49 protein-coding genes, 1 rRNA gene and 2 pseudogenes (1 of these 52 running past the window's edge) are annotated in these 57,671 nt (G+C 71.4%); 36 read left to right on the forward strand and 16 right to left on the reverse strand.

Annotated elements, in window-relative coordinates:
* Positions 1-56 precede the first annotated feature (56 nt).
* The 3 genes and pseudogenes from rrf to AB0M63_RS31600 all read left to right on the forward strand — a co-directional run bounded on the left by rrf (position 57) and on the right by AB0M63_RS31600 (position 2,477).
* Positions 57-173 (forward strand): 5S ribosomal RNA (gene rrf / locus AB0M63_RS31590).
* Positions 174-272: 99 nt separating this feature from the next.
* A pseudogene (locus tag AB0M63_RS31595) lies at positions 273-1,052 on the forward strand (tetratricopeptide repeat protein); the annotation flags it as partial.
* A 588-nt stretch (positions 1,053-1,640) separates the two neighbouring features.
* Positions 1,641-2,477, forward strand: coding sequence for a hypothetical protein (locus AB0M63_RS31600; protein ID WP_366021982.1), 837 nt, complete (start codon positions 1,641-1,643; stop codon positions 2,475-2,477).
* Between the two features lie 71 nt (positions 2,478-2,548).
* On the opposite strand, the gene AB0M63_RS31605 is transcribed toward AB0M63_RS31600, so the two are convergent.
* Positions 2,549-3,841: a DUF1015 domain-containing protein gene (locus AB0M63_RS31605; protein ID WP_366021815.1), complete on the reverse strand. Its 1,293-nt coding sequence runs from the start codon at positions 3,839-3,841 to the stop codon at positions 2,549-2,551.
* Positions 3,842-3,913: 72 nt separating this feature from the next.
* Between AB0M63_RS31605 and AB0M63_RS31610 the strand changes: the two genes are divergently transcribed.
* Genes AB0M63_RS31610 through AB0M63_RS31625 form a run of 4 tightly spaced genes read left to right on the forward strand, consistent with a single transcriptional unit; the run spans position 3,914 to position 7,990 of the window.
* A complete protein-coding gene (locus AB0M63_RS31610; protein ID WP_355921567.1) occupies positions 3,914-4,942 on the forward strand; it encodes an HAD hydrolase-like protein in 1,029 nt (342 codons plus the stop codon).
* A gap of 50 nt (positions 4,943-4,992) precedes the next feature.
* Positions 4,993-6,036, forward strand: coding sequence for an iron chelate uptake ABC transporter family permease subunit (locus tag AB0M63_RS31615; protein ID WP_355921570.1), 1,044 nt, complete (start codon positions 4,993-4,995; stop codon positions 6,034-6,036).
* Positions 6,033-7,106 (forward strand): iron chelate uptake ABC transporter family permease subunit, encoded by a 1,074-nt coding sequence (locus AB0M63_RS31620; RefSeq protein ID WP_366021816.1) that lies wholly within the window; start codon positions 6,033-6,035, stop codon positions 7,104-7,106. The genes AB0M63_RS31615 and AB0M63_RS31620 overlap by 4 nt, the downstream gene beginning before the upstream one ends.
* Positions 7,103-7,990: an ABC transporter ATP-binding protein gene (locus AB0M63_RS31625; RefSeq protein WP_355921575.1), complete on the forward strand. Its 888-nt coding sequence runs from the start codon at positions 7,103-7,105 to the stop codon at positions 7,988-7,990. The genes AB0M63_RS31620 and AB0M63_RS31625 overlap by 4 nt, the downstream gene beginning before the upstream one ends.
* Here the strand turns inward: AB0M63_RS31625 and AB0M63_RS31630 are convergent.
* On the reverse strand, positions 7,974-8,321 hold the full coding sequence (locus AB0M63_RS31630; RefSeq protein ID WP_355921578.1) for an SCP2 sterol-binding domain-containing protein: 348 nt from the start codon (positions 8,319-8,321) through the stop codon (positions 7,974-7,976). The genes AB0M63_RS31625 and AB0M63_RS31630 overlap by 17 nt on opposite strands.
* A gap of 42 nt (positions 8,322-8,363) precedes the next feature.
* On the opposite strand from AB0M63_RS31630, the gene AB0M63_RS31635 reads away from it, so the two are divergent.
* The 6 genes from AB0M63_RS31635 to AB0M63_RS31660 all read left to right on the forward strand — a co-directional run bounded on the left by AB0M63_RS31635 (position 8,364) and on the right by AB0M63_RS31660 (position 15,135).
* Entirely contained in the window at positions 8,364-8,657 is a 294-nt protein-coding gene (locus AB0M63_RS31635) for a hypothetical protein (protein WP_366021817.1), read from the forward strand.
* Positions 8,658-8,664: 7 nt separating this feature from the next.
* Positions 8,665-9,480: a TlyA family RNA methyltransferase gene (locus tag AB0M63_RS31640; protein ID WP_355921584.1), complete on the forward strand. Its 816-nt coding sequence runs from the start codon at positions 8,665-8,667 to the stop codon at positions 9,478-9,480.
* The gene (locus AB0M63_RS31645) at positions 9,477-10,382 is read left to right on the forward strand and encodes an NAD kinase (protein ID WP_355921587.1); all 906 of its coding nucleotides are present in this window, start codon (positions 9,477-9,479) and stop codon (positions 10,380-10,382) included. The genes AB0M63_RS31640 and AB0M63_RS31645 overlap by 4 nt, the downstream gene beginning before the upstream one ends.
* Positions 10,383-10,475: 93 nt before the next feature.
* Complete coding sequence (gene recN, locus AB0M63_RS31650; RefSeq protein WP_366021983.1) at positions 10,476-12,194, forward strand: DNA repair protein RecN; 1,719 nt, start codon at positions 10,476-10,478, stop codon at positions 12,192-12,194.
* Positions 12,195-13,040: 846 nt separating this feature from the next.
* Positions 13,041-13,790, forward strand: coding sequence for a hypothetical protein (locus AB0M63_RS31655; protein ID WP_366021818.1), 750 nt, complete (start codon positions 13,041-13,043; stop codon positions 13,788-13,790).
* A gap of 208 nt (positions 13,791-13,998) precedes the next feature.
* Entirely contained in the window at positions 13,999-15,135 is a 1,137-nt protein-coding gene (locus AB0M63_RS31660) for a glycosyltransferase family 4 protein (protein WP_366021819.1), read from the forward strand.
* Positions 15,136-15,157: 22 nt separating this feature from the next.
* Here AB0M63_RS31660 and AB0M63_RS31665 read toward each other — a convergent pair whose 3' ends face one another.
* Positions 15,158-16,804 carry a PucR family transcriptional regulator gene (locus AB0M63_RS31665; protein WP_366021820.1) on the reverse strand — a complete coding sequence of 549 codons (1,647 nt, stop codon included), beginning with the start codon at positions 16,802-16,804 and terminating at the stop codon, positions 15,158-15,160.
* 33 nt (positions 16,805-16,837) lie between these two features.
* Positions 16,838-18,220 (reverse strand): FAD-binding oxidoreductase, encoded by a 1,383-nt coding sequence (locus AB0M63_RS31670; RefSeq protein ID WP_366021821.1) that lies wholly within the window; start codon positions 18,218-18,220, stop codon positions 16,838-16,840.
* A 174-nt stretch (positions 18,221-18,394) separates the two neighbouring features.
* Here AB0M63_RS31670 and AB0M63_RS31675 point away from each other — a divergent pair, with 174 nt between their 5' ends.
* Entirely contained in the window at positions 18,395-21,265 is a 2,871-nt protein-coding gene (locus AB0M63_RS31675; protein WP_366021822.1) for an exo-alpha-sialidase, read from the forward strand.
* Positions 21,266-21,337: 72 nt separating this feature from the next.
* On the opposite strand, the gene AB0M63_RS31680 is transcribed toward AB0M63_RS31675, so the two are convergent.
* A complete protein-coding gene (locus tag AB0M63_RS31680) occupies positions 21,338-23,140 on the reverse strand; it encodes a glycoside hydrolase family 15 protein (protein WP_366021984.1) in 1,803 nt (600 codons plus the stop codon).
* 437 nt (positions 23,141-23,577) lie between these two features.
* On the opposite strand from AB0M63_RS31680, the gene AB0M63_RS31685 reads away from it, so the two are divergent.
* From AB0M63_RS31685 to AB0M63_RS31735, 11 genes are all read left to right on the forward strand, one after another.
* Positions 23,578-25,245 (forward strand): CTP synthase, encoded by a 1,668-nt coding sequence (locus AB0M63_RS31685; RefSeq protein WP_355921605.1) that lies wholly within the window; start codon positions 23,578-23,580, stop codon positions 25,243-25,245.
* 87 nt (positions 25,246-25,332) lie between these two features.
* Positions 25,333-25,959, forward strand: coding sequence for an NUDIX hydrolase (locus tag AB0M63_RS31690; RefSeq protein WP_366021823.1), 627 nt, complete (start codon positions 25,333-25,335; stop codon positions 25,957-25,959).
* A gap of 172 nt (positions 25,960-26,131) precedes the next feature.
* The gene (locus AB0M63_RS31695) at positions 26,132-28,198 is read left to right on the forward strand and encodes a tetratricopeptide repeat protein (protein WP_366021824.1); all 2,067 of its coding nucleotides are present in this window, start codon (positions 26,132-26,134) and stop codon (positions 28,196-28,198) included.
* Positions 28,199-28,340: 142 nt separating this feature from the next.
* Positions 28,341-29,456 (forward strand): alanine dehydrogenase, encoded by a 1,116-nt coding sequence (gene ald / locus AB0M63_RS31700; protein ID WP_366021985.1) that lies wholly within the window; start codon positions 28,341-28,343, stop codon positions 29,454-29,456.
* Between the two features lie 401 nt (positions 29,457-29,857).
* Positions 29,858-30,994 carry a ParA family protein gene (locus tag AB0M63_RS31705; RefSeq protein WP_355921614.1) on the forward strand — a complete coding sequence of 379 codons (1,137 nt, stop codon included), beginning with the start codon at positions 29,858-29,860 and terminating at the stop codon, positions 30,992-30,994.
* Positions 30,979-31,533 (forward strand): hypothetical protein, encoded by a 555-nt coding sequence (locus tag AB0M63_RS31710; protein ID WP_355921617.1) that lies wholly within the window; start codon positions 30,979-30,981, stop codon positions 31,531-31,533. Before AB0M63_RS31705 ends, AB0M63_RS31710 begins: the two co-directional genes overlap by 16 nt.
* An 18-nt stretch (positions 31,534-31,551) precedes the next feature.
* Positions 31,552-32,538 (forward strand): segregation/condensation protein A, encoded by a 987-nt coding sequence (locus AB0M63_RS31715; protein WP_355921620.1) that lies wholly within the window; start codon positions 31,552-31,554, stop codon positions 32,536-32,538.
* A gap of 80 nt (positions 32,539-32,618) precedes the next feature.
* A complete protein-coding gene (gene scpB, locus AB0M63_RS31720; protein WP_366021986.1) occupies positions 32,619-33,191 on the forward strand; it encodes an SMC-Scp complex subunit ScpB in 573 nt (190 codons plus the stop codon).
* On the forward strand, positions 33,188-34,345 hold the full coding sequence (locus AB0M63_RS31725) for a pseudouridine synthase (RefSeq protein WP_355921626.1): 1,158 nt from the start codon (positions 33,188-33,190) through the stop codon (positions 34,343-34,345). The genes scpB and AB0M63_RS31725 overlap by 4 nt, the downstream gene beginning before the upstream one ends.
* 187 nt (positions 34,346-34,532) lie before the next feature.
* Entirely contained in the window at positions 34,533-35,555 is a 1,023-nt protein-coding gene (locus AB0M63_RS31730; RefSeq protein ID WP_366021825.1) for an ADP-ribosylglycohydrolase family protein, read from the forward strand.
* 6 nt (positions 35,556-35,561) lie between these two features.
* Entirely contained in the window at positions 35,562-36,311 is a 750-nt protein-coding gene (locus tag AB0M63_RS31735) for a nucleotidyltransferase domain-containing protein (protein ID WP_366021987.1), read from the forward strand.
* Here the strand turns inward: AB0M63_RS31735 and AB0M63_RS31740 are convergent.
* From AB0M63_RS31740 to AB0M63_RS31755, 4 genes are read right to left on the reverse strand one after another with little or no spacing between them, the layout of a single operon-like run.
* Positions 36,237-36,980, reverse strand: coding sequence for a nucleotidyltransferase domain-containing protein (locus AB0M63_RS31740; RefSeq protein WP_355921632.1), 744 nt, complete (start codon positions 36,978-36,980; stop codon positions 36,237-36,239). The genes AB0M63_RS31735 and AB0M63_RS31740 overlap by 75 nt on opposite strands.
* A 21-nt stretch (positions 36,981-37,001) precedes the next feature.
* On the reverse strand, positions 37,002-37,415 hold the full coding sequence (locus AB0M63_RS31745) for a Rieske (2Fe-2S) protein (RefSeq protein WP_366021826.1): 414 nt from the start codon (positions 37,413-37,415) through the stop codon (positions 37,002-37,004).
* Complete coding sequence (locus AB0M63_RS31750) at positions 37,412-37,990, reverse strand: DUF6529 family protein (RefSeq protein ID WP_366021827.1); 579 nt, start codon at positions 37,988-37,990, stop codon at positions 37,412-37,414. The genes AB0M63_RS31745 and AB0M63_RS31750 overlap by 4 nt, the downstream gene beginning before the upstream one ends.
* A 27-nt stretch (positions 37,991-38,017) precedes the next feature.
* Entirely contained in the window at positions 38,018-38,680 is a 663-nt protein-coding gene (locus AB0M63_RS31755; protein ID WP_366021828.1) for a hypothetical protein, read from the reverse strand.
* Between the two features lie 200 nt (positions 38,681-38,880).
* On the opposite strand from AB0M63_RS31755, the gene aroH reads away from it, so the two are divergent.
* The 5 genes from aroH to der all read left to right on the forward strand — a co-directional run bounded on the left by aroH (position 38,881) and on the right by der (position 43,330).
* Positions 38,881-39,249 carry a chorismate mutase gene (gene aroH / locus AB0M63_RS31760; protein ID WP_355921644.1) on the forward strand — a complete coding sequence of 123 codons (369 nt, stop codon included), beginning with the start codon at positions 38,881-38,883 and terminating at the stop codon, positions 39,247-39,249.
* Positions 39,246-40,331: a prephenate dehydrogenase gene (locus AB0M63_RS31765; RefSeq protein ID WP_366021829.1), complete on the forward strand. Its 1,086-nt coding sequence runs from the start codon at positions 39,246-39,248 to the stop codon at positions 40,329-40,331. The genes aroH and AB0M63_RS31765 overlap by 4 nt, the downstream gene beginning before the upstream one ends.
* 112 nt (positions 40,332-40,443) lie before the next feature.
* Positions 40,444-41,139, forward strand: coding sequence for a (d)CMP kinase (gene cmk, locus AB0M63_RS31770; RefSeq protein ID WP_355921650.1), 696 nt, complete (start codon positions 40,444-40,446; stop codon positions 41,137-41,139).
* Complete coding sequence (locus AB0M63_RS31775) at positions 41,097-41,780, forward strand: lysophospholipid acyltransferase family protein (protein ID WP_355921653.1); 684 nt, start codon at positions 41,097-41,099, stop codon at positions 41,778-41,780. Before cmk ends, AB0M63_RS31775 begins: the two co-directional genes overlap by 43 nt.
* Before the next feature lie 74 nt (positions 41,781-41,854).
* Positions 41,855-43,330, forward strand: coding sequence for a ribosome biogenesis GTPase Der (gene der / locus AB0M63_RS31780; protein WP_355921656.1), 1,476 nt, complete (start codon positions 41,855-41,857; stop codon positions 43,328-43,330).
* 69 nt (positions 43,331-43,399) lie between these two features.
* Here der and AB0M63_RS31785 read toward each other — a convergent pair whose 3' ends face one another.
* Together AB0M63_RS31785 and AB0M63_RS31790 are read right to left on the reverse strand one after the other, a co-directional pair.
* Positions 43,400-43,789, reverse strand: a complete 390-nt coding sequence (locus AB0M63_RS31785) for a hypothetical protein (RefSeq protein WP_355921659.1) — start codon at positions 43,787-43,789, stop codon at positions 43,400-43,402.
* Positions 43,790-43,826: 37 nt separating this feature from the next.
* Positions 43,827-44,615: a hypothetical protein gene (locus AB0M63_RS31790; RefSeq protein ID WP_355921662.1), complete on the reverse strand. Its 789-nt coding sequence runs from the start codon at positions 44,613-44,615 to the stop codon at positions 43,827-43,829.
* A gap of 505 nt (positions 44,616-45,120) precedes the next feature.
* Between AB0M63_RS31790 and AB0M63_RS31795 the strand changes: the two genes are divergently transcribed.
* Complete coding sequence (locus tag AB0M63_RS31795; RefSeq protein ID WP_366021830.1) at positions 45,121-45,822, forward strand: transglycosylase family protein; 702 nt, start codon at positions 45,121-45,123, stop codon at positions 45,820-45,822.
* Positions 45,823-45,882: 60 nt separating this feature from the next.
* On the opposite strand, the gene AB0M63_RS31800 is transcribed toward AB0M63_RS31795, so the two are convergent.
* The 3 genes from AB0M63_RS31800 to AB0M63_RS31810 are packed head-to-tail and all read right to left on the reverse strand — an operon-like array spanning position 45,883 to position 49,846.
* Positions 45,883-46,524, reverse strand: a complete 642-nt coding sequence (locus AB0M63_RS31800; protein WP_366021831.1) for an ATP-binding cassette domain-containing protein — start codon at positions 46,522-46,524, stop codon at positions 45,883-45,885.
* Positions 46,521-49,361, reverse strand: coding sequence for an ATP-binding cassette domain-containing protein (locus AB0M63_RS31805; RefSeq protein WP_366021832.1), 2,841 nt, complete (start codon positions 49,359-49,361; stop codon positions 46,521-46,523). The genes AB0M63_RS31800 and AB0M63_RS31805 overlap by 4 nt, the downstream gene beginning before the upstream one ends.
* 8 nt (positions 49,362-49,369) lie before the next feature.
* Positions 49,370-49,846 (reverse strand): hypothetical protein, encoded by a 477-nt coding sequence (locus AB0M63_RS31810; RefSeq protein WP_366021833.1) that lies wholly within the window; start codon positions 49,844-49,846, stop codon positions 49,370-49,372.
* 122 nt (positions 49,847-49,968) lie between these two features.
* Here AB0M63_RS31810 and AB0M63_RS31815 point away from each other — a divergent pair, with 122 nt between their 5' ends.
* The 4 genes and pseudogenes from AB0M63_RS31815 to AB0M63_RS31830 all read left to right on the forward strand — a co-directional run bounded on the left by AB0M63_RS31815 (position 49,969) and on the right by AB0M63_RS31830 (position 53,332).
* Complete coding sequence (locus AB0M63_RS31815) at positions 49,969-50,529, forward strand: hypothetical protein (RefSeq protein ID WP_366021834.1); 561 nt, start codon at positions 49,969-49,971, stop codon at positions 50,527-50,529.
* Positions 50,498-51,790 (forward strand): ABC transporter substrate-binding protein, encoded by a 1,293-nt coding sequence (locus tag AB0M63_RS31820; protein ID WP_366021835.1) that lies wholly within the window; start codon positions 50,498-50,500, stop codon positions 51,788-51,790. The genes AB0M63_RS31815 and AB0M63_RS31820 overlap by 32 nt, the downstream gene beginning before the upstream one ends.
* Positions 51,791-51,825: 35 nt before the next feature.
* A pseudogene (locus AB0M63_RS31825) lies at positions 51,826-52,785 on the forward strand (YafY family protein); the annotation flags it as partial.
* Positions 52,786-53,116: 331 nt separating this feature from the next.
* Positions 53,117-53,332 carry an I78 family peptidase inhibitor gene (locus AB0M63_RS31830; protein WP_355921684.1) on the forward strand — a complete coding sequence of 72 codons (216 nt, stop codon included), beginning with the start codon at positions 53,117-53,119 and terminating at the stop codon, positions 53,330-53,332.
* 105 nt (positions 53,333-53,437) lie between these two features.
* Here the strand turns inward: AB0M63_RS31830 and AB0M63_RS31835 are convergent, their stop codons facing one another.
* Both AB0M63_RS31835 and AB0M63_RS31840 read right to left on the reverse strand, forming a co-directional pair.
* Positions 53,438-54,469 (reverse strand): phosphatase PAP2 family protein, encoded by a 1,032-nt coding sequence (locus AB0M63_RS31835; protein WP_355921687.1) that lies wholly within the window; start codon positions 54,467-54,469, stop codon positions 53,438-53,440.
* Positions 54,470-54,708: 239 nt separating this feature from the next.
* Positions 54,709-55,893 carry a hypothetical protein gene (locus tag AB0M63_RS31840; protein WP_366021836.1) on the reverse strand — a complete coding sequence of 395 codons (1,185 nt, stop codon included), beginning with the start codon at positions 55,891-55,893 and terminating at the stop codon, positions 54,709-54,711.
* Between the two features lie 270 nt (positions 55,894-56,163).
* Here AB0M63_RS31840 and AB0M63_RS31845 point away from each other — a divergent pair, with 270 nt between their 5' ends.
* Positions 56,164-57,671 carry the 5' portion of an MFS transporter gene (locus AB0M63_RS31845; RefSeq protein WP_366021837.1) on the forward strand. It continues 97 nt past the right edge of the window, so the window shows 1,508 of its 1,605 coding nt (coding positions 1-1,508); its start codon is at positions 56,164-56,166; the stop codon falls past the right edge of the window.

A 57,671-nucleotide genomic window follows, 5' to 3' on the forward strand; every position in this document is an offset into this window, starting at 1 on the left:
TAGAGCTTGAACCACACAACAGAAAAGTGTGCTTGTTCGCTCGAAACCATTAGGGTTTCGGTGGTCATAGCGTGAGGGAAACGCCCGGTTACATTTCGAACCCGGAAGCTAAGCCTTACAGCGCCGATGGTACTGCAGGGGGGACCCTGTGGGAGAGTAGGACGCCGCCGAACAATCTTTGGAGGACCTCTGGTCCCAGCGTTCACGCTGGGACCAGAGGTCCTTTTCTTTTTTTACAGCCCGGAGCGCGCCGAGTAGCTGGCTGCGCGAGAATGACTTGCGGTACCGAAGACAGGAGTCACCCGATGTCCACCAACTCTCCCGAGGATCGACCGGAGCGCGACGAGCGGCGACGGGACAGTGGTGACCGCGGCGACCGTGGCGGGTACCGCGGAGGCCCGAGCCGTAGCAACGATCGAGGAAACGACCGCGGCGGCAGTAGCAGCGGTGGTGGTCGTGGTGGCTACGTTCGTCGTGACGACAACCGTGGGGGCGCCCCTCGCCGCGACGACCGTAGCGGTGGTGGCGGTGGCGGTGGCGGTGATCGCGGTGGTTTCCGTGGGCGTGACGACCGTTCCGCCGGTCCGCGTCGTGACGACCGGCCCGCCGGCCCCCGTCGTGATGACCGCGGCGGTGAGCGTGGTGGCTTCCGTCGGGACGACAACCGTGGCGAGCGACCCGCGTTCCGGCGCGACGACCGCGGCGACAACCGGGGTGACCGTCGCGACGACAACCGTGGTGATCGCGGTGGGTTCCGGCGCGATGACAATCGCGGTGAGCGTCCGCCTTTCCGGCGTGATGACCGCAGGGACGACCGTCGTGAGGGTGACCGTCCTGCCTTCCGGCGTGACGACAACCGTGGCGACCGGGGCGGCTACCCCCGCCGCGACGACCGACGCGATGACCGTCGTAGCGACGACCGTGGCAGTGGCGATCGTGGCGGTTTCCGTGGGCGGGACGATCGTCCGTCGGGTCCGCGTCGTGATGACAACCGTGGTGAGCGGCCGCCTTTCCGTCGGGACGACAGTCGTGGTGAGCGGCCCGCGTTCCGTCGTGATGACCGTGACAACCGCGGTGAGCGTCCGCCCTTCCGGCGTGATGACCGCAGGGACGACCGTCGTGAGGGTGACCGTCCTGCCTTCCGGCGCGATGACAACCGTGGCGACCGCGGCGGATACCCGCGCCGCGACGACCGCCCCGCGGGTCCGCGTCGTGATGACAATCGCGGTGAGCGGCCGCCTTTCCGTCGGGACGACAGTCGTGGTGAGCGGCCCGCGTTCCGTCGTGATGACCGTGACAACCGTGGCGAGCGTCCGCCCTTCCGCCGTGACGACCGCGACAACCGTGGTGACCGCGGTGGTTTCCGTGGGCGTGACGACCGTTCCGCCGCGCCCCGTCGTGACGAGCGGCCCGCCGGCCCCCGTCGTGATGACCGTGGCGGCGATCGCGGTGGGCGTCCCGGTGGCTTCCGGCGCGACGACAGCCGTGGTGACCGTCCCGCCTTCCGGCGTGACGACGACCGCGGTGGCTACCCCCGTCGTGACGACCGGCGTGATGACCGGCGCGGCGACGACCGGCGTGGTGGTGGCCGGTTCCGTGATGAGCGGGAGCGTGACCGCGACCGTGAGCCGATCAAGCGGCTGCCGATCCCCGAGGACGTCACGGGCGAGGAGATCGACAAGGACGTACGGCAGGAGCTGCTCAGTCTGCCGAAGGGGCTCGCGGAGGACGTCTCGAAGAACCTGGTGATGGTTGCCCGGCTCATCGACGAGGACCCCGAGGGTGCCTACGCCTACTCCAAGATCGCGCTGAGGCTGGCGTCCCGTGTCGCCGCCGTACGAGAGGCGGCCGGGTTCGCCGCGTACGCGAACCAGAAGTACAGCGAGGCGCTGGCCGAGTTCCGGGCCGCGCGTCGGATGACCGGCAGCGTGGAGCTGTGGCCCGTGATGGCCGACTGCGAGCGCGGGCTCGGGCGGCCCGAGAAGGCGCTGGAGATGGCCGGGGCCACCGAGGTGCACAAGCTCGACAAGGCCGGGCAGGTCGAGATGCGGCTCGTCGCGGCCGGTGCCCGGCGTGACATGGACCAGCTCGACGCGGCCATCGTCACGTTGCAGAGCCCCGAGTTGGCCTCGAACACCGTGCAGCCGTGGACCGCGCGACTGCGGTACGCCTACGCCGACGCACTGCTCGCCGCCGGGCGTGAGAACGAGGCGCGGGAGTGGTTCGCCAAGGCCGTGGAGTCCGACAAGGACGGCAGCACTGACGCGTCGGACCGCCTCGCCGAGATGGACGGTGTCGAGTTCGTCGACGCGTTCGTCGAGGACGAGGAAAGCAACGACACCGACACCGACACCGACGCCGATAGTGAGATCGACGACGAGGACGACATCGACGTTGAGGACGACGACCTCGACGACGACGAAGTCGAGCCCGTGGTCGAGGCCAAGGACGCCGACACGGCCGACGACAAGGACTGACGGCCACACGTCAGTGACGACAAGGGCGGGACCCCGACACCGGGGTCCCGCCCTTTCGTGTTTCCCGTGCCTCAGGATTCCAGCGTGCGCAGTACCAGGCCCGACGCCGGCTTCGGGCCGAAGGACGTCGACTTGCGGGGCATCGTGACGCCCTGTCGGGCCAGGTCCCGTACCACCTCTTCGCGGACGGGGTGCATGAGGACGGCCGTACCGCCGTCGCGTTCCGCCTTGCGGATAGTGGCGGCGGTGTCGTGGATGTAGGCGATGTGTGCCGGGGAGTCCTCGGGGATGTGCCAGACGTGGGCCAGGAGCGTGGCGTGCAGGACCGTGGCGTCCAGGGTGCGCCAGGCGGCGGGGCGGTCGGCGGGGATCGTACGGGCCAGGAGGTCCGGGTCGGGGCGGTCGACCAGGTGGAAGGCGCCGTCGCCGGCGAGGAGGAAGGCGTTGCCCGCGCAGGCCGCGTCGGCCAGGGTCTCCAGGGCTTCTGGGAGGGGCACTTCCAGGCGCCGTACGCGGAACAGGCCCTCCAGGGATGCCAACGCGTCGGAGACCGGGACGCCGTGCAGGAGGCGGTGGATCGCGCGGACGCGGAGCGGGTAGCGGGCCGTGTCTACGAGGAGGACGAGGCCGTAGTCCCAGGGGCTGGGGGAGGGGTGCTCCGCGCGTAGACGTCGATAGGTCGCCCAGCGGTGGTGGCCGTCGGCGATCAGGGCCTGGTGGTGGGTCAGGTCCCGCTGGATGCGGGCCAGGTCGGTGGGGTCGGTGACCGACCAGAGGCGGTGGCTGTAGCCGTCCTCCGTGGTCGTCGCCAGGAGCGGGGGCCGCTCGGCGACATGCTCGACGACGGTGGTCGTGTCGGCCGGTGAACCGTTGCCGCGGTAGGTCAGCAGCAGGGGTTCGAGGTTGGCGGAGGTGGCGCGCATGAGGGCCGCGCGGTCCGCGACCACGTGCGGCATGACGTCCTCGTGCGGCAGGACCACGCCCTCCGACGGGTCCGACAGGCGCAGGGCGCCGATGATGCCGCGTTGCAGCAGGCCGTTGCCGTCGCTCTGCTCGTAGACGTAGAGGCCGGGCTCGGGGTCGGTGGTGAGGACTCCCTCGGCGAGCCAGCGGTGCAGGGTGTCGGCGGCCTGTTCGTTGCGGGCCTTGGGGGTGGTGGCCTGCGGGAGGATCAGCCGGACGATGTTGTGCGGGTCGGAGTCCTGGAGGTGGTGCAGGCCGTCGGGGCGTACGACGACGTCGTACGGTGGGGACGTCACGGCGGCCAGGCTGCCGACCAGGTCGGGGTCGTAGCGAAGGCCTCGGAACGGGGTGAGTTCCAGGCCTCGGCGCTCCGTTGCTTCCGAGTGACCTGCGGTGTTCATCCCGGCATCGTACGTGTGTCAGTGGCATGCGCGATGATCGGGTGAAAGCGATCGAACGAGGAGCGATGTGGAATGAGCCAGAGCGTCAGGACGAAGCCCGAGGGCAGTGGGCAGGCCCTGAACGAGGCGTATGACACGGCGCTTCTCGACCTCGACGGGGTGGTGTACGCGGGGGGCAACGCGATCGTCCACGCGGTCGATTCGCTCGCCACCGCGCGCGCGGACGGCATGCGGCTCGCCTATGTCACCAACAACGCGCTGCGGACGCCGGACGCGGTGGCCGAGCACCTCACCGAGCTGGGCATACCGACCGGGGCGGACGATGTCATCACCTCCGCGCAGGCTGTCGCCCGGCTGATCAGCGAGCAGGTGCCGGCGGGCGCGCGGGTGCTGGTGATCGGTGGGGAGGGGTTGCGGGTCGCCTTGCGCGAGCGTGGACTCGATCCCGTCGACTCGGCCGAGGACGATCCGGCGGCGGTCGTGCAGGGGTACGGCGGGCCCGACCTGGTGTGGTCCCGGTTCGCGGAGGCCTGTTACGCGATCGCGCGCGGGGTGCCGTGGTTCGCGTCCAACACCGACCTGACGATCCCGAGCGCGCGCGGGATCGCGCCGGGCAACGGCGCGGCTGTGGAGGTCGTACGGATAGCGACCGGGGCCGAGCCGCAGGTGGCGGGCAAGCCGTTGCCGCCCATGCACAAGGAGACGATCCTGCGGACGGGCGCCGAGCGGCCGTTGGTGGTGGGCGACCGGCTGGACACGGACATCGAGGGGGCGTTCAACGGGGATGTCGATTCGCTGCTCGTCCTGACGGGTGTGACGGACGGCGCGCAGTTGCTCGCGGCGCCGCCGCACCACCGGCCGACGTACGTCGACGCCGATCTGCGGGGCATGCTCACCGGGCAGCCCGAGGTCACCGAGGCGGGAGACGGCTTCCGGTGCGGGGGGTGGACCGCGACGGCGGGCCGCGAGCGGCTGGAACTCGACGGTGAGGGTGAGCCCTTGGACGGGCTGCGGGCGCTCTGCGCGGCGGCCTGGACGGCGGCGGGGGACGGCTCCTGCGCGCTGGACGGGGAGAAGGCGCTGGCGCGACTGGGGCTGTGAGGGAGGGCTCGCCCTCCGGACCCCGTGCGAGGGTAGGCTAACCTAACCTCGTGTTGGTCGACAGTCCCCCAGAACAGTGCGCGGAGACCGCCCCCGCGCCCCCAACCCGCCGGGCGGTCCGTGTCCTTGGGCTCTTCGCCGCCGTGGCGCTCCTGGTGCTCGTCGCTCTGGCGAGCATCGCGATAGGCGCGAAATCGCTGCCGTTGGGGGATGTGTGGCACGGCCTGTTCCATGACTCGGGGACGTACGCGGACGTCGTGGTCGACGACCGGATCTCGCGTACGGTCCTCGGGCTGCTCGCCGGTGCCGCGCTCGGTCTCTCCGGAGCCGTCCTCCAGGCGCTCACCCGCAACCCCCTCGCGGACCCCGGGCTGCTCGGCATCAACGCCGGTGCCTCCGCCGCCGTCGTCACCGCGATCACCTACTTCGGTGTCACGAGCCTGAGCGGCTATGTCTGGTTCGCCTTCGCTGGCGCGGCGGCCGTAGGGGCCCTGGTCTGGTTCCTCGGCGGTAGCCGGGGTGCCACACCCGTGCGCCTCGCCCTCGCCGGCACCGCGATCAGCGCCGCGCTCTACGGCTATCTCCAGGCCGTCATGATCATGGATGACGCGGCGCTCTCCAAGATGCGCTTCTGGACGGTCGGTTCACTGGCCTCGGCCACCGGCTCGACGATCAGCCAGGTCGCGCCGTTCCTCGCGGTCGGCACGGTCGTCGCGCTGCTGCTGGCCCGGCCGTTGAACGCGGTGGCGATGGGCGACGACACCGCCCGCGCCCTCGGCGCCAACCTCAACCGGACCCGGGCACTCGCCATGCTCTCCGCGACCGTGCTGTGCGGGGCGGCCACCGCGGCCTGCGGTCCGATCGTGTTCGTCGGCCTGATGGTGCCGCACGTGGTGCGCTCCTTCACCGGGCCCGACCTGCGCTGGATCCTGCCGTACGCCACGGTCCTGTCGCCCGTGCTGCTGCTCGGCGCGGACGTGCTCGGCCGGATGATCGCGCGGCCCGCGGAACTTCAGGTCGGCATCGTCACCGCGATCCTCGGCGGTCCGGTCTTCATCTATCTCGTGCGGCGCCGGAGGACGACCCAGCTGTGAATGTCTCTCGAACGACGGCTACGACGGCCACGACGGCCAGGAAGGCCGCGACGGTACGGACCGGTGGCCTTTCCGTCCGGTTCGATCTCCGAGCCCTCACGGTCGTCGTCCTCCTCCTGGTCTGCGCGCTCGCCGCGAGCGTCGTGCTGATCGGTACCGGCGACTTCCCGATCCCGGCCGGTGACGTCCTCAAGACGCTGTTCGGGGGCGGTGACCGGGGCCAGGAGTTCATCGTCAACCAGCTGCGGCTGCCACGGGTCCTGGTCGGGCTGCTGGTCGGCGCCTCGCTCGGGCTCGGCGGTGCGCTGTTCCAGTCCATCTCCCGCAATCCGCTGGGCAGTCCGGACGTCCTCGGCCTCTCGCAGGGGTCGACGGCCGGGGCGCTCGTCATGATCGTGCTGTTCTCCGGCAGCGCGACCGCAGTCACCCTCGGGGCACTCGTCGGCGGCCTCGTGACCGGGCTCGCGATCTATCTGCTCGCCTGGAAGCAGGGGGTGCACGGGTACCGGCTGGTTCTGGTCGGCATCGGCGTCTCCGCCGTCGTCACCGCCGTCAACGGCTATCTGCTCACCAAGGCCGACCTCGTCGACGCGGCCCGCGCGGTCGTCTGGATGACCGGTTCCCTCAACGGCCGTGACTGGACCCAGGTCTGGCCGCTGCTCGGGCTGTGTGCCGTCCTGCTGCCGCTGGTCCTCGCCAACGCGCGCGGGCTGCGAATGATGGAGATGGGCGACGACGTGTCGTACGCCCTGGGCGTGCGCGTCGAGCGGGTACGGCTGCTGCTGATGGTGGCCGCCGTGCTGCTCACCTCGGCCGCCACCGCCGCGGCCGGACCCGTCGGCTTCGTCGCGCTCACCGCGCCGCAGCTCGCCCGGCGTCTGACCCGCTCGCCGGGTCCCAACCTGGTTCCCTCGCTGTGCATGGGCGCCACCCTGCTGGTCACCGCCGACTGGGCCTCTCAACGGGCCTTCGGCGCCGACCAGTTGCCCGTGGGTGTGGTCACCGGAGTCCTCGGCGGGGTCTACCTGCTGTGGCTCCTGGTCACCGAGCGCAGGGCGGGCCGGATATGAGCAACCAGAGTGGCCTCAGCAGCGGGCTGAACAATCGAAGGAGCACCGTGAACCGTCTGTCCGCCGAGAACGTCACCCTCGCCTACGACCAGCGCGTCATCGCACGCCAGTTGTCGGTGGAGATCCCCGACAACTCCTTCACGGTGATCGTCGGCCCGAACGCGTGCGGCAAGTCCACGCTGCTGCGGGCGCTGTCGCGGATGCTGAAGCCGAACGAGGGCCGGGTGCTGCTCGACGGACAGGTCATCCAGTCGATGCCGGCGAAGAAGGTCGCGCGCACCCTGGGCCTGCTGCCGCAGTCGTCCATCGCGCCCGACGGGATCACCGTCGGCGACCTCGTGGGCCGTGGCCGGTACCCGCACCAGGGCATCCTGCGCCAGTGGTCCTCCGAGGACGAGCGGGTCGTACAGGAGTCGATGGCACAGACCGGTGTCGCCGAACTCGCCGATCGCTATGTCGACGAACTGTCCGGCGGGCAGCGGCAGCGGGTGTGGATCGCGATGGCGCTCGCCCAGCAGACACCCCTGTTGCTGCTCGACGAGCCGACCACCTATCTGGACATCCAGCACCAGATAGACGTCCTCGACCTCTGCGCCGAACTGCACGAGGAGCAGGGCCGCACGCTGGTCGCGGTGCTGCACGACCTCAACCACGCCGCCCGGTACGCCACCCACCTCATCGCGCTGCGGGAGGGCGCGGTCATCGCGGAGGGCGCCCCGGGCGACATCGTCACGGCCGAACTGGTCGAGGACGTCTTCGGGCTGCGCTGCCAGGTCATCGACGACCCGGAGACGGGGACACCGCTGGTGGTGCCGGCCGCGCGCAAGGCACGTACGCAGACGCGGACCGATCTCGACAAGGTGGCTGCTAAAGAAGCTTCCTGAGGCGGAACAGGTCGAAGACGTTCGCCTCCAGCTTCACCCGGCCCGAGCCCCAGGCCTTCGCGAAGTTCAGGCCGCCGTTCACCATGGCCACCAGGTCGTCGCCGGCCATGGTCAGCCTGATCTGGGCCTTCTCCGGCGGAAGGCCCGGCACGGTCTCGTCCACCACGATCCGGCCGCCGGTCAGCCGGCCGACGAAGGTGATGTCGAGATCGGTGATCCGGCAGCTCACCGAGCGGTCCATGGCCGCGGCGGCGCGGACATTCCCCTCGGCCTGCTGCATGTTGTCCGAGAGCTTTTCGAGTGCGGCGCGGCACTCCTCGATCGTTGCCATCGTGATCGACGGTACCCCAGGCCTTCGGGGTAGCGTCTGGGCATGAGCGACTCAGTTCCCGAGGCAGCCGCCCAGGCCGCGGCCGAGGCCGTACCGGAGGCGGAGCCCAGCTACGACCCCGCCGCCCCGGCCCCGCTGGACGTGGACCGTGCCCCGAGCGGCAATGCCGATGTGGACGCCCAGCTCGGGCGGCTGGCCGACACCGACCACCTCGCCACGGACGGACACGTGGAGGTGTACGAGGATGTACACCGGGGGCTGCGCGACGCGCTCACCGCGCTCGACGCCCGCCCGGGACCTCCGGCGCCCCCATCGCCGTACCAAAACAGGAGCTGAACCGAACGTGGCAGGAGTGGCACGCCGCCGTCTCGACGCCGAGCTGGTGCGACGGAAGCTCGCGCGCTCGCGGGAGCACGCGAGCCAGTTGATCGCGGCCGGCCGGGTCAGCGTGGGCAAGACCGTCGCGACCAAGCCCGCCACCCAGGTGGAGACGGCGGCGGCGATCGTCGTCGTACAGGACGACGGCGACCCCGACTACGTGTCGCGGGGCGGCCACAAGCTCGCCGGCGCGCTGGAGGTCTTCGTGCCGCAGGGGCTCGCGGTCGAGGGACGGCGGGCGCTGGACGCCGGCGCGTCCACCGGGGGCTTCACCGATGTGCTGCTGCGGGCCGGTGCCGCGCAGGTCGTGGCGGTCGACGTCGGGTACGGGCAACTCGCGTGGTCTCTTCAGAGCGATGAACGCGTCACCGTCAAGGACCGTACGAACGTACGCGAGTTGACGCTTGAAGCGATCGATGGGGAGCCTGTGGATCTTGTCGTGGGGGATCTGTCCTTCATCCCGCTCGGGCTGGTGCTGCCCGCCCTGGTGCGGTGCACGAAGCCGGACGCGGACCTGGTGATGATGGTCAAGCCGCAGTTCGAGGTGGGGAAGGAACGGCTGGGGAGCGGGGGGGTCGTGCGCAGCCCCGAGCTACGGGCCGAGACGGTGCGCGGTGTCGCCCGGCGGGCCGCCGAACTGGGGCTCGGGGTGCGGGGGGTCACCGCGAGCCCGCTGCCCGGACCGTCCGGGAATGTCGAGTACTTTCTGTGGCTGCGGGCCGGGGCACCCGAACTGGACCCGGCCGATGTTGACCGTGCAGTGGCGGAGGGGCCGCGTTGACACAGAACCGAGCTCGTACTGTTTTCCTGCTCGCGCACACGGGCCGCCCCGCGGCCATCCGGAGTGCCGAACTGGTCGTCAAGGGGCTGCTGCAGTCCGGCATCGGAGTGCGCGTCCTGGAGTACGAGGCACGTGACCTGCCGTTGCCCGACGAGGTGGAGACGGTCACCGAGGCCACCCCGCAGTGCCTTGAGGGCTGCGAACTGCTCATCGTCCTCGGCGGCGACGGCACGCTGCTGCGCGGCGCCGAGTTCGCGCGCGCGTCCGGGGTGCCGATGCTCGGCGTCAACCTCGGCAGCGTGGGGTTCCTCGCGGAGGCCGAGCGGGACGATCTCGACAAGGTCGTGGACCGGGTGGTCACCCGCGCCTACGAGGTCGAGGAGCGGATGACCGTCGATGTCGTCGTGCACAAGAACGGCAACATCGTGCACACCGACTGGGCGCTGAACGAGGCGGCGGTGCAGAAGGCCGGCGCCGAGAAGCTGCTCGAAGTCGTGCTGGAGATCGACGGGCGGCCGGTGACGGGGTTCGGCTGCGACGGGATCGTGTGTGCGACTCCCACCGGGTCGACGGCGTACGCGTTCTCCGCGGGCGGGCCCGTGGTGTGGCCCGAGGTGGAGGCGCTGCTGATGGTGCCGATCAGCGCGCACGCGCTGTTCGCGAAGCCGTTGGTGACCTCGCCGGACTCCGTGCTCGCCGTCGAGGTGCTGCCGCACATTCCGCCGGGGGTGCTGTGGTGCGACGGGCGGCGGACGGTCGAGCTGCCGCCCGGGGCGCGGGTCGAGGTGCGGCGGGGGGCCGTGCCGGTGCGGCTGGCCCGGCTGCATCACGCGTCGTTCACGGACCGGCTCGTCGCGAAGTTCGCGTTGCCTGTTTCCGGGTGGCGGGGCGCTCCTCACTAAGTGTGGGCGAGGGGTCCCTTCCCTCGCCCGGGTGACAGGGTGCCTCGCGCTTCTTGTGCCCTACCTCGTAAGGTCTTCACCGTGCTGGAAGAGATGCGGATACGGTCGCTCGGAGTCATCGACGACGCAGTCGTCGAACTGTCGCCGGGGTTCACCGCCGTCACGGGTGAGACGGGTGCGGGCAAGACCATGGTCGTCACCAGTCTCGGGCTGCTGCTCGGTGGCCGGGCGGACCCGGCGCTGGTGCGGATCGGGGCGAAGAACGCGGTGGTGGAGGGGCGGATCGCCGTCCCTCCGGGCGCCTCGGCCGTCCTGCGGGCCGAGGAGGCCGGCGCCGAGCTGGAGGACGGGACGCTGCTCGTCAGCCGTACCGTTTCCGCCGAAGGGCGCTCCCGGGCGCACCTGGGCGGGCGTTCCGTGCCGGTGGGGCTGCTCGCCGAGCTGGCGGACGACCTCGTGGCCGTGCACGGGCAGACCGATCAGCAGGGGCTGCTCAAGCTGTCCCGGCAGCGGCAGGCCCTCGACCGGTACGCCGGGGACGCCGTCGCCGGGCCGCTGGCGAAGTACGGCGAGGCGTACCGGCGGCTGCGGGCCATCACCGTGGAACTGGACGAGATCACCACGCGCGCGCGTGAACGGGCCCAGGAAGCCGACATGCTGCGCTACGGACTCGACGAGATCGCGGCCGTTGAGCCGCGCGCCGGTGAGGACGTGGAACTCGCCGCCGAGGCCGAACGGCTCGGGCACGCCGAGGCGTTGGCGTCCGCCGCGACGGTCGCCCACGCCGCGCTCGCCGGCAACCCCGAGGACCCCGAGGGCATCGACGCGGCGACCCTCGTCGCGGGTGCGCAGCGGGCCCTGGAGGCCGTACGGTCGCACGACTCGGCGCTGGCCTCGCTCACCGACCGGATCGGTGAGATCGGCATTCTGCTGGGCGATGTGGCGGGGGAGTTGGCGGGTTACGCCGACGACCTGGACGCCGACCCGCTGCGGCTGGCCGCCGTCGAGGAACGCCGAGCCGCCCTCACCACGCTCACGCGGAAGTACGGCGAGAACATCTCCGCCGTGCTCGCGTACGCCGAGCAGGGGGCCGCGCGGCTGACCGAACTCGACGGCGACGACGAGCGCATCGACGAGCTGACCGCCGAGCGGGACGCGCTCCGGGCCGAACTGGGCGGACTGGCACAGGCGTTGACCGACGCCCGGACGGAGGCCGCCGCGCGCTTCGCCGCCGCGGTCACCGCCGAGCTGGCCTCCCTCGCGATGCCGCACGCGCGCGTGTCCTTCGAGATCCGGCAGACCGAGGACCCGGAGGGCGTCGAGGTCGGCGGCCGTCCGGTCGCCTACGGCCCGTCGGGCGTCGACGAGGTCGAACTGCTGCTGGCGCCCCACCCCGGCGCCCCACCGCGCCCCATCGCCAAGGGCGCGTCCGGCGGCGAACTGTCCCGGGTGATGCTCGCCGTCGAGGTCGTCTTCGCGGGCACGGACCCCGTACCGACCTACCTCTTCGACGAGGTCGACGCCGGCGTCGGCGGCAAGGCCGCGGTCGAGATCGGCCGACGCCTCGCCAAGCTCGCGAAGACCGCCCAGGTCGTCGTCGTCACCCACCTCCCCCAGGTGGCCGCCTTCGCCGACCGCCAACTCCTGGTCGAGAAGACCAACGACGGCTCCGTCACCCGCTCCGGCGTGAAGGTCCTCGAAGGCGAGGACAGGGTCCGGGAGTTGTCCCGGATGCTGGCGGGCCAGGAGGACTCGGAGACGGCTCGGGCGCATGCGGAGGAGTTGCTGGCTACGGCTCGGGCGGACGGGTAGGGCGCGCCGAGCGTGCGGGTGCTGGTCGGAGTCGGGGAGTGGGTCCGGGGGTTGTCGGACGCCGGCTCGGCCGGGGCCTCGGGATGGCCCGGGCGCATGCGGAGGAGTTGCTGGCCACGGGTTGGGTGGACGGGTAGGGCACGCTGTGTGTCCGAGGCCGGCCGGATCCGGGGAGCGGGTCCGGGAGTTGCTTCGGATGCCGGCTCGGGTCGGGAGCCTCGGGATGGCCCGGGCACACGCGGAGGAGTTGCTCGCGACGGGTAGGGCGCGCCGCGCGTACGGGGGGCTGGTCGGATTCGTGGACCAGGCCCGGGAGTTGTCTCGGATACCGGGTGGCCAGGAGGGGGCGGGGGACGGCCTGGGCGCGCGTGGAGCGGCTGTTGGCGACGGCTTGGGCGGACGGGTGGAGGCACGCTGTGCGTCCGAGGCCGGCCGGAGGCGGGAGTAGGTCCGGGAGTTGACTCGGGTGCCGGCTCGGTCGGTTGCCTCGGGACGGCCCGAGCACACTCGGAGGAGTTGTTGGCCACGGCTTGAGTGGACGGGTAGGGCGCGCCGAGCGTGCGGGGGCTGGTCGGAGTCGGGGAGTGGGTCCGGGGGTTGTCTCGGATGCCGGCTGGCCAGGAGGGGGCGGGGGACGGCCTGGGCACGTGCGGAGGAGCTGTTGGTCACGGCTTGGGCGGAGAGGTAGGGCGCGTTGCGGGGGCTGGTTGGCGTCGGGTGCGGGGGCCGGGAGTGGCTCGGACGGCGGCTCCGTCAGGGGTTCCGGGACGGCCCGGGCCCACGCGGAGGAACTGCTTGCCACGGCTCGGGCGGACGCGTGGGGCGCGCTCCGCGTACGGTGGCCGGATGATCGTGCGCCTGCCTCGTACCGCCTCCTTCGCCCTCGCCGCCGTCGTCACCCGCACGACCCTGGTCGCCTTGCGGGCCAAGGGACTTGGTGGTCGCTGGGAGCGGAAGAACCATGCCGGGCGGACCGTCGACCTGTACGCGGCGCCTGCCGTTGTCGCCGGTGCCGCTCTCGCCGCCGGGCGGGTTCGGCCGGTTGCCGGGTTCGCGGTGCTGGCGGCCGGGGCATGCGGTGGTTACGACGATGTCGTGGGGGTGGGGGATCCGCGGAGTGGATTTCGGGCGCACCTCTCGGCGCTCCGGGACGGTGAAGTGACCAGCGGGGCCGTGAAGTTGTTCGGTGTCTCGGCGGCGGGGCTCGTCGCCGGGGCGTTGCTCAAGGAGCGGCCGGTCGACAAGGTGCTCGCGGGTGTGGTGATCGCCGGTGCCGCCCACTTCGTCAACCTCGTGGACGTGCGGCCTGGGCGGGCCGTCGGGACGGTGCTCGCCCTGGGGGCGCCGGGGCTGCTGCGCCGAGGACCTGGAGCGGAGCTGGCCGCCGCCGCGCTCGGTGCCGCCGGTGCCGTACTGCCGGACGACTTCGGGGAGTCGACGATGCTCGGCGACGCGGGGGCGCACGCCCTGGGCGCGGCGCTCGGCGCGGCCGTGGTCGCCGGCAACGGCCGGGCGGGACTGGTGGCGCACGCCGCCGCGGTGGTGGCCGCGGCGGTGTACGGGGACAAGGTGAGCGATCTGGCGCGGGCCGTCTGAAGCGCGTCCCCCCTCACTCGTACGAGTGACACCCTCGCCCCTGTTGCCCTTCCGCGCCGCCCCCGGACCCTCCGGTGTTGCCGGAACACCCGTACGTGCTGGCATCCTTGAGTTGGAACGCGTAGGAAGCGTGCGGTACACCCCCACCGCCCGATCCTTCTGTACTTTCTTCGTGACCGCCCGTTGCCGAACCAGGAGCCCCGGCCACGTGACCCCCGTGAGCAGCCACTCACCGCACGGCCAGTCGCCGCTGCGCACCGTGCAGGTGCTCGGCGGAGGCAACGCCGCCAGCAGCGCGCATGTGCGCTCCCTGGCCTCCGGGCTCGTCGCCCGGGGCGTGCGGGTGACGGTGTGCGCCCCCGTCGAGGCCGATCACACCTACGACTTCACGGGCGCCGGCGCCGACCACGTGCACGTGCCGCGCAGCAGCGACCCGGCCTCCGTGGCCGCGCTGCGAGCGGCCTGCGCCGACGCCGACCTCGTCCACGCGCACGGGCTGCACGCCTCCTTCCGCGCCGCCCTCGCGCTCAGCGGCCGCCGTACCCCGCTCGTCGTGACCTGGCACAACCGCGCCCACGCCGAAGGCGCGCGGGCGCACCTGCTGCGGCTGCTGGAGCGACGGGTCGTGAAGGCCGCCGTCGTCGTCCTCGGCACCACGTCCGACCTCGTCGACCGGGCCCGACGGACCGGCGCCCGGGACGCCCGGCTCGCCGCCGTCGCGCTGCCCGGCCCGCGCCCGACCGTGGAACACGAGGACCCCGACCGGCTGCGCCCCAAGCTCCGGGCCGAACTCGGCGCCACCGACCGCCCGTTGCTCGTCGCCGTCGGCTCGCTCGACCGGCAGCGGGGCTACGACACGCTCCTGGACGCCTCGCGCGGATGGTGCCGCCTCGATCCGACGCCGTTGCTGGTGATCGCGGGGGAGGGGCCGCTGCGGGGCGAGTTGCAGCGACGGATCGAGGGCGAGGAGCTGCCGGTCCGGCTCATCGGGCTCCGCGACGACGTGGGCGAACTGCTCGCCGCCGCCGATGTCGCACTGCTGCCCAGCAGTTGGGAGTCCCGCTCGGTGATCGCCCAGGAAGCCCTCCACGCCCGCGTGCCGCTCGTCGCGACCGCCGTCGGAGGCATCCCCGAACTCGTCGGCGACGCCGCCGAACTCGTACCGTACGGCGACGCGAAGGCCCTCGCCGACGCGGTCACCGGACTGCTGCGCGACCCCGAACGGCGGGAGCTGCTGCGGGAGAAGGGCATTCGGCAGGCGGCCACCTGGCCCACCGAGGACGAGACCGTCGCCCAAGTCCTCAGTGTCTACGACGAGTTGACCCAGCCTCTGCCGCTGACCTGAGCCGGACCAGAGAGATGCGGACTCACGGCACCAGCCTGCGTGCCCGCAGCGCCAGGCTCAACGCCAGTACCGTCTGCGGGTCTTCGAGGTCCGTGCCCAGCAACTCCCCTATCCGAGCCAGCCGGTTGTAAAGGGTCTGCCGGTTGAGGTGCAGTTCGCGGGCCGTCTCCGCCTTGCGGCCCGCGTGCGCCAAGTACGTCTCCAGGGTGGGGAGAAGAGGCGGCTTGGAGCGGTTGTCGTGGTCCCGGAGCGGGCCGATCGCGCGGTCCACGAAGGCCGCCAGGTCGGGATGGTCGCGCAGCCGCCACAGCAAGAGCTCGATGTCCAGGCGCCGGGCGTCGTACCAGGGGCGGTCGGACAGGCCCTGTGCCGCCGTCGCCGTCTCGGCCGCGTGCCGCAGCCCCGCCGACGCGGCCGCCCAGCCGCCGGCCACCCCGACGACCACGATCGGGGGCTGTGCGCCGGGGCCCTGCATCCCCGCCCGTTCCACGCCCGCCCGCAGCGCCGCAGCGACCCGGTCCGCGACCGCCGACCGCTCCGACTCCGAGCGCAGGCCCAGCAGCAGCGGGACCCGGCCCTCGACCGGCCGTACGCCCAGCAGGACCGGGACCCCGACCGAGGCCAGCTCCTCCGCGACCGCGCGGGCCAGGACCGCCCAGCCGCCGCCGGGCGCGGACAGCGCCTCGCCCAGCCGCATCACCACGGGCAGCAGCGGACTGGTGCCGGGTTTGAAGCCCAGCACCCGTGCCTGCGCCGGGGCGTCCTCGGCGGTGATCCGGCCCTCGGCGAGGTCGGTGAGGAAGTCGCCGCGTCCGCGGGCCGCCAGCTCCTCCTCCTGGCGGGCCTGCATCAGCACCACGGCGAGGCTGCCCGCGGCCCGTTCGGCGGCGATGCGGTGCACGGGGGCGAGCGGCGCCCGTACCGGAAGCAGGACGATCCGGGCCCGCACCGAACCCGTACCGGGACCACCGCCGGGCACGTCCACCAGCACCGAACCGGCGGGCGGGGAGGCGTCCTTGTGCAGACCGCGCAGCCCCTCCCACACCTGGAGCGGGTCGGCGCCCTCGGGGCCGGACCCGGCGGCGTACAGGAGTTGGCCGTCCGGGGTCTCCAGGAAGACCGGGTTGTCGCTGAAGTCGGCCAGGATGCCCAGGACTTGGGGGATTCCGCCGCCGCCGAGCAGGGCCTGGGTGCAGCGCCGGTGGACCTCCTCGGCCTGCTGGAGCAGCGCGTAGTGGCCGTTGACGATCTCGGTGTGGATCTCCTCGGTGACCGCGACGAACGGCACCTCGCGATGCAGCTGGACCAGCGGGAGTCCGGTCGCCCGGGCCGTCTCGACGAGGGTGGCGGGCAGCCGGGTGAACCGCGGGCCGAGTTCGACGACCAGGGCCGCGATGCCCCGCTCGGCGAGGGTCCGGACGAAGGCGCGCTGTTCCGCCGGGCGGGTGCCGAGGCCGTAGCCCGTGGTCAGGAGCAGTTCGCCGCCCTTGAGGAGGGAGGCGATGTTGGGGACCTCGCCCGTGTGCACCCAGCGCACGGTCCGCTGCAGCCGGTCGGCGCCCGCCAGGATCTCCGGCAGCCCACTGCGCAGCCCAGGCAGTTCCAGCGCCCGCTGAACGGTGATCCCGGCGCCCTGGCTGTCGAATGTGCTGTCGGTGCGGCTGTCCATGGGGCGGACGCTACCTGCGTGGACGCCGCTTCACTACGTGGGCCTGATGTTGTGGTTGAAGCGGAAGACGTTGTCGGGGTCGTACTCCCGCTTCACGGCCGCGAGGCGCCGGACGTTCTCGGCGCCGAGGCCCGCGACCACGCGGTCGCCGCCCTCGTCGCCGACGAAGTTGAGGTAGACCGCTCCCGTGCTCCAGGGGCGGACCCGGGCGCGGACGTCCCTGACCCAGGCGATGCAGCGTTCGTCGTCGGCCGGGTCCTCCCAGATGCCGAAGGGGTGCACGGCCCAGGGCGCGTCCCGGTAGGGCACCGGGAACTCGGTGGGGCCCGACGCGATGGCGCCGCCCTGCGGGAACAGCACGTGCTGCGTGCCGGTGGGGACCGGCATGCTCTCCCCGAGGGCGCAGTAGACGTCCGTGAACGCGTCGGGCACGCCGGTCAGATATTCGGCCGACCAGTAGTTCCGCAGGTCCGGCGGGTCGTCCAGCATCATCTGGAGTTGGGTGTACGGCAACGCGGCGACGATCTCGACGTCGTGCGGCAGCGCCAGCAGCGGCTGGGCGAGTTTGCGGAGGTCCTCCTCGGCGCCCGCGTAGGTGATGAGGGCGCCGCACAGCCGCCTGCCGACCAGATGCTCGGGTATGAACTCCTCGGGCGGGCCGGTCATGTAGATGACGGCGCCGCCCGCTTCCTGCGGGGCGGCCTCGATGATCTCGCGGTAGGTGCGGACCACGTCCGGGCCGTGCTCAGGCTCGTACATCATCATGGCGATGGAGAACTCGGGCAGTTCGTGCAGCCGCAGGGTGAGTGCGGTGGCGATGCCGAAATTGCCGCCGCCGCCGTGCAGCGCCCAGAACAGCTCCGGGTTCTCCTCGGCGCTCGCGTGCACCACCCTCGCGTCGGCGGTCACCAGCTCGACGCCGAGCAGGTTGTCGACGGCGAGCCCGAAGGCGCGGTCCAGCCAGCCGGAGCCGCCGCCCAGCACGAAGCCGCCGACGCCGGTGGTGGAGACCCGGCCGCCGGTGGTCGCCAGACCGTGTTCCTGGGTCGCGCCGTCCAGTTCGCTCATGGTGGCGCCGCCCGCGATCCGTACCGCCCGGGCCGCCGGATGCACGGTCACCTCGCGCATATGGCGCAGGTCCACTACGAGCGCCCCGTCGCCCAGCGCCATGCCCGCGACACTGTGCCCGCCGCCGCGCACCGCGATCGGCAGATCCAGCTCACGGCCGAAACGTACGGCCCGTACGACATCGGCCTCGTCCACGCACTGCGCGATCACGGCGGGGCGCCGGTCGATCATCGCGTTGAAGACGCGCCGGGCGTCGTCGTAACCCTGATCCCCCGGGGCGAACACGTCGCCGACCAGATCCTCACGCAGCGCGACGAGGGCCGCGCCCGCCTTCGATGGGGAAGCCATGGCCGCCCGCTTCCATAAAGGGGCAAATGTGGTTCTTCCAGACTAGGCGCGCTCGGCCCGGCAGTCGCGCCGTGGGTTCACCCAGCCGCCTCTGACATGGCACTGACAGTGCGGATTCCAAGGTCATAGTGTGAGCCGGCGATCACGGGAATTTCTCATCGAGGGGGAGAAGTGATGCCACGTCAGGCCTTGCGAAGAACGCCGCTCCAGGTGTTCGGGACGGTCCTGCTCGCCTTGCTGACGCTGATGGGCCTGGTGACGGCGACGGGCCGGGCCCACGCGGCCGGTGCCACCGGTGCCGGTTCGTTCTCCGAGTCCGAGCTGTGGGACTCGACCGATACGAACGACGCGTACGCGAGCTTCCACGTGCAGGGCCTCGGAGTGGTGCCCGAGGGCATCGTGCCGCCCGCCGGAGGCCAGGCGCTGCCCGCCGACGTGGTGCTCACGTTCACCGAGGGCCGGTTCGCCATGCAGGACGGGGGACCGAAGGGCCTGCTCCTGCGCCGCAGCGTGGACGCGGGGCTCACCTGGTCCGCGAGCACCGTCGTGGTCCCGCAGGACGCGACCCAGAGCTGGGGCGACCCGACACCGGTGGTGGACCGGCAGACCGGCCGGGTGTCCCTGTTTTGGAAGGGGGACGGCTCGAACATCTACGTGAAGCGGAGCGACGACGCCGGCGCCACCTGGTCGGCCACCGAGGACCTGACCCCGCTGTTCGCCTCGAATCCCTACGGCTGGACACGCGACGCCCCGATTCCGGGCCATGGCGTACAACTGAGCACCGGCCGCCTGCTGATGCCCGTCATGCACCGCGCCGCCGGCACCGCCACGGACGCCAACTACGGCATGGACATGCTGTACAGCGACGACCACGGCGCTTCGTGGCACCGAGGTTCCCCCTTGATGGACCCCGACTACCCGATCAACGAGAGCCGTATCTACGAACGCTCCGACGGCGCGGTCGTCCTCAACGGCCGCTGGGGCTCGGGCGGCACCCGCTACCGCGCCACCTCGATCAGCACCGACGGCGGGCTGACCTGGTCCGCCCCGGCTATCGACGGCTCGACCGGGACGTTCAGCTCGGTCGACGCGGGCATGCTCCGGTACAGCAGCGGCTCGGTCGACCGGCTGCTGTTCTCCCGACCGGACTCGTCCGCCCGGGAGAACATGACCGTCTCGATCTCCTACGACGACGGAGCGAGCTTCCGCTACAGCCGTGTGATCGACCCGGGCACGTCCTACTACTCCGACCTCGCACGGCTTTCCGACGGCACGATCCTGCTGGTCTACGGCCGTGACGGCACCGTGGCCAACTACCCCGAGCGCATCAGTGTCGCCCGGTTCGACCTCGCGTGGCTGACCAAGGGCAGGGACAGCCTCGCCGCCGGCCCCGGGTTCACCCGGCACACGTACGAAATGGCCACCGCGGACGCCCGTACCGACACCGGCGCCGCCGTGCCGATCTTGACGGACGCCAACGCCCAGGGCGGCAAGGCCCTGCGCTACGGGGCCACCGACGTGGGCGAGTACGTCGATGTCCCGTTCGATGTCACGCAGGCGGGCGACTACGAAGTCTCCGCGCGCTTCCATCGCAGCTTCGGCCAGGGGCGGATACGCGCGAGCATCGACGGCACGGCACTGAGCCAGGGGCTGTTCGACCCGACGCTGACATCCGGCTCCGACACCTATGACATCGACGGCTATCAGGTCTACGGGCTGGGATCGACGACACTGGCCGCCGGTCAGCACACCGTCCGCTTCACCCTCGCCGCCGTCGGGCGGGCCGGCGGCAAGGCCATCGCCCCCGACCAGTTGACCCTCGTCACGGGCGGACAGCCCGCGGACGTACCGAAGACCGTGTCGGACAACGACTTCATACCGGGCTTCGACACCCTCTCCGGCACCTGGACCGACGTCAACTCGCTCTCCGGCGCCTACGGGAACAGCCACGACACGCACGCCGCCGGAACCGGCACCGCCAGTGTGGAGTTCCGGCCCGATGTGCCGATGAACGGCGTGTACGAGGTCTCCGCCTGGTTCAAGGCCGCGTCCGGCCAGGCATCCAACGCCTCCTACGTCATCAACCACGCCGACGGCCAGACGGCGGTGACGGTCAACCAGACGTCCGGCGGCGGTCGTTGGGTCCGGCTCGGCGAGTTCCCGTTCGCCGGCGGCGGCGACGGCACGGTGACCCTGTCGGACGCCGCCGACGGCACGGTCGTCGCCGACGCCGCGCGGCTGTCCTACCGGGGTGCCGTCACCGACAACGGCTCGTCCGGTTTCAGCACGGTCTCCGGCACCTGGAACGCCGGGACCAGCGTGGCCGGTTACCAGGGGGCGAACTACCTCACCCACGCCGCCGGTACGGGCACCTCGGTCGTGCGCTGGCAGACCGAGGTGCCGACGACCGGGATCTACGACGTGGCCGTCTGGTACACCGACAACGACAACCGCGCGGACAACGCGCCCTATACCGTCACGGACGCCAAGGGCTCCACGCCGGTGCGTGTCAACCAGAAGGTGGACGGCGGCCGTTGGATCTCCCTGGGCAAGTACTCGTTCACCGCCGGAAGCAAGGCCGTCGTCCAACTCTCCGACGACGCCGACGGATACGTGGTGGCCGACGCCGTGCGGATCACGGCCCAGGGGCTGGTCGCCGACAACGACGACGCCAGTACGTACAGCGTGGTCTCCGGCACCTGGAACCCGGCATCGGGCATCAAGGGCTACTACGGGGCGAGTTACCGCACCCACGCGGCCGGCACCGGCACCTCGGTCGTGCGCTGGCAGTCGGCCATACCGTCGAGCGGGATGTACGACGTGGCCGTCTGGTACACGGACGATCCCAACCGCGCGACCAACGCCGCCTACACCGTCGGATACGCGGGCGGCTCCACCGTCGTCCGCGTCGATCAGACCGAACGCGGCGGCCGTTGGGTGTCGTTGGGCAGCTTCCCGTTCACCGCCGGAACCCCGGCCGTCGTCGAACTGTCCGACGACGCCGACGGATACGTCGTGGCCGACGCGGTCCGCTTCATCGAGTAGGCCGGGACAGAAACAGCACGGCGCGGGCCCGCCGGATCGACTTCCGATCCGGCGGGCCCGCGTCCGTCGCGCTCAGCCGCCGTACGCCCCCGACGCCGTCAGCCGCAGTGCCGTGTCGATCAGGGGCACATGGCTGAAGGCCTGCGGGAAGTTGCCGACCTGGCGTTGCAGACGCGGGTCCCACTCCTCGGCCAGCAGGCCCAGGTCGTTGCGCAGGGACAGCAGCTTCTCGAAGAGCTTGCGGGCCTCGTCCACCCGGCCGATCATCGCGAGGTCGTCCGCCATCCAGAACGAGCAGGCCAGGAAGGCGCCCTCGTCGCCGGGGAGGCCGTCGACGCCCTCGTCGGTGCCCGAGGTGGGGTAGCGCAGGATGAAGCCGTCCGGCGTGGACAGCTCGCGCTGGATCGCCTCGATCGTGCCGATCACGCGCTTGTCGTCGGGCGGCAGGAAGCCCATCTGCGGGATGAGGAGCAGGGAGGCGTCCAGTTCCTTCGAGCCGTAGGACTGTGTGAAGGTGTTGCGCTCCTTGTCGTAGCCGCGCTCGCACACGTCCCGGTGGATGTCGTCGCGCAGTTCGCGCCACTTCTCCAGCGGACCGTCCGCGTCACCCGACTCGATCAGCTTGATCGTGCGGTCGACGGCGACCCAGGCCATCACCTTGGAGTGCACGAAGTGGCGGCGCGGGCCGCGCACCTCCCAGATGCCCTCGTCGGGCTCGTCCCAGTGCTTCTCCAGGTAGCGGATCAGCTTGAGCTGGAGCAGGGAGGCGTAGTCGTTGCGGGCCAGGCCCGTCATGTGGGCCAGGTGCAGGGCCTCGGTGACCTCGCCGTAGACGTCGAGCTGGAGCTGGTGGGCGGCGCCGTTGCCGACCCGGACCGGGCCGGAGTTCTCGTAGCCCGGCAGCCAGTCCAGCTCCGCCTCGCCGAGCTCGCGCTCGCCGGCGATGCCGTACATGATCTGCAGGTTCTCCGGGTCGCCGGCCACCGCGCGCAGCAGCCACTCGCGCCAGGCGCGGGCCTCCTCGCGGTAGCCGGTGCGCAGCAGCGAGGAGAGGGTGATGGCCGCGTCGCGGAGCCAGGTGTAGCGGTAGTCCCAGTTGCGGACACCGCCGATCTCCTCGGGGAGGGAGGTGGTGGGCGCGGCGACGATGCCGCCCGTGGGGGCGTAGGTCAGGGCCTTGAGCGTGATCAGGGAGCGGACCACCGCCTCGCGGTAGGGGCCGTGGTACGTGCACTGCTCGACCCAGTCGCGCCAGAAGTCCTCCGTGGCCTCCAGCGACTGTTCCGGCTCGGGGAGCGGCGGCGGCTGCTTGTGCGAGGGCTCCCAGGAGATGGTGAACGCGATCCGGTCACCCGGCGCGACGGTGAAGTCGGCGTATGTCGTGAGCTGCTTGCCGTAGGTCTCGGCGGATGTGTCGAACCACACGGAGTCGGGGCCCGCGACGGCGACCGTGCGGCCCTCGTGCTTGTGCACCCAGGGGACGACCCGGCCGTAGGAGAAACGCATCCGGAGGGTCGAGCGCATCGGGACGCGGCCGGAGACGCCTTCCACGATGCGGATCAGTTGGGGGGCGCCGTCGCGAGGGGGCATGAAATCGGTCACGCGGACCGTGCCGCGCGGGGTGTCCCACTCGGATTCCAGGATGAGCGAGTCGCGGCGGTAGCCGCGCCGGGCCGCCGTCGGCGGCTGGGCGTCGGACGCGTGGGCGGGGCCCAGTCGCCAGAACCCGTGTTCCTCCGTGCCCAGCAGACCGGCGAAGACGGCATGCGAGTCGAAGCGGGGCAGGCACAGCCAGTCCACTGTGCCGTCCCGGCAGACCAACGCTGCGGTCTGCATGTCTCCGATGAGTGCGTAATCTTCGATGCGCCCGGCCACGTGCAACTCCAGTCGAACGGCCACGTCGCCCCCCAGAACAGGGGCGGTCGCTGTGTGCGGTCAAGGGATCGTTTGTAGTGCGTCGTTGAGCGATGAAGCAAACGGAGGTCGTTGCTCAACGGGCTGACAAGCTCTCGTTGTTCCGGGAATTACGGGCGGGGGTGGTGCCGTGTTCCGGACCGGCTCGGCAGCGAGTGTCCGAGCAGGATACGACGCACGTAGATGATCTGTGTGCCGCTCTTGGCAACGGAGCTGGGCCGAACGGGTGAGCGCCGGGTGAGAAGCAGGTAACCGGGGCGCGTCCGTGTCGATGTGGGTGCGGAGCGTGGCCGGAAGCCATCTCCTCCAGGCGCTGATACCCTGGTAGCCCGTGGACCGGTGGGCGCAAATCCCCCGACCGCAACTCGAACCGCGACCACGGGAGCCCCCTCTTGGCCATGCCGCCCGCTGCTTTCCGAAGCAACACAGCCACGACGACCAAGCACATCTTCGTCACCGGGGGTGTCGCCTCCTCGCTCGGCAAGGGCCTCACCGCCTCCAGCCTCGGCATGCTCCTCAAGGCGCGGGGCCTGCGCGTCGTGATGCAGAAGCTCGACCCGTATCTGAACGTCGACCCCGGCACGATGAACCCCTTCCAGCACGGTGAGGTCTTCGTCACCAACGACGGCGCCGAGACCGACCTGGACATCGGCCACTACGAGCGTTTCCTCGACCGCGACCTGGACGGCAGCGCCAACGTCACCACCGGCCAGGTCTACTCGACGGTCATCGCCAAGGAGCGCCGCGGCGAGTACCTCGGCGACACCGTGCAGGTCATCCCGCACATCACCAACGAGATCAAGCACCGCATCCGGCGCATGGCGACCGACGAGGTCGACGTCGTCATCACCGAGGTCGGCGGCACGGTCGGCGACATCGAGTCGCTGCCCTTCCTGGAGACGGTCCGCCAGGTCCGTCACGAGGTCGGCCGGGACAATGTGTTCGTCGTCCACATCTCGCTCCTGCCGTACATCGGCCCCTCGGGAGAGCTGAAGACGAAGCCGACCCAGCACTCGGTTGCGGCCCTGCGCAACATCGGTATCCAGCCGGACGCGATCGTGCTGCGCTCCGACCGCGAGGTGCCCACCGCGATCAAGCGCAAGATCTCGCTGATGTGCGACGTCGACGAGGCCGCCGTGGTCGCCTGTCCCGACGCCCGCTCGATCTACGACATCCCGAAGACCGTGCACAGCGAGGGTCTGGACGCCTATGTCGTCCGCAAACTGGACCTGCCGTTCCGCGATGTGGACTGGCGGACCTGGGACGACCTGCTCGACCGCGTCCACAACCCGCTGCACGAGATCAACCTCGCGCTGGTCGGCAAGTACATCGACCTGCCCGACGCCTATCTCTCGGTCACCGAGGCGCTGCGCGCCGGCGGCTTCGCCAACAAGGCCCGGGTGAAGATCAAGTGGGTCACCTCGGACGACTGCAAGACCCCGGCGGGCGCCGCCAAGCAGCTCGGTGACGTGGACGCGATCTGCATCCCCGGCGGCTTCGGCGACCGCGGTGTCTCCGGCAAGGTCGGCGCCATCCAGTACGCCCGCGAGCACAAGATCCCGCTGCTCGGCCTGTGCCTGGGCCTGCAGTGCATCGTGATCGAGGCCGCGCGCAACCTGGCCGGCATCGAGGACGCCAACTCCACCGAGTTCGACGCGGCCACCGGCCACCCGGTCATCTCCACCATGGCCGAGCAGCTCGACATCGTCGCCGGCGAGGGCGACATGGGCGGCACCATGCGCCTGGGCATGTACCCGGCCAAGCTCGCCGAGGGCTCCATCGTGCGCGAGGTGTACGACGGCAAGGAGTACGTCGAGGAGCGGCACCGCCACCGCTACGAGGTGAACAACTCCTACCGCGCCGAGCTGGAGAAGAAGGCCGGACTGCAGTTCTCCGGCACCTCCCCGGACGGCAAGCTCGTCGAGTACGTCGAGTATCCGCGCGAGGCGCACCCCTACCTCGTCGCCACCCAGGCCCACCCCGAGCTGCGCTCCCGCCCGACCCGGCCGCACCCGCTCTTCGCGGGCCTGGTCAAGGCCGCCGTGGCACGCAAGACGGGCAAGTAGTACAGAAGTTGTACGGTGACCGGGGTGCGCGCCTTCAAGAGGTGCGCACCCCGGCCGTTCGTTCGTGTACAGGTGGAGGGACAGCGCATGACGATCAAGGACACTCCGGAGGAGTGGGAGATCCGAACGACCACGACCCCCTTCGTGGGCAACAAGACCTCCGTGCGCACCGACGACGTGGTCATGCCCGGTGGCGCGGTCGTGCACCGCGACTACCAGGTCCACCCCGGTTCCGTGGGCGTCCTCGCCCTCGACGGGGCGGACCGGGTGCTGGTCATCAAGCAGTACCGCCACCCCGTACGGCAGAAGCTGTGGGAGATCCCGGCCGGACTGCTCGACGTCCCCGGCGAGAACCCGCTGCACGCCGCGCAGCGCGAGCTGTACGAGGAGGCGCACGTCAAGGCCGGGGACTGGCGGGTGCTGACCGACGTCTACACCACGCCCGGCGGCTGCGACGAGGCCATCCGCATCTTCCTCGCCCGCGATCTGTCCGAGGCCGACGGACAGCGCTTCGAGGTGGAGGACGAGGAGGCCGACATGGAGCACGCGCGCGTGCCCCTCGACGAGCTGGTCCGCGGGGTGCTCGCGGGGGACCTGCACAACAACTGCCTCGTCGTCGGCGTCCTCTCGCTGGTCGCCGCCCGGCACGGCGACGGCCTCGACGCGCTGCGCCCCGCCGACGCGCCGTGGCCCGCGCGTCCCTTCGAGTCCTGAATCCAACCCTCTGTTCCCGTCGGCGCTTTGGTGTGACGATCGGCTGATCCGATCGGGGGATGTGCCCGCCGCGCTCCGCACGATTCGTCGCAGAGCGTGAACTAGGCTCTGGAATTACCCGATCCGGAGTCCCGGCGGGCTATGCGCGTGCAGTGGGACGGGAGTGTGGCCCGTGACGGATCAGGCGGTGGACGCAGACGGCGTGAAGCTGTCCGAGGACGCTTCTGCCGAGGGCCAATTCCTGGGCCGCACAAGAGAGTTGAAGGAGTTGCGCGCCGACATCGAGCGCGCGGGCCTGGACACCATCGCCGGCCGCAAGGCCCCCCGCGCGCGCGTCCTCCTCATCGCGGGCAAGCCCGGTTCCGGCCGCAGCGCCCTCGCCGAGGAACTCGTCCGACAGGTCGCTGACCGTTACGACCACGGTGTGCTCCGGGCCCGGCTCAGCGAGCCCGACGGCACCCCCGTCCCGACCGAGCGCACCGCCCGCGAACTGCTCACCGCCCTGGAGCTGCCGACCCCGGCCGGCGCCTCCGAGGACGACCTCTCGGACATCCTGCGCGGGGCCCTCGCCGACCGGCGGGCGCTGCTCCTGCTCGACGACGCGGCCGACGCCGAGCAGGTCGACGCGCTGCTGCCGGACACCCCGGACTGCCTGGTCGTCGCCGTCTCCGGCGGCCCGCTGACCGGCATCGCGGACGTCCGCCCGTGCACCCTGGGCGGCCTCGACACCAAGTCCGCGCTGGAACTGCTCACCCGCTACACCGGCGCGGTCCGCATCACCGTCGACCCGCGCGCCGCCGAGGGCCTGGTCGAGGTGTGCCGGGGGGAGCCGGCCGCGCTGACCCTGGCCGGCGGCTGGCTCGCCGCCCGGCCGCAGGCCGCCGTCGCCGACCTCGCCAAGCACCTGAACACCGAGAGCGACGAGGGCACCGCGCTGAGCCGCGTCTTCCGGCTGGTCTACGGCTCGCTGCCCAGCCCCGCCGCCCGGATACTGCGACTGCTCTCCCTCGCCCCGGCCGGCCTGGTCGACCCGCAGACCGCCTCCGCGCTGGCCGGCTGCTCGGTCAACGGCGCCCGCGCCACCCTGGACGACTTCGTCACCGCGGGCCTGCTGCACGCCGTGGACTCGCCGCAGCCGCAGTACGAGGTCCCCGGCTGCCTGCACCCCCTGCTGCGCGCCCTCGCCGACAGCCAGGACCGCCCGGCCGAGATCCAACTGGCCCGCGCCCGCATGCTGGAGCGGACCGTACGGCTGCTCCAGTCCTGCCGCGCCATCACCGAGACCGACAGCCCCCAGGCCCGCGAAAAACTCCTCGGCACACCCCGCTCGCTGCGCTTCCCGACCCCCCGGGCCGCCGCCGACTGGCTGCGCGTCAGCCAGCCCGCCCTGCTGGCCTGCGCCCGGCTCGCGGTCGCCGACGGCGAACTCGACACCCTGGCCCGCCGGTTGATGGCCCAGCTCGTGCGGGCGATGGTCGCCCACTTCGGCACCCAGGCCGCCGCGCCCGAGCTCTACGGCATCCACCGCCTCGTCCTCGACGTGGCCGAGCGGCGGAACCTGCCCCGCGAGAAGGCCGCGGCGCTGCTGAACCTCGCCGATCTGGACGCGCAGACCGGCCGTACGACCGAGGCGCTGGCCCGCTACCGGGCCGCGCTGGACGCCGGACGCGAAGCGAATGACCCCTACGCGACCGGTCGCGCGATGGAATCCGTAGGCGGTGCGCACCAGGAGCTGGGGGACCACGACCGGGCCGCCGACTGGTTCGGCCGCGCGCTGGCCCAGCGGCTCGCCCGGGACGAGCGCGCGGAGGCCGCCCGGCTGTACGGCCGGATCGCCGCCGCGCACACCTACGCTGGCCGCTACGGCGAGGCGCTCAGGAACTGGCGGGCGGCCGTCGTCGGCTACCGCAAGAACGGCGACGCGCCAGCCCAGGCACGGGCGTTGAGCGAGCTGGCGCGGGTCCAGGAGTACGCGGGCCGCCCCGAGGAGTCGCTGCTCACCTGCCACGAGGCCGTCGAGTGGGCGCGCCGCGCGGAGGACGTACGGCTGCAGGCGGCACTGCAGCTACGGCTGGCCGACACCCTCGACCGGCTCGGCGACCCGGCGTCCGCCGCGCTGCACCGCGGGACGGCCGAGCGGATGCTCGGCGAGGAGCTCCAGGAGGGCGATCCCGCCCCCGAATCCCTGGAACATGACGCTAACGCCTGCGAAATCCGTAGTACACCTAGCGAAGATTGATGCATTGAAAGGCTAGACACCGAGAACACCTTCATTAGACTGGCTCTGCCGCACCTTCTCCTGCGGTCTCCCGGTGCGCTCACGCATGTCCGGGTATGAGATGTATTGCCCTACACCCTCTGAGCCAAGGACCGTGATCGACGTGAAGGTCGGCATCCCCCGCGAGGTCAAGAACAACGAGTTCCGGGTGGCCATCACCCCCGCCGGCGTGCACGAGCTGGTGCGCCACGGCCACCAGGTCCTCATCGAGCAGAACGCCGGCGTCGGCTCCTCGATCCCGGACGACGAGTACGTGTCGGCGGGCGCGAAGATCCTCGCCACCGCCGACGAGGTCTGGGCCGCCGCCGACCTGCTGCTCAAGGTCAAGGAGCCCATCGCCGAGGAGTACCACCGCCTCCGCAAGGACCAGACGCTCTTCACGTACCTGCACCTGGCCGCCTCCAAGGAGTGCACCGACGCGCTCATCGAGTCCGGCACCACCGCGATCGCCTACGAGACCGTCGAGCTGCCCGGCCGCGCCCTGCCGCTGCTCGCCCCGATGTCGGAGGTCGCGGGCCGGCTGGCCCCGCAGGTCGGCGCCTACCACCTGATGCGCTCGGTCGGCGGCCGCGGTGTGCTCCCCGGCGGTGTCCCCGGCACCCAGCCCGCGCGGGCCGTCGTCATCGGCGGCGGTGTCTCCGGCTGGAACGCGACGCAGATCGCCGTCGGCATGGGCTTCCACGTCACGCTGCTCGACCGCGACATCAACAAGCTCCGCGAGGCCGACAAGGTCTTCGGCACCAAGGTCCGGGCGATCATGTCCAACTCCTTCGAGCTGGAGAAGGCCGTCCTGGACGCCGACCTCGTCATCGGCGCGGTGCTCATCCCGGGCGCCAAGGCCCCGAAGCTGGTCACCAACGAACTCGTGGCGCGGATGAAGCCCGGAAGTGTGCTTGTCGACATCGCGATCGACCAGGGCGGCTGCTTCGAGGACTCGCGTCCCACCACCCACGCCGAGCCGACCTTCCCGGTCCACAACTCGGTCTTCTACTGCGTCGCCAACATGCCCGGCGCGGTGCCGAACACGTCCACCTACGCGCTCACCAACGCCACGCTGCCGTACATCGTGGAACTCGCCGACCGGGGCTGGGCCGAGGCGCTGCGAAGTGATCCTGCTCTCGCCAAGGGTCTCAACACCCATGACGGCAAGGTCATTTACCGCGAGGTCGCCGAGGCGCACGGACTGGAGCATGTCGAGCTGGAGTCCCTGCTCGGCTGACGCCGCCGACCAAGTCACCGTTCGGTAAAAGGCGATACGTCAACACAGGTCGTCAACACCGCGCGCCCGGCCGGACCTTGCCCGACAAGGTCCGGCCGGATGTGTGTATGGTCACTTTGCGGCACTCGGTCAACTCGCGCCGAACATAACCCTTGACCCGATTCGTGCACCGGTGAAACCTGCCGTGCGACTGCCGTACGCCCTTGACAGAGGGATGTTTCATTGCCGACACATCGGGCCGGGTAAGGCGGATTGTGTTGCTGCGAACGCCCGACACGCCATAGAGTCGCCAACCGTCGGCATGGTGCCACGCTGACCTATCGAGAAGTTCCCTGGTCACCAAGGAGGTAAGACGACTTGTGAATGAGTCGACATTTTCTCCCGGGGGTGGTCAACCAGGAATGCCGGCAAGGGGCCAGGAGCCCGCGGGGTTCGAGGCTGTCGGCTCCGTCGCTGTGCGCACCTTCGCAGCCCAACAGGGTCACCAGCAGCCAGGGGTGACCAAGCCAGCACACCAGAGCATGGATGGCCATCACGTGAACGCCATGGCCGGCGACGGAAGGGGCGCGCCCCGCAACCAGTTCGCCGACTACGACGAACTGCCCGACGGGCACTTCTACGACCCCGACGCCGAGTACGAGCCCGATCCCGAGTACGCGGCCACGCTCGCGCCCGACGCGGCCCGCCAACGCCGTGAGCGCGTGGGCCCGACCGGACGCCCGCTGCCGTACTTCCCGATCCCGGGTCCGCTGACCAGTCACGGCCCCGCGACGATCATCGCGATGTGCAACCAGAAGGGCGGCGTCGGCAAGACCACGTCGACCATCAACCTGGGTGCCGCGCTGGCCGAGTACGGACGACGTGTCCTGCTCGTCGACTTCGACCCGCAGGGCGCGCTGTCGGTCGGACTCGGCGTGAATCCCATGGAGTTGGACCTCACCGTCTACAACCTGCTCATGGAGCGGGGCATGTCGGCCGACGAGGTGCTTCTCAAGACAGCGGTCCCGAACATGGACCTGCTGCCCAGCAACATCGATCTCTCCGCCGCCGAAGTGCAGTTGGTGAGCGAGGTCGCGCGCGAGTCCACCCTGCAAAGGGCGTTGAAGCCGCTGATGGCCGACTACGACTACATCGTGATCGACTGTCAGCCCTCCCTCGGCCTGCTCACCGTGAACGCCCTGACGGCGGCCCACAAGGTGATCGTGCCGCTGGAGTGCGAGTTCTTCGCGCTGCGCGGTGTCGCGCTGCTGACCGAGACCATCGAGAAGGTCCAGGAGCGGCTCAACCCCGAGCTGGAGCTCGACGGCATCCTCGCCACGATGTACGACTCCCGGACCGTGCACAGCCGTGAGGTGCTCGCCCGCGTGGTCGAGGCGTTCGACGATCACGTCTACCACACGGTCATCGGGCGCACGGTGCGCTTCCCGGAGACCACGGTCGCCGGTGAGCCGATCACCACGTACGCCTCCAACTCCGTCGGTGCCGCCGCCTATCGCCAGCTCGCCAGGGAGGTGCTCGCCCGGTGTCACGCCGAGTGAGTCTGCCGGGGGCCGACGAACTGTTCCGTACGACAGGGGGGATGGCGCTCCAGGCGTCCAGCCCCAGGCGCCAGTCCAACGGCGAGGCGCGGGTACCGGCTCCGGCGGGGGAGAGCGACGGTGCCGCCGCCGGGGAGGACGCTCCGCAGTCCGTACCCGCCCAGGGCGGGGACGGCGAGGGCGCGGAGCATGTCGCGGCCGACGCGGACGCGGGCGAGTCCCGCAGCCGGGCCACGGAGGGCTCCGTACGCCGTCAGGAGGCGCAGGAAGGTTCTGCCGCCGGGCAGCCCCGCAAGCGCGGCCGACAGCCCGCCCAGCGGCGCCCCAGCGGGCGGGAGCGACACGACGAGAAGATCACCGTGTACGTCTCCGCCGAGGAACTGATGGACCTGGAGCACGCCCGTCTGGTGCTCCGGGGTGAGCACGGTCTCGCGATCGACCGCGGGCGGATCGTGCGCGAGGCGGTGGCGGTCGTCCTGGCCGATCTGGAGTCCCGCGGGGACGCGAGCATTCTCGTCCGCCGGCTCCGCGGGCGGTAGCGGTAGCCTGCGGGGGCCATGACCTCGAACGACGCTCCCGCCGCCGGCGCATCCGCCGGACGTCGGCGTGCGCTGGGCAAGGGGCCGGGTTCGGCTCCGGAGCCCGAGGCCGTCGTAGAAGAAGCGGCGGTCGTAGAGGAAGCCGTAGAAGAACCTGCGGAAGAACCCGACGACGGTGTCTTCAAGGTGCGGCTCGCCAACTTCGAGGGGCCCTTCGATCTCCTCCTCCAGCTGATCTCGAAGCACAAGCTCGATGTCACCGAGGTGGCGCTGTCCAAGGTCACCGACGAGTTCATGGCGCACATCCGGGCGATGGGCCCTGACTGGGATCTCGACCAGACGACCGAGTTCCTCGTCGTCGCCGCGACCCTGCTCGACCTGAAGGCGGCCCGGCTGCTGCCCGCCGCCGAGGTCGAGGACGAGGCCGACCTCGCGCTGCTGGAGGCCCGGGACCTGCTGTTCGCCCGGCTGCTCCAGTACCGGGCGTACAAGCAGATCGCCGACATCTTCAACCGCCGCCTCGACGAGGAGGCCCGGCGCTACCCCCGTACCGTCGGCCTCGAACCGCACCACGCCGAGCTGCTGCCCGAGGTGGTCATCCGGATCGGCCCGGAGGGCTTCGCCAAGCTCGCCGTGAAGGCGATGCAGCCCAAACCCAAGCCGCAGGTGTACGTCGACCACATCCACGCGCCGCTGGTGAGCGTGCAGGAGCAGGCCGGGATCGTGGTGGCGCGGCTGCGGGAGCTCGGCGAGGCCAGCTTCCGCACGCTGGTCGAGGACGTCGACGACACCCTGACCGTCGTGGCGCGGTTCCTGGCCCTGCTGGAGCTGTACCGCGAGAAGGCCGTCGCCCTGGACCAGGAGACCGCGCTCGGCGATCTGCTCGTGCGCTGGACCGGTGGGGAGGCGGCCGAGCCCATGGTCACCGACGAGTTCGACCGGCCGCCCGAGCCGATCAAGGACGAGCCGATCAAGGATGGTCCCGCCAAGGAGGAGAAGGCGTGAGCGAGGAGACCACCTCAGTGCCCGTGGGCGGGCCCGCCGTCGCGGAGCTCGACCTCAAGCCCGCGCTGGAGGCCGTCCTCATGGTCGTGGACGAGCCCGCGACCGAGGAACACCTCGCGAAAATACTCCAGCGGCCCAAGCGGCGGATCGCGGACGCGCTGCGTGAGCTGGCCGACGAGTACACCGTCCAGGGGCGCGGTTTCGAGCTGCGGCTGATCGCCGGTGGCTGGCGTTTCTACTCCCGGCCCGAGTTCGCGCCGGCCGTCGAGGGCTTCGTCCTGGACGGGCAGCAGGCCCGGCTCACCCAGGCGGCCCTGGAGACGTTGGCGGTGGTCGCGTACCGCCAGCCGGTCAGCCGCAGCAGGGTCTCCATGGTCCGCGGAGTCAACTGCGACGGGGTGATGCGCACCCTGTTGCAGCGCGGTCTGGTCGAGGAGGCGGGCACGGAACCCGAAACAGGTGCGATCCTGTACACGACGACGAACTACTTTCTGGAGCGGATGGGCCTGCGCGGCCTGGACGAGCTACCGGAACTCGCGCCCTTCCTCCCTGAGGCGGAGGCGATCGAGGCGGAGACGCTGGAAGGAGTCCCGTCGTTCGATCCGGATGCACCGGATGCAGATGCAGACGACACGACGACGACGGAACTTTGATGCGAAGCAGTGGCAGTGGCAGTGGCGGCGGCAATGGCCGGAGCGGCGGGCGTGGCAACCCCCGCGGGACCGGCGGGGGCGGCAATCCCCGTGGTTCCGGTGGAGGTGGCGGCTCCCGGGGTTCCGGTGGGTCCCAGCCCAGGGGCGCGGGCGGGCGCGACGACCGGCCCAAGCGCGCCGGAAAGCCCCGTCCCGAGGAGCGCCGCTACGACGTAGGCCCCACGGGGTCCCACGAGGGCCCCAAGACAGGGCGTGGCGCCTCCGCGCGCGGCGGTGCCAAGGGCGGCCCCAAGCAGGGCCAGGGCACCGGACGCGGGCGTTCGGTGCCGGCGACCTCGCGGGAGTACGACGCGCGGGCCGAGGAGCGCAACCGGGAGCGGTACGCGGGCAAGAAGGACATCAAGCCGCCCAAGACCTTCCCGGGCGCCGAGCAGGAGGGCGAGCGGCTGCAGAAGGTCCTCGCACGCGCGGGCTACGGCTCCCGGCGCTCCTGCGAGGAGCTGATCGAGCAGTCCCGCGTCGAGGTCAACGGCGAGATCGTGGTCGAGCAGGGCCTGCGGGTCGACCCGGAGCACGACGAGATCAAGGTCGACGGGCTGACGGTGGCGACGCAGTCGTACCAGTTCTTCTCGCTGAACAAGCCCGCCGGAGTCGTGGCCACGATGGAGGACCCCGAGGGCCGGCAGTGCCTCGGCGACTACGTCACCAACCGGGAGACGCGGCTCTTCCACGTCGGCCGGCTCGACACCGAGACCGAGGGTGTGATCCTGCTCACCAATCACGGCGAGCTGGCGCACCGGCTGACCCACCCCAAGTACGGCGTGAAGAAGACCTACCTCGCGCACATCGTGGGCCCGATCCCGCGCGATCTGGGCAAGCAGCTCAAGGACGGCATCCAACTGGAGGACGGGTACGCGCGCGCGGACCACTTCCGGGTCGTCGAGCAGACCGGCAAGAACTACCTGGTCGAGGTGACCCTCCACGAGGGCCGCAAGCACATCGTCCGCCGCATGCTCGCGGAGGCCGGCTTCCCGGTCGACAAGCTGGTCCGCGTCTCCTTCGGCCCGATCACCCTGGGCGACCAGAAGTCGGGCTGGCTGCGACGGCTGTCGAACACCGAGGTCGGCATGCTGATGCAGGAAGTCGATCTGTAGAAGCGGTAGTTGTGTGCGGCCGGTTCCGGGGGCTCCGGGGCCGGCCGCTTCGGTTTGGTCGGGGGGTGTGCGGTGGCTTCGTGCAGCCCGACGAGTCCGCGGAGGCGGCCGCCAAACTGGAGTACAGCGGCCTCGCCACCGCCTTGTGTCCGCCCCTGCTCCGGACGACCAGGGAAGGATGTCCCGCATGACCACGACCAGTGTCCGCAAGCGTGCCGCCACGGGAGCCCTGGTGGGGCTCGCCCTCGGGGACGCGCTCGGCTTCCCGACCGAGTTCAACGACGTGCCGGACATCCTCGCCAAGTGCGGTCCCTGGCGGCAGATGGAACTGCCGAGGCCCGCGATCGTCACCGACGACACCCAGATGACACTGGCGTTGGGGCGGGGCCTGCGAACGGCCATGGAACGAGGGTTGCTTGGGCCCAGGCGCATGGAACGGCCGGTGCGCGAGGAGTTCGTGGACTGGTACCAGTCGCCGGACAACAACCGTGCCCCCGGCCGGACTTGTCTCGTCGCCTGCAACCTGCTGAAGACCGAGGACCGGCTCTGGCAGGACGCCAGCCAGATCGGCTCGAAGGGCTGCGGGGCCAACATGCGCGTAGCCCCGATCGGACTCGTCCCCGGCCTGAGCGACGAACAGCGGTCCGGGGCAGCCCAGTTGCAGTCCGCGCTCACCCACGGACACCCCACCGCCCTCGCCGCGTCCGACCTCACCGCACACGCCGTACGACTCCTCGCACAGGGCGTCGAGCCCACGGGACTCGTCGGGCTGCTGCGGTCGTACGCGATCGAGAACCGCACCCGCTACCACCACCGCTGGCTCGGCGACCTGTGGACGCGCAGTCAGGACCCCACACCCGAGCACTTCATCGCGCGCGGCTGGGACGACTGCCTGGAGATCGTGGACCGCCTCCAGGACGCCTTGAGGACCCCCTCCCCGGAGACCGACCCATGCCTGGCCACTGGCGCGGGCTGGATCGCCGAAGAGGCCCTGGCGACCGGCCTGTTGTGCTTCCTCCTCTTCGCCGAGGAGCCGGTGACCGCCCTCCGCCGGGCCGCCTGCACGTACGGCGACTCGGACTCGATCGCCTGCCTCACGGGGGCCTTCGCGGGGGCGTATCTGGGGGAGGAGGCATGGCCGGAGGAGTGGGCGGGACGGATCGAGTACCGGGGGGACCTGCTGGGGCTGGGCGCGCTCTGGGACGCTTGACGGATGATCGACGACGTTCTGGACATCGACCTCGAATCCGTGGTGGCCGAGCAGCCCGACCCGCTGCTCTTCGCCACGGTCTCCGGCGCGCACCTCTACGGCTTCCCGTCCCGCGACTCGGATGTGGATCTGAGGGGCGTGCACCTGCTGCCGACCGCCCAACTCGTCGGCCTGCGTGAGCCGGACGAGACACGGTCGAAGATGTGGCTGCGGGACGGCGTCGAGATGGACCTCGTCACCCACGACCTGCGCAAGTTCGTACGGCTGATGCTGCGGCGCAACGGCTATGTGCTGGAGCAGTTGTTGTCCCCGCTCGTCGTGCACACCACCGACGCCCACCGGGAGCTGGCCGCGCTCGCCCCCGGCGTCCTCACCAGCCATCACGCGCATCACTACCGGGGGTTCGCCACGACACAGTGGCGGCTGTTCGAGAAGACGGGTGAACTCAAGCCGCTGCTCTACACGTTCCGTGTGCTGCTCACCGGCATCCACCTGATGCGCAGCGGCGAGGTGCAGGCCCATCTGCCCACGCTCGTCGGGGTGGTCGAGGCCCCGCCGTACGTCACGGAGCTGATCGCGGTGAAGGCCGAGCGTGAGCACGGGGCCGCCGACGTCGACCACGCGCGCGTGCGGGCCGACATCGAGCGCCTGCACGGCGAACTGGACGCGGCGCAGGGGGAGTCAGCCCTGCCGGACGCCCCGAGTTCCTACGACGCCCTGCACGACTTCGTCGTACGGGTCCGGCTGGAGGGCTGAGGCGCGGCGGACCCGGGTCAGGAAGTCCTCCACGCGAGCGCGGTCCGGTTCGGGTGGGAGCGGGGTGCGGGCCGCTGCCTCTTCCGTCTCCGTCGCCAGGCGGGTCATCCAGGACTCGACCTGTGGCCAGGGGACTTCGCCGTGTTTGACGGTGAGCAGGGGGTCGCGCTGGGCTCCTACGTCGATCGTGAGGGTGCCCGTGCGGAGCAGGTCGCGGGCGCTCATCAGGAGGCGGAGCAGGTGCATCGCGTGTTTCCAGCGGGGCGCTCCGTGCCGGCGGATGTCGGCCTCCAGCTTCTTGCGCTGGCCGAGCGCGTAGCGCGTGAACGTCTCGTGGACCCGGCGGGAGAGGAACGCGCCGCGCAGGGCGAGGAGTTCACGGCCGGTGGCGTCGGCGTGCTCGACGAGGGGGGAGTGGAGGCACTCCAGGATGTTGGGGTTCGCGCGCAGGGCCAGTTCGCAGAAGCGCTCCAGCTCCCAGCTGAACTGCTCCTCCGCCGGGCCCTCCACGTGTGTCGGCGGCTTGTCGAAGCGCCAGAAGAGGGGGGTGGGGGCGACGAACACACCCCGGCGGTCCGTGTCGCTCGTGTCCGTCGCCAGGCCGAAGGCGCGTGAACCCATCACACAGGCGTAGATGGTGTGGTCGCGGACCAGGGCTTCGGGGTGCATGCCGGGAGCGTACGCGGCACATCACGCCAGGCGGATCGAATTTCCCTCCACCTTGATCTGCTCCGTCGGCAGCGGTTTCGGTGCCGGGCCGGACTCCACCGAACCGTCCGCGACGCGGTACTTGCTGCCGTGGCAGGGGCAGTCGATGGTGCCGTTCGCGACGGTGCCCACCGTGCAGCCCTGGTGGGTGCAGATCGCCGAGAAGGCCTTGAACTCGTCCTTCGTCGGCTGGGTCACCACGATCTTCTGGTCCTTGAAGATCTTGCCGCCGCCGACCGGGATCTCGGACGTCTTCGCCAACTCCTGGCCACCGGTGGCCTGTACGGACGACGAGCCCGAGGAGTCGTTGCCGTCGCCGTACTTGCTGCATCCCGCGGCGAGCGCGGCGGCCGCACCCGTCGCGAGAACCGTGCGGCGCGTCGAACTGTCGGTCATGTAGTCACTCCGAAGGTGCGGAAGAACCAGAGGGCGGATGTCAGCCAGATCAACGTGAGGGCGGTGAAGACCAGTCCGCCGACCAGCGGCAGCAGCCAGCCGGGCAGGCGCTCCGAGCGGAGCAGCAGCATCTTGGCACTGAAGGCACCGAAGAACAGGCAACCGAGGACGGAATGCCACATCACGCGTGTCGAGTACGTCTGATAGCCGAAGGCATAGAGGCAGTGCACCGCGACCGGCACCGCCACCAGGAACGCGATCCGCCCCGACCAGCGGTGCAGGGTCGCCGACCAGCTCGGTCCCGGCAGCCTGCCGTAGACCATGAAGGCCGAGACGACCTGGACGAGGGCGAAGAAGAACGCGGTCGTCGCGAGCCAGGACTTCACCGCGCCCGTGCTGCTGAAGCCGGCGAGGTTGAAGGCGGTGCCCGCCGGGTCGTGGACCTTGCCGTAGGCGCCGAGTCCGACGGCGACGGCCGCGGCCACCAGGGCCGGGACCAGATAGCGGGCGGGGCTGTCGCGGTGGCGCGGGGGCGGGGGGTAGGACTGCGTGGCGGCGTTCGGGTCGGCGGTCATGATCGGCTCCCTGAGGCGGATGGTGGGTCAGGGGGTGACGGGTTGTGCCGTGAGCTGCTGTCCGTCGACGGTGACCGCGCCGGTCTCCGGGTCGATACGGGGTGCCGCGGTGGCCTTGCCGTCACGGGTGACGATGCCGGTCTGGCGGCCGTTGGGCAGCACGATCCAGCCGCCGTCGATCTTGGCGCCGCGCACCTTGGCGGTGGCCCGCCACAGCCCGGACGGCTTGACGGCCTTGGCGGCGGTGAACGCGTAGGACCGGCCCTCGTCCTTGACGGTGCCGCGGATCTTCGTGCCCTGCTGGAGCTTGCCGTCGAGCACGGCGCCGTTCTTGGCGGTGAGCCGCATCGTGCCGTCGTCCTCGACCGGGCCCCGCAGCCACGCCTCCTTGTAGCGGCCGTCGCAGAAGTAGGCGACCGCCTTTCCGTCCCGGATCGACACGGCGACCGAGGCCGCGTCGTCGTCGGTGCGGCCGGCGTAACTGGCGTTCGGCACAGGAGTCTTGGAGGGGGTCGGGCTGGGTGTCACGGTCGGTGTGGGTGTGGGTGACGTGGAGACCGACCGCGCCGGTGACGGGTACGTTTTCGTCGACGAGACGGTCTTCGTCCCCGATGTCGCGTTGAGTGTGAGCATGAACAGGCCCAGCAACAGGCCCGTCAGAAGTGTGAGCAAGGGTCCTGGACGCTTCAAAGTGGGCCTCCCCCGAGGCGGGCTACCAGCCCATGAGAGCGGACTCGGAGCCATGCGTAAAGAGGCATACCGGGATGATCTCACCCCGATCGGTGACCGTCTCAGCGTGCGGGCGCCGCGCGCCCCCACCGGACGGGCTGACTAGGCTGGATGCAGCAGGAGCCGTACATCAGAGACGTAGATCAGCGAGGAGCCAAGCCGTGGCGGTACGAGCGGTCCGGGGCGCCGTCCAACTGGACAGGGACGAGGCCGGCCACATGGACGAGCAGGTCGGAGCGCTGCTCACCGCCGTCCTGGAGCGGAACGGCCTCACCGCCGACGACCTGATCAGCGTCTGGTTCACGGCCACGCCCGATCTGCACAGCGACTTCCCGGCGGCCGCCGCCCGCAAGCTCGGCGACGGCTTCGCCGACGTGCCCTTGATCTGCGCCCAGGAACTCGACATCGAGGGCGCGATGCCCCGAGTGGTCCGGGTCCTCGCGCACATCGAGTCCGACCGCCCCCGCGCCGACATCGCGCACGTCTACCTCGGTGCCGCCGCCGCCCTGCGCAAGGACATCGCCCAGTGAGGACCGCGCTCGTCATCGGTACCGGGCTCATCGGTACGTCCGCCGCGCTCGCGCTCGCCGCACGCGGCGTCGTCGTCCACCTCACCGACCACGACCCCGAGCAGGCCCGTACGGCCGCCGCGCTCGGCGCCGGCACCGACGAGGCGCCGGGCGGCCCGGTCGACCTCGCGATCGTCGCCGCGCCGCCCGCGCTGGTGGCCGGGGTGCTCGCCGACGCGATGCGCCGGGGTGTGGCCCGCGGCTACCTGGACGTGGCCAGCGTCAAGGGCGGACCGCGTCGCGAGTTGGAGGCGCTCGGCCTCGACCTCTCGTCGTACATCGGCTCGCACCCCATGTCCGGGCGCGAGAAGTCGGGTCCGCTGGCCGCGACCGCCGACCTCTTCGAGGGCCGCCCCTGGGTGCTGACGCCCACCCGTGACACGGACACCGAGGTGCTGAACCTCGCCCTGGAGCTGGTCTCGCACTGCCGCGCCGTGCCGGTCGTCATGGACGCCGACGCCCACGACCGCGCGGTCGCCCTCGTCTCCCACATGCCCCACCTGGTGTCCAGCATGGTCGCCGCGCGGCTGGAGAACGCCGAGGAGGCCGCCGTACGGCTGTGCGGGCAGGGCATCCGGGACGTCACCCGGATCGCCGCGTCCGACCCCCGCATGTGGATCGACATCCTGTCCGCGAACCCGGGGCCGGTCGCCGACCTCCTCTCGGACGTCTCCGCCGACCTGGACGAGACCGTACGGGCGCTGCGTGCCCTGCAGTCCTCCGACGACGTCAAGCGGGGCGAGGGCGTCGCCGGCATCGAGGACGTACTGCGCCGCGGCAACGCCGGACAGGTCCGGGTTCCCGGCAAGCACGGGTCCGCTCCGCGGGTCTACGAGGTTGTCGCCGTGCTCATCGACGACCAGCCCGGACAGTTGGCCCGGATCTTCGCGGACGCGGGGATGGCCGGGGTCAACATCGAGGACGTACGCATCGAGCACGCGACCGGGCAGCAGGCGGGGCATGTGCAGCTGATGGTGGAGCCGAAGGCGGCGCCAGTGCTGAGTGCTGCGCTGCGGGAGCGGGGCTGGGCGATCCGGCAGTAGTACCGCTCGACCATCCGGCAGTAATACGCCGTGCGGGGAGCCAGTAACCTTGTCCGGGGCGCACTCGCGTCCTCACCCCGCTCACCACCCTTCACCAGGAAGGTGTCCTCCCGTGGAAAACGGCGCCGCCCGGACCGCCCCGGCAGTGATTGTCGCCATCGACGGCCCCTCCGGCACGGGCAAGTCGAGCACGTCGAAGGCCGTGGCATCGCAGCTCGGGCTGAGCTACCTGGACACCGGCGCCCAGTACCGGGCGATCACCTGGTGGATGGTGAACAACGGGATCGACATCACCGACCCCACCGCGATCGCCGCCGTGGCGGGCAAGGCGGAGATCATCTCCGGTACGGACCCGGCGAACCCGACGATCGTCGTCGACGGCGTGGACGTGTCCGGCCCGATCCGCACCCAGGAGGTCACCTCCAAGGTCAGCGCGGTCAGCGCGGTGCCCGAGGTGCGGGCCCGGATCACCGAGCTGCAGCGGTCGCTGGCCGCCGACGCGGAGCACGGGATCGTGGTGGAGGGGCGGGACATCGGGACGACCGTGCTGCCCGACGCCGACCTGAAGATCTTCCTCACCGCCTCCCCGGAGGCGCGTGCCGCCCGCCGCAGCGGTGAGCTGAAGGGCGCCGACGTGCAGGCCACGCGCGAGGCGCTGCTGAAGCGGGACGCGGCCGACACCTCGCGCAAGACCTCGCCGCTCGCCAAGGCGGACGACGCGGTCGAGGTGGACACCTCCGACCTCACGCTCCAGCAGGTCATCGAGTGCGTCGTCACCCTCGTCGGGGAGAAGCGGGCCGCCAAGTGACCGCAGCATCCGAGCGGGGCGCCGAGGTCGGGCGGCGCATCGGCGTCGGCCTGATGTACGGGCTGTGGAAGCCGCGCGTGCTGGGCTCCTGGAAGGTTCCCGCCTCCGGCCCGGTGATCCTCGCCGTCAACCACTCGCACGGCGTCGACGGCCCCATGGTCATGGGCGTGGCACCCCGGCCGACGCACTTCCTGATCAAGAAGGAGGCGTTCGTCGGCCCGCTGGACCCCTTCCTGCTCCGCATCGGCCAGCTGAAGGTGGACCGCTCGATCGCCGACCGCACGGCGATCACCGGGGCGCTGGACGTCCTGTCGGCCGGCGGCGTCCTCGGTATCTTTCCCGAGGGCACCCGCGGCGAGGGCGACTTCGCCTCGCTGCGCGCCGGGCTCGCCTACTTCGCCGTCCGCAGCGGCGCTCCGATCGTGCCGGTGGCCGTGCTGGGCACCGCCGAGAAGAGTGGACGGCTGATAAAGGCGCTGCCTCCGCTGCGCTCCCGCGTGGACGTCGTCTTCGGTGACCCGTTCGAAGCGGGCGACGGCTCCGGCCGCCGTACGCGCAAGGCACTGGACGAGGCGACCGAGCGCATCCAGAAGCAACTGGCCGCCCACCTGGACAACGCCAGGCGCCTCACCGGGCGCTAAGAGACACTTGAGTAGTGGATCACCCGAAATCCGGGGGTTCCACCGATCACCACGATGAACGAGGTACGGACTTCATGAACGACCAGATCCAGCCCGACGGCTCCGGCGAGGAGCACGACCACGGGGCGCTCGGCGACGCCGAGTACGCGGAGTTCATGGAGCTCGCCGCCGTAGAGGGCTTCGACATCGAGGACGTCGAGGGGGCCATCGAGGAGGCCGGTCACGGGCCGCTGCCCGTGCTCGCCGTCGTCGGCCGGCCGAACGTCGGCAAGTCGACACTCGTCAACCGCATCATCGGCCGCCGCGAGGCCGTCGTCGAGGACAAGCCCGGCGTCACCCGTGACCGCGTGACCTACGAGGCCGAGTGGGCGGGCCGGCGCTTCAAGGTCGTCGACACCGGCGGCTGGGAGCAGGACGTCCTCGGCATCGACGCCTCCGTGGCCGCCCAGGCCGAGTACGCCATCGAGGCCGCCGACGCGGTCGTCTTCGTCGTCGACGCCAAGGTCGGCGCCACCGACACCGACGAGGCGGTCGTACGACTGCTGCGCAAGGCCGGCAAGCCGGTCGTGCTGGCCGCCAACAAGGTCGACGGTCTGAGCGGCGAGTCCGACGCCGCCTACCTGTGGTCCCTGGGCCTCGGCGAGCCGCACCCCGTCTCCGCGCTGCACGGCCGCGGCACCGGCGACATGCTGGACGCCGTCCTGGAGGCGCTGCCCGAGGCGCCCGAGCAGACCTTCGGCACCGCGGTCGGCGGGCCTCGCCGGATCGCCCTGATCGGCCGCCCGAACGTCGGCAAGTCCTCGCTGCTGAACAAGGTGGCGGGCGAGGAGCGCGTCGTCGTCAACGAGATCGCGGGCACCACCCGTGACCCGGTCGACGAGCTCATCGAACTCGGCGGCGTGACATGGAAGTTCGTCGACACGGCGGGCATCCGCAAGCGCGTCCACCTCCAGCAGGGCGCCGATTACTACGCCTCGCTGCGCACCGCCGCCGCCGTCGAGAAGGCCGAGGTCGCGGTCATCCTGATCGACGCGTCGGAGTCCATCTCGGTGCAGGACCAGCGGATCGTCACCATGGCCGTCGAGGCGGGCCGCGCCATCGTCCTCGCCTTCAACAAGTGGGACACCCTCGACGAGGAGCGTCGCTACTACCTGGAGCGCGAGATCGAGACCGAGCTGGCCCAGGTCGCGTGGGCGCCCCGGGTGAACATCTCGGCGCGCACCGGCCGCCACATGGAGAAGCTGGTCCCGGGCATCGAGACCGCCCTGGCCGGCTGGGAGACCCGCGTCCCGACGGGCCGGCTCAACGCCTTCCTCGGCGAGCTGGTCGCCGCCCACCCGCACCCGGTCCGCGGCGGCAAGCAGCCGCGCATCCTCTTCGGCACCCAGGCCGGCACCAAGCCCCCGCGCTTCGTCCTCTTCGCTTCCGGCTTCATCGAGGCGGGCTACCGCCGCTTCATCGAGCGCCGCCTGCGCGAGGAGTTCAGCTTCGAGGGCACCCCGATCCATATCTCGGTGCGGGTGCGCGAGAAGCGCGGCAAGAAGAAGTAGCCGTACGTTCGGTGCTACGACGGAGAGGGCGGCCCCTGTCGCAACAGGGGCCGCCCTCTCCGTCGTACGTCAGATGCCGCGGCGCGGGCCGGGTGGCAGGGCCGCCGGGACGTGGTGCATCCCGGTGTGGCCGTGCTGCTGGCCGAGTTGCCCGACGCGCTGCCACTGCGACTGCTGCCGGGCGCTGTAGGCCCCCGCGCTGTACGCGCTGTACGAGCCCCCGCCGAACGAACCGCCGCCGAAGGTGCCCGTGCTGTGCGGGCTGTGCCCGAAGGCGGTGAAGCCCAGCTCCTCCTCGCCGCTGCGGTCACCCGGCAGCGAGCGGAAGGTCTTGACCCACTCGGAATAGAGCCGGTCGTAGATCGGCGTGGCCGATGCGCCGCCTGGGCTGTCCCGGTCCGATCGCGCGGACGGGATCGGCTGGTAGGGCCGGCTGCGGGGAACGTCGTATGCGTACACGTATGTCCAAACGACGCGTGACCTGAAGGGATGCGGCTCAGGTGCCCGCGAGCGGCAGCGCGGAGCCGACCAACTGGCCGTTCGCCGCGGCCTTGTCGAGCGCGCCGCGCAGCAGGTCCTCGCGGGGCTGCCGGCCGATCGAGCCCACGGGGGCCGCGAACATCAGCACCTGCTGGTGCTTGTTGGCGGCGGCCCGCCAGCTGTCGGTGACCTGGAGCGGCTGGTGGGCCTGCCACCAGGCCACCGGGGAACCGCCGCCCGCGCCCGGCTGGAGCACGGCGTGCAGTTGGCCCGCGGCGAGCAGCACCGACCAGCCGTGCAGCACGGGCGGCACGGTGGTGATCTCGCTGAGCGGCATGAAGCCCTGCTCGATCAGCAGCGGCAGGAAGTCGTCGCCGAGGCCGGTCGAGCCGGGCCGCACGATGGGCGCGGTCGGCTCGACGACCAGAGCGGGGTGCAACTCCCCGGAGATCAGGACGAGTCCACTGGTCACACCGAGCACGGCCTGCTCGGGTACGGCCTTGTCCGGTTCGCCGGCCGGGGTGTGCGCGTTGCCGCTGATGGAGCGGACGGCACCCTGCAGCTGCTCCTCGGTGACCTGGACGACCTGCGAGGGCAGGCAGCCGGCGTGGGCGAAGGCGAGGACGGCGGTCTCGTCGCCGATGAACAGGACGGTGCTGGTGCGCTCCTGTTCGGAGTCGCCCTGGGTGCGGCACGACGTGCAGTCGTAACTGCCCGGGGCATTGTCTCCGGCGAGCAGCCGGTCGGCTTCTTCGTCGCCGATCTCGGCGCGTACGTCGTCGCTGACGTCGAGCATGCGCGGCACGGGTGGCTCCCTCGGAATGCGGTGCCCGGTGGGTCCCGGGCTCATGAAGAAGACAACGGACGAGCTGTGGCGGGAGTCACGCTTCGGAGCGAACCGAATCAAACCAACCGACGCACAGCGTCACACCGGGTACGGAATTGAGCACTCCCTGTCAACTGGAGGGAAAAGCAAGGGAGTTGGTTGCGTGAACCGAGTCACAGATCGTGGGGGGCGATGGTCGACAAATCAGGAAATGAGGGAATCTAGTGGGTGGCCGAAATATGCCGCTACCCGAGGTAACAGTCAACTGGCCTGGCACGACGGCCAGTTGGTCGACATCGGCACGGCAACGTCCGTACATTCCTCCGCCGTGTGCAACGAGCACCGCTCGGGACACGTCCGCCGGCCGAACAAGCCAGCTCAACAGCACGACCTCCGGCGGACGGGGAGGAGCGCGAGGACCGCGTCGATGCGTGGGAGCCGCGAACCGCCTTGGGGGACCCCGGGTTGTTGGAGAGGGAACTACATGTCCGAATGTGCCGATACCACTCGCGAGAACGCACCCAAGGCCCACAAGGGTCAAGCGCGTACGACGGCGGTCCTCGCCGGGGCTGTCCTGCTCGCCCCGCTCGGACTGCTGGCCGCCACCGGTAACGCGGCGGCGTCCGACAGTGGGGTGTGGGACCGCATCGCCCAGTGCGAGAGCGGCGGCAACTGGCACATCAACACCGGCAACGGCTACTACGGAGGACTCCAGTTCTCCGCCGGCACCTGGCGCGCCTACGGCGGTGCGGCCTACGCGGCCACCGCCGACCAGGCCTCCCGGTCCGCGCAGATCGCCGTGGCCACCAAGGTCCAGCACGCCCAGGGTTGGGGTGCCTGGCCGGTCTGTTCGGCACGGGCCGGAGCGTCGGGCAGCGCACCCGCCGCCTCCTCCGGCACGGTCACCGAGAAGTCGACGAAGAAGTCGACCACCGAGTCCTCGTCCGGGTCGAAGAAGTCGACCACGAAGTCCGCTCCGTCGAAGTCGGCGAAGACGTCGGAGCGCGAGACGAACAGCGTCTCGCGCGGCACGTCCCGCGGTGACTACACGGTCCGCCAGGGCGACACGCTGAGCGTCATCGCGGCCGAGCACGGGACCACCTGGCGGAAGATCTACGCCGCCAACAAGTCCGTCATCGGCGGTGACCCCAATCTGATCATGCCCGGGCAGCAGCTCGACCTCTGAGTCGAGCCGCGCCCGTCGCCCGCCCCCGCCCGGTCCGTCGACCGGGCGGGGGCGCGCCCGTCACTCCAGTTCGGCCGCCTCGCCGCCGAACGCGACCGTCCCGCGCCGCAGTTCGTACACGAGGGCGGTCCGGCCGCGCAGCACGGGCGGCAGCCGCTGCTCGGCGATCACCACACAGGCGTCGAGCCCGGCCAGCAGTTCGTACGTGTCGGCCGCGACCCCGGGGGACATGCCCTGCGCCGGTTCGTCGACGAGCACCACGCGCGCCTGGGCCAGCAGGGCGCGGGAGAGGGCCAGCATGCGCTGCTCACCGCCGGAGAGGGTGCCGGCCCGGCGGGGGAGCAGGGTCTTCAGGCGCGGGTACGCGTCCAGGGCCGCGGAGAAGTCCCGTGCGACTCCGGCGAGTTCGAGGTTCTCGCGGACGGTGAGGGACCCGAACACGGCTTGCCGCTCCGGCACCAGACACAGTCCCCGGCGGGCCCTCTCGTGCGCGGGCACGCGGGTCACGTCGACGCCGTCCCACACCACCGCACCGCCCGACAGGGCGACCGTACCGGCGAGGGCGCGCAGCGCGGTCGTACGGCCGGAGCCGTTGCGGCCCAGCAGGACGGTGAGGCCGCGGGCGGGGGCGGCGAGGGTGATGCCGTGCAGGGCTTCGAGGGGGCCGTAGCGCACGCGCGCGTGGCGCAGGGAGATGGTCATACGGGGGTCTCCCAGGTGCCGGGCGCGTCCAGGACGTGGTCCGGCGGGCCGGAGGCGACGATGCGGCCCGCCGCCATCACATGGACCACGTCGGCGAGGCCTGCGACCAGATCGAGGTCGTGCTCCACGACGAGCAGGGCGGTGCCCTCGGCGGCCAGCGCCCTCAACACGAGGGTCAGCGCGGCCACTTCGGCGGTGTCGAGGCCGGCCGCGGGCTCGTCCAGCAGCAGCACACGCGGGCTCCCCGCGAACGCCCTCGCCAGCTCGACCCGGCGCAGCGTCCCGGTGGGCAGCCCGGCGGCGGGCAGCGACCGTACGTCCCCGTCGAGCCCGAACAGCCGCAACGCCCGCTCCACGGCGGCCGGTTCGGCGAGCCGCCCCTGCTCGGCACCCACGCGCACGTTCTCGGCGACGGTCAACGAGGGGAAGACGGCGAGCTGTTGAAAGGTCCGCCCGACCCCGAGCCGGGTCCGCGCGTGCGCGGCCAGCCCCGTGATGTCCCGGTCCCCGAGCCGAACCCGCCCGCGCGAGGGCCGCACGGTCCCGGCCAGGCAGTGGAACAGGGTACTTTTTCCGGCTCCGTTGGGCCCGACGACAGCGGTGACCTGGCTGGCCGGCACGACGAGATCGACACCGTCGAGGGCGGCGAAGCCGTCGTAGCGGGCGTGTAGGGCGTGGGCGGTGAGGAGGGGTGGATGTGTCCGTGTCGGGGTGATGCGCCCGGCGTCGGCCTTTGCCGGACGTGCGGCGCCCTGACGGGCGGGTGCCGCTGGGACGGCAACTCCCGCATGTTCGGCCCCTTCGGCGTCCCGTCCCCGCCCGGCCTCGGGCACCTTCAGGGCCGCAACTCCCGCACGACCAGCCCTTCTTGTGCCCACCTCGCCCCGCTGCCCATCCCCAGCGACGGCTCGTCCTCGCGCATCCCGCCCGGTACCGACCATCGCGCGGCGCACAACACCCGTGCCCACAGCCACCGTTGGAGCCACCCCCAACCTCCCCCGAACCCGCACCCCCACCGGCGTGAGCCGAACCCCGCCACCCCGGAGCCGGAGCCGTGTCGCCGCCCCGCGCGCCGCCTCGTACGGCCCCCCGGGAAACCGCCCCACGCACACCGCCAGTACCCCGATCAGCGCCGCCGCGACCCCGCCCCGCGTGCCCGCGTCCAGCCCCACCAGGAGAGCTGCGGCGGCCAGGGCACCGAGTGTGCTGTCGGCGCCCAGGACGACCACCGCGGCGAACCAGAGCAGGCCGCGGACGGGGTCGTAGGCCGAGGGGTCGAAGGCGCGCAGGCCCATGCCGAGCATGCCGCCGCCGAGGGCGGCCAGGGCGGCGCCCGCGACGAAGGCAAGGAGTTTCAGGGAGGGGACCCGGACGCCCGCAGCGGAGGCGCCCTGCTCGTGGTCGCGCAGCGCCGCGAGGGCGCGGCCCGTGCGGCCCCGGCGCAGGGCGTGGGTCGCCAGCAACGCGACGGACAGGAGGGCGAGTTCGAGGACATAGTAGGCGCGGTCCCCGTCGAAGCCGGACGGGCGGCCGAGGGACAGGCCCGAGGTGGCGTACGGCTGGGTGAAGACGAAGCGGCTGACCCCGACGCCGACCGCGAAGGTCGCGAGGGCGAGGGCCAGGCCGTGGCGGCCGATCGCCGGCCAGCCGGTGAGCAGGCCCAGGGGAGCAACGAGGAGTACCGCGAGTGCCAGCGCGGCCAGTTCGGGGAGGCGGGGCAGACCGGGGAACCGGCCCGCCGCCGGCAGCGCCGTGAACAGGGCGCCCAGGCCCGCGTACGCCGCCTGCCCCAGTGAGATCTGGCCGCCGCGCCCGGTGACCACCACCAACGACAGCAACACCACGCCCAGGGCCGGTACTTGTACCGCCGTGTGCAGGTCCGAGCCCGCGAAGCCGAGGGGGAGGAGGAAGAGCACCGCGGCCACGATCCAGGCACCGGGAGGCGTCGTGACGCGCGCCGTCGCCGTACGGGGGAGGGCGTCCCGGGAGCCGAGCCCGGGCAGGACCAGGGCCGTCACCAGGAGCGCCACGACGAACAGGTTCGCGCCCACCGCCTGCACCAACTGCCCGCTCCAGCCGGGCGGATGCAGCCTCGTCGCCTGGCTCTGCGCGATCCCGATCCCCAGGGCGACCACCACGGCCACCGACAGGCTCCGCATCCGCGCGGCCACCGCGACCGCCACCACCTCCATGACGAGCAGCGGCAGACCGTACGGGTCCAGGCGCACGTACGGGGCGAGGAGCACGCCCGTCAGGCCCGCCGTGAAGGCCCCGAACGCCCAGCCCGCCGCCGCCACCCGGTCCGCGTCCACGCCGGCCAGTACCGCGAGCCCCCGGTCGTCCACCACGGCCCGCAGCTCCCGCCCGAACCGGGTCCAGCGGATCACGGCCGAGACGCCCGCCGCGAGCACCAGCACCACCGCCAACTGGCCCCAGGGATCGGCCGACACCAGCTCCGGCGCGTCGTCCCGCGCCCCCTGCCCCCACACCAGCGCCGCCCCGCCGACCAGCAGCACGAACACCCCGATCGACGCGACCAGGGTCCGCGCGGGGTCGCCGCCCTGGAGCGACAGCGGTCGGAAGACGAACCGTTCCAGCAGCACCCCGAGAGCCGGCGCGAGGAACAGCAGCGTCACCACCGCGGCCGGCCACAGCGGCCACCCCCACCCGACCACGCACTGCCGCAGCACATACGCGCAGACCATCGCGACCGCGCCGTGCGCGAAGTTGAGCACGCCGGTAGCCCGGTACGTCACGACCAGGCCGATCCCGGTGAGCGCGGCGGCGGCGCCGACCGAGAGGCCGGCGAGGGTGAGGTCGTACGTCAGGGAGGACACCGGGGCCGTCAGTCGTCGGCCTCGGCGGGCTCGCAGATCGGGCAGGGGCTCAGCTCGCCGTTGGCCACGAGCTTGGAGTCCACCGGCACCGCCTCCGCCTTCCCGGCGACCAACGGGCAGTCCGCGCGGTGCCACAGGGTGCCGCCGGGCACCATCAGAAGGTCCCCGCTGACCGCGACGGGCGCGGCGGCGAGCTGCGCGGACTCCTCGGCGTCGGCCGTCCCGGCGGCCACGAGGAGGGCGTACAGCTCCTCCACGCGCGCGGTGGCGAGGACGCTGCGACCGTGGGCGAACAGGACCGCGCCGGCGACGAGCAGCGCGGCGCCGGGGATCGTGCAGGAGGCCAGGTAGGGGAGTTGGCGTTCCGCGTAGCGCTCGCCGGAGACGCCGTACCAGCCGATCACGCACAGGACCGCGCCGGCGGCGAACGCGGCCCAGCCGGCCCACAGGGCGGGGTGCACGGTCCGCAGTCGGGCTGTCCGCATTTCCGGCTCCCACATGTCATGTGTCTGTCCATGCCAGCCAATGGCTTGCACTATGCCTTCTGACACCTGACCTGAAAACACCGGGCGCGCACGGCCCGGACCGACACCCGGCGGTGAGCCAGATGGTTCTCGGGAGCGACCTCAGGCGAAGGAACACCAGGAACACAAGGCGGCGGGGCGCGGTAGTCGCGGCGGCGTTCGTCCTCGTGCTCGGCCCGGCCCTGGCGGCCTGCAGCGACGACAGCGGAGGCGGGAGCGGCGCACCACCGCCCACCCCGTCCGTGGAACCGACCACGAGCGCACCGGCGACCGCGCCCGCGGACCTGGCCGCCGCCACGACGCAGATCAAGGCCAACTGGAAGAAGTTCTTCGACCCGGCCACCTCCACCGAGGACAAACAGGCCGTCCTGGAGAACGGCGACCGGATGGCACCGGTCCTGAAGGCCTTCAGCGGTGACAAGCGCGGCGGACAGGTCCAAGCGGTGGTCCAGAAGGTCGAGTTCACCTCGGCGACGCGGGCGACCGTGACGTACAGCCTGACCCTGAACGGCGCCACCGCCCTGCCGGGCGCGACCGGGACGACCGTCGAGCAGGACGGCACCTGGAAGGTGTCCGTCAACACCCTGTGCGCGCTGGTGGCGTTGAGCGGCGATGCCTCGCAGTCGCCCGCGGCGGGCTGCTGAGGCCGCCGCCGCGGTGCTGCTGCTCCTGGCGGGCACGGCCTGCGGCAGCCGCCTCCCGGAGAGCGACTTCGAGCACGGCACCCGAACGCCCGCGCCGAGCGGCGACGCGCCGATCCGGGTCGGCATCATCACCAGCGCGACCAGCCCGGTCGGCGGCGACACCTTCACCGGCCCCCGCGACGGCGCCAAGGCGTACTTCGACCGCCTCGACGCGCGCGGGGGCATCGACGGCCGTCCCGTGGAGGTGCGGGAGTGCGACGACGGCGGCAGTGGCGTCGGCAACAACACCTGTGTGCACAAGCTGATCGACGAGGACAAGGTGGTCGCCCTGGTCGCGACCACCGCCCTCGACTACGCGGGCGCTCCGCGCGTCTCCCACGCGCGCGTGCCCGACATCGGCGGCCAGCCCATCGGCGCGGCCTACGACACCTGGCCGCACCTGTACGGCGTCTACGGCAGCCTCGCGCCCCGCGCCGGCACCCCGGGCTGGGGCGGGAAGCTGTATGGCGGCACGGAGGTCTACCGGTACTTCAAGCGCGAGCGGGGCGCCCGTACCGCCGCCGTCGTGTCGTACAACCAGGCCGCGTCCGCCGCCTACGCCCGGCTCGTCGAGCAGGGGCTGAAGGCCGAGGGCTACCGGGTCGTCACCGAGCAGGTCGACTTCGCGCTGCCCAACTTCCGCGCGGCGGCGGCCGATCTGAAGCAGCAGGGCGCCGACCTCGTTTTCGACGCCCTCGACACGCACGGGAACGTCCAGTTGTGCGAGGCGATGGACCAGGTCGGCGCGAAGGTCGTCGCCAAGGTGACGAACGTACAGAACTGGACGTCCACCGTCCCCGAGGACTACAAGGACTCCCCGCGCTGCCGCAACGCCCTGTGGGCGACCGGGTCCAGCCGCGACTTCGACGACACCTCGCAGCCCGCCGTACGGGAGTTCCGGGAGGCGACCGAGGGGCTGAAGACGCATTCCCAGTGGCAGTTGGAGGGCTGGGCGGCGGCGATGTGGTTCACGGACGCGGCGAAGTCGTGCGCGAGAACGGGCGTCACGCGCGCGTGTGTCGACGGCTTCATGAACCGGAGCGAGGACTACACCGCCGACGGCCTGCTGCTTCCCGTCTCCTTCGAGCGGCTCGCCGTACCGCCGGCCACCCGCAGGACGTGTCTGTCGGTCGCCCGGTGGCAGGACGGCAAGGGGTGGGTTCCGCAGGGGGACATGAACAGCACCTGCTTCCAGGTGCCCCAACTGCCGTACAGCCCTTGATAACTGACCTACCGCGCCTGATACAGACTTTGACCATGTTGGAGACCTCGGCACGACTCCTGCGCCTGCTCTCGCTGCTCCAGGCCCACCGCGAGTGGTCAGGCGCCGACCTGGCGGACCGGCTCGGGGTCACCCCGCGCACCGTGCGCCGGGACGTCGACCGGCTGCGCGAGCTGGGCTACCCGGTCAACGCCAGCCCCGGCACGGGCGGCGGCTACCAGCTCGGCGCGGGCGCCGAGTTGCCGCCGCTGCTGCTGGACGACGACGAGGCGGTCGCCGTGGCGGTCGGCCTGCGCACCGCCGCCGGGCAGGGCATCGAGGGCATCGGCGAGACCTCCGTGCGCGCCCTCACCAAGCTCGAACAGGTGCTGCCGCACCGGCTGCGCCGCCGGGTGGGCGCCCTCAACGCCTTCACCGTGCCGATGCTGCGCACCACCGCGCCGTCCGCCGTCGACCCCGCCGTACTGACCGAACTGGCCGCCCTGTGCCGGGACGCCGAGCGGCTGCGCTTCGCGTACGAGAGCCATGACGGCACGGCCACCCGGCGCAGCGTCGAACCGCATCGCCTGGTGTGCACCGAGCGCCGCTGGTACCTGGTCGCCTGGGACCTGGACCGCGCGGACTGGCGCACCTTCCGCGTCGACCGCGTCACGCCCAGGCCGCCGCACGGCCCGCGCTTCACCCCGCGCACTCCACCGGCCGAGGACCTCGCCGCGTACGTCTCGAAAGGGGTCTCCACGCGCGCGTACGCCTCGCACGCCGTCGTCCGGCTGCTCGTGCCCCTCCAGGAGGCCGTCGAGCGGATCTCCCCGTCCGCCGGGACCCTGGAGGCGGACGGACCGGCCGCCTGTCTGCTGCGGACCGGGGCCCCGAACCTCGACGTGATGGTGATCCACGTGATGATGACGGGCTTCGAGTTCGAGGTCCTGGAGCCCGTCGAACTGGTCGAGCGGATCAGGACGTCCCGGGACCGGCTGTCCCGGGCGCTGGACCGGCATGTGCCGGGGCCCCACGGCGATTCTGTGCTGGAACGGTGAATCTCTTATGCGGCGTCAGCTCCCGCCGTACGGCCCGGAATCGGAATGGAAAGGGGCGCCGGACCTGTTCTCGCGGGGGCTTTCCGCCGGGCTATTCGACCGACCGGACTGACATGCGGGAATTACGTTCGAATGCCTGCGGAAGGCGTACGGAACCGCTCATACGTGTGACGCGGCCGAAAATGTCGCGCGTCGTGATCCTGTGACAGAAGTGTGACCGCGGACGGATGAGTGAGTCGGTGAGAGGGCCGGACTTCCGTGCCCGCGGGATGGGGCCTAGCGTGGCGGCATGGCATCCATTCCGACTCCACCGGCAGAGCCCCAGGACAGTCCGAACGCCTATGTCGGCCTCGACGCGGCCCAGGCCGAGCGGCTCGCGCGGGAGCGCGGATGGTCGACCGTGCGGGCGCTGCCGCCGGGGGCGATCATCACCATGGAGTTCCGCGCGGGACGGCTCAACTTCGAGGTCAGGGACGGCACGGTGGCGCGCGCCTGGAAGGGCTGACGGGCGGTACGCGCACATGACGAAGGCCCCGGTTCCGTCAGTGGAACCGGGGCCTTCTGGGTGCGGGGCGGGAATGTGCGTACCGGCCCCGCGGCCTGGTGGGGGTCAGCCGCCCGTCGCCGGGCGGGCCGCCGACGAGGCGGTGCCACGTGCCACCCGGTCCGGGTGCGGTGGGCGGCGGCTGCCGATCGGGGTGACCGGGGTGCGCTCCGAGCGGGTCGTGTGCGGGCCCGGGGCGAGATGGGCGGGCGGCCGGGCCGAGCGGCTCGCGGTGACCGTCTCGCGGGCCGCCGGGACCTCGTCGCCCGAGGAGGAGGTGCGCGGCTTGAGCCGCACGGGTGCGGTGACCGGGGACGCCGGTGCGGTCGCGGGAGCCTTGCGGCGGGCGCGCCAGCGGTCGCGCAGGTCGAAGATCCAGGTCTCGGCGCGGGCGATCAGCGGCTCGCACCAGGGGAGGGCGAGCAGCACCAGCAGACCGGCGGCCCAGCCGAGCAGTACGTCGCTCAGCCAGTGCGTGCCCAGGTAGACCGTGGCGAGACCGACGCCGAGCGAGGTCACCGCGGACGCGGCGGACAGCCAGCGGCGGGCGGCCGGAGTGGAGGCCAGATACGCCAGGATTCCCCAGGTCACGACCGCGTTGGCGGTGTGGCCGCTGGGAAATATATCGCCGCCCAGGCCCATCTCGTTCGAGCCGATGACGGTCGCGTAGTGCGGGCCGAGGCGGCCCATGCCGAGCTTGGCGGCGCCGACCGTGATGTTCAGCAGCAGCAGCAGGGTGCCCAGGGTCAGCAGCGGGCGCAGGGTGTGCTGCCGCCACGAGCGCCAGGCCAGCCAGGCCGCGACCATCACCGCGGTCGGGCCGCGCTGGCCCAGCACCACGTAGTAGTCGACGAACCAGTGGATGCCCGCCCACTGCTGGTACGGCCGGAAGAACATGACCTGCCAGTCGAACCGGACCAGCCAGGAAGTGGTCACGACAAGCCACACGATGGCGAGATAGAAGGCCAGGGTCGCCGCCAACAGCACGACCCTGTGCCGGCTCATCTTCGGCACATCGATGTTGGCCGGCCGTTCGGGTTCACGGTCCAGCCTCGCGAACACCCGGTCCAGACGGGTGAGGTTTCGTTCGGTACGCACCCAATCGACGTTACAGCGAGTGAGTGTGGATCCCCGGCGAATCAGCGGCTTTGTGATGACGATGTGATGTGGGAAAGCTCTCAGGAGCAGGTTTATTTCCGAGGATTCCGCAATCCAGGGTGGCCCCGTCCTTCAATTCCTTTGATCATGCCGGGGTCGAGTTTTATGGCGCTTATGAATTAGTTCACCAAATGCTGGGGTGGAATTGGCCGGACGCTCACCGAGTGTCTCGGCGCGGATCATGGTGGACCGGAGCCGTTCAGCCAGAACGCGCCGTACACCGCCGAGGCCATCGCGACACCGCCCACCACCCACGCTGACCTGGAGATACGCAGCCGCGCCAGGGCGAGCGCGAGAGGGAGCAACAGGGGGAAGGCGGGCATCAGCAGGCGCGGTTTCGAGCCGAAGTAGCTCGACGCGCACAGCGCCAGCGCGGTGACGACCCCCGTGTACACCAGGAGAGGGAGCGGCTGACCCTGGCGCACCCCCACGACGTACAGCCAGACCACCAGCCCGACCCCGACGATCAGCCCCACCCCGGCCAGGGCCGAGGGGAACGAAGCGAACTTTTCACCGACGAAGCGGGCGAAGGCCACGCCCCCGTCGAAACCGTTGCGCCAGCCCGCCTGGACGTCGAGATAGCCCAGCGGGCCCTTGCCGGTGCGGTGACCGACCCACAGGACGTACCCGGCGGCACCCAGGGGCGCGAGCGCCATGCCGAGGGCGCGCGGCCAGATACGCGCGCCGGGCGCGGGCGCCGTGCTGCGATCCCGCACGAAAGAGGTGCCGTCCCGCAGGGAAGACGTGCCGCCCTGCCCGGAAGAGGCGATCGCCGCGACCCACACCGCGGCGACCACCGCGAGCCCCACGGGCCGCGTCAGCCCGGCCGGCAGGGCCAGGACGCCCGCCGTCACCCAGCGACCGGCCAGCACGGCGTACAGCGACCACGCGGCGAGCGCCGTGAAGAGGGACTCGCTGTACGCCATCGACTGCACGATCCCCACCGGCAGCACGGCCCACAGCAGTACGGCACACACGCCCGCCCTGCGGCCGTACACCTGCTCCGCGACCGCGAAGATCCCCCAGGCCGCGGCGAGCGAGGCGAGCAGGCTCACCACGAGACCGCCGTCGGCGTACGACAGCGGGGAGACCGCGTGCACGACCCTTTCCAGCCAGGGCAGCAGCGGGAAGAAGGCGAGGTTGGAGTGGACGTCGCCGTTCGGCAGTCGCACCTCGTAGCCGTAACCGAGGTCGGCGACCCGGGTGTACCAGAGGGCGTCCCAGCGGGCCGTCAGCAGGGTGTGCGCGCTCTTGCCGCGTGCCGCGCTCCACACCGCGAGCACCACCAGCCCCAGGGCCCGGACGGCGGCGTACCCGAGGAGGGCCGGGGCCGCCCGGCGCAGAGGTGCTTCAAGATCGGTCACGGGCTCGATTATCGGGGGAGCGCGGAACCGGCGGCCCCGGCGGGGCATGGTCCACGCAGGGGTGACAGGAGGGCGAGTGGTGTACGCCACACGTGTTCTCCGGAGAGTGTGAGAGGTCCGCCACGTGGCATTGGCGTGAACTCGCGTACGCTGGCCGCTCACTCGCCTTCGTTGCGCGGGTCGGAGACACCGCTCCTCTCCGGCCGCAGTCACGGGGAGTCCCCACCCCGTGAGCCCGCCGAACGCGAGGGAACATCTGGGAGGTAGTACATGTCCGGGACGACCACGGCCGCCGCAGCGCTGCGCCGTCGGGCGGCCGGGGCCGGTGCCAACCGCTGGGTCGTCCTCGTCGTCCTCTGCGTGAGCCTGCTCCTCGTCGCGCTCGACGCCACCGTGCTCCATGTCGCGGTGCCCGCCGTCACCGAGGACCTCAAACCCGGCGCGATAGAGCTGCTCTGGATCGTCGACGTCTATCCGCTGGTCTGCGCCTCGCTCCTCATCCTCTTCGGCACGCTCGGCGACCGGGTGGGCCGCAGACGCATCCTGCTCCTCGGCTACGGCCTCTTCGGCATCGCCTCCGGCCTGGCCGCCTGCGCCCATGACGCCCAGGTCCTGATCCTCGCGCGGGCGCTGCTCGGTGTCGGCGGCGCGATGATCATGCCCGCGACCCTGTCGATCCTCCGCCAGGTCTTCCCCGACCGGCGCGAGCGCGCGGTGGCGATCGGCGTGTGGAGCGCGGTGGCGGCGGTCGGCGCGGCCGTGGGCCCGCTGCTCGGCGGCTTCCTCCTCGAACACTTCTGGTGGGGCTCGGTCTTCCTGGTCAACATCCCCCTGATGCTGATCAGCCTGCCGATCGGCAGGCTCCTGCTCCCCGAGTCCCGCGGCGACCGTAACGGTCCGTGGGACGTCGTCGGCGCGCTGATGGCCGCCGGCGGACTCTTCGGCGTCGTCCTGGGCGTGAAGCGGCTCGGCGGCGGGGAGCCGGTGGAGAGCGCGTGGACCGTGGCCCCGCTGCTCGTGGGCGCGGTGCTGATGGTTCTTTTCGTACGACGACAGCGGCGCCGTACGCATCCGCTGGTGGACCTGAGCATGTTCCGCAGGCCGGCGTTCAGCACCTCCGTCGGCTGCATCGTGCTGGCGATGCTGGCACTGGTGGGCCTGGAGTTGATCGCGGCGCAGTACCTGCAACTGGTGTTGGGCCTGTCACCGCTCCAGACGGGTCTACGGCTGCTGCCGCTGACGTTCGCGGCGATGGCGGCGGGGCTGTTCGGGGCGCGGATGCTCCGCCGGTTCGGGCCGCGCCGCATGGTGTGCACCGGCTTCTGCCTGACCGCGCTCGCGGTGCTCACGCTGACCGCGATGGGCGGGCGGGACAACACCGGGCTGCTGCTCTTCGGGTTCCTGCTGCTGGGCTTCGGCCTGGAGATGACGCTCTTCGGGGCCTATGAGTCGATGCTCAGCGAGGCACCGCCGGCCCAGGCGGGCGGCGCGGCGGCGATCGGCGAGACCTCCTACCAACTCGGCGCCGGCATCGGCATCGCGCTCCTCGGCAGCGTCATGAACGCGGCCTACGCGCCCGGGCTGTCCTCCGTCCCCGGTGTACCGGCGTCCGCGTCGGCCTCGGCGGGGCATTCACTGGGCGAGGCCTACGATGTCGCCGCGCGGCTCGGCGGGGCACGTGGTGTCGCCCTGCGCGACGCGGCTCGGCACGCCTTCGTGCACGGGCTGCATGTCACGTTGCTCGTCAGCGCGGGGTTGCTGTTGCTGGGGGCGGTGAT

This window comes from Streptomyces sp. NPDC051576, assembly GCF_040681835.1.
Lineage (GTDB): Bacteria > Actinomycetota > Actinomycetes > Streptomycetales > Streptomycetaceae > Streptomyces.

Excerpts from the sequence above, each read along its gene's own strand:
- AB0M63_RS31635 (WP_366021817.1), top strand. The coding sequence starts at position 8,364 with ATGAGCGACTCAGTTCCCGAGGCAGCCGCCCAGGCCGCGGCCGAGGCC.
- AB0M63_RS31665 (WP_366021820.1), bottom strand. The coding sequence starts at position 16,804 with ATGGACAGCCGCACCGACAGCACATTCGACAGCCAGGGCGCCGGGATC.
- AB0M63_RS31610 (WP_355921567.1), top strand. The coding sequence starts at position 3,914 with ATGAGCCAGAGCGTCAGGACGAAGCCCGAGGGCAGTGGGCAGGCCCTG.
- AB0M63_RS31705 (WP_355921614.1), top strand. The coding sequence starts at position 29,858 with ATGCCGGCAAGGGGCCAGGAGCCCGCGGGGTTCGAGGCTGTCGGCTCC.
- der (WP_355921656.1), top strand. The coding sequence starts at position 41,855 with ATGAACGACCAGATCCAGCCCGACGGCTCCGGCGAGGAGCACGACCAC.
- AB0M63_RS31625 (WP_355921575.1), top strand. The coding sequence starts at position 7,103 with ATGAGCAACCAGAGTGGCCTCAGCAGCGGGCTGAACAATCGAAGGAGC.
- AB0M63_RS31745 (WP_366021826.1), bottom strand. The coding sequence starts at position 37,415 with ATGACCGACAGTTCGACGCGCCGCACGGTTCTCGCGACGGGTGCGGCC.
- AB0M63_RS31750 (WP_366021827.1), bottom strand. The coding sequence starts at position 37,990 with ATGACCGCCGACCCGAACGCCGCCACGCAGTCCTACCCCCCGCCCCCG.
- scpB (WP_366021986.1), top strand. The coding sequence starts at position 32,619 with ATGGTCGTGGACGAGCCCGCGACCGAGGAACACCTCGCGAAAATACTC.
- AB0M63_RS31820 (WP_366021835.1), top strand. The coding sequence starts at position 50,498 with ATGCCTCGCAGTCGCCCGCGGCGGGCTGCTGAGGCCGCCGCCGCGGTG.
- AB0M63_RS31740 (WP_355921632.1), bottom strand. The coding sequence starts at position 36,980 with ATGCACCCCGAAGCCCTGGTCCGCGACCACACCATCTACGCCTGTGTG.
- AB0M63_RS31730 (WP_366021825.1), top strand. The coding sequence starts at position 34,533 with ATGACCACGACCAGTGTCCGCAAGCGTGCCGCCACGGGAGCCCTGGTG.
- AB0M63_RS31810 (WP_366021833.1), bottom strand. The coding sequence starts at position 49,846 with ATGCGGACAGCCCGACTGCGGACCGTGCACCCCGCCCTGTGGGCCGGC.
- AB0M63_RS31685 (WP_355921605.1), top strand. The coding sequence starts at position 23,578 with ATGCCGCCCGCTGCTTTCCGAAGCAACACAGCCACGACGACCAAGCAC.
- AB0M63_RS31830 (WP_355921684.1), top strand. The coding sequence starts at position 53,117 with ATGGCATCCATTCCGACTCCACCGGCAGAGCCCCAGGACAGTCCGAAC.
- AB0M63_RS31630 (WP_355921578.1), bottom strand. The coding sequence starts at position 8,321 with ATGGCAACGATCGAGGAGTGCCGCGCCGCACTCGAAAAGCTCTCGGAC.
- AB0M63_RS31605 (WP_366021815.1), bottom strand. The coding sequence starts at position 3,841 with ATGAACACCGCAGGTCACTCGGAAGCAACGGAGCGCCGAGGCCTGGAA.
- AB0M63_RS31800 (WP_366021831.1), bottom strand. The coding sequence starts at position 46,524 with ATGACCATCTCCCTGCGCCACGCGCGCGTGCGCTACGGCCCCCTCGAA.
- AB0M63_RS31690 (WP_366021823.1), top strand. The coding sequence starts at position 25,333 with ATGACGATCAAGGACACTCCGGAGGAGTGGGAGATCCGAACGACCACG.
- recN (WP_366021983.1), top strand. The coding sequence starts at position 10,476 with ATGCGGATACGGTCGCTCGGAGTCATCGACGACGCAGTCGTCGAACTG.
- AB0M63_RS31670 (WP_366021821.1), bottom strand. The coding sequence starts at position 18,220 with ATGGCTTCCCCATCGAAGGCGGGCGCGGCCCTCGTCGCGCTGCGTGAG.
- AB0M63_RS31795 (WP_366021830.1), top strand. The coding sequence starts at position 45,121 with ATGTCCGAATGTGCCGATACCACTCGCGAGAACGCACCCAAGGCCCAC.
- AB0M63_RS31815 (WP_366021834.1), top strand. The coding sequence starts at position 49,969 with ATGGTTCTCGGGAGCGACCTCAGGCGAAGGAACACCAGGAACACAAGG.
- AB0M63_RS31655 (WP_366021818.1), top strand. The coding sequence starts at position 13,041 with ATGATCGTGCGCCTGCCTCGTACCGCCTCCTTCGCCCTCGCCGCCGTC.
- AB0M63_RS31715 (WP_355921620.1), top strand. The coding sequence starts at position 31,552 with ATGACCTCGAACGACGCTCCCGCCGCCGGCGCATCCGCCGGACGTCGG.
- AB0M63_RS31675 (WP_366021822.1), top strand. The coding sequence starts at position 18,395 with ATGCCACGTCAGGCCTTGCGAAGAACGCCGCTCCAGGTGTTCGGGACG.